The sequence below is a fragment of the Streptomyces sp. SP17BM10 genome (assembly GCF_036322405.1).
GTDB lineage: Bacteria > Actinomycetota > Actinomycetes > Streptomycetales > Streptomycetaceae > Kitasatospora.
This window is the reverse complement of sequence record NZ_JAQYXB010000677.1, coordinates 1-57,671: the sequence shown is the minus strand read 5'-3', so window position 1 is coordinate 57,671 and position 57,671 is coordinate 1. Positions and strand designations below refer to the sequence as shown.

Here is a 57,671-nt window from a genome sequence, read left to right as displayed (position 1 = left end):
TCGGCTTCCGCTCCGTCGCCGTCGACGGGAGCGGCGTCCTGCGGGTCAACGGGCGCCGCGTCGTGCTGCGCGGGGTGAACCGGCACGAGTTCGACCCCGACCACGGCCGCGCCCTCTCCCCGGAGACCATGCGCCGAGACGTCGAGCTGATGAAGCGGCACAACGTCAACGCCGTCCGCACCTCCCACTACCCGCCGCACCCGGCCTTCCTCGACCTGTGCGACGAGCTCGGGCTGTACGTGACGCTCGAATGCGACCTGGAGACCCACGGCTTCGAGTACGCCGACGCCACGCCGTGGGAGCGCAACCCCTCCGACGATCCGCGCTGGCGCGACGCCTACCTGGACCGCATCGAGCGCACCGTAGAACGGGACAAGAACCACCCCGGCATCATCCTGTGGTCACTGGGCAACGAGGCCGGCGACGGCGGGAACCTGCGGGCGATGGCCGACTGGGTGCGCCGGCGCGACCCCTCCCGCCCGATCCACTACGAGGGCGACCGGCTCGGCGAGTACACCGACGTCCACGCCGAGATGTACCGCCCGCCCGCGGCCGTCGCCCGCATCGGCCGCGGGCAGCTGCTCCCGGGCGAGACCTCCTACCCCGCACGGCCCGGCTCCGGCGACCCGGCCGACGATCCGCGCAACCACCGGCCGTTCCTGCTCACCGAGTTCGCCCACGCGATGGGCAACGGGCCCGGCGGCCTAGCCGAGTACGCGCGCCTGAGCGACGAGTACCCGCGGGTGCAGGGCGGCTGGGTCTGGGAGTGGATCGACCAGGGGTTGCGGACGCACGACGCCGAGGGCCGCGAGTTCTTCGGATACGGCGGTGACTTCGGCGAGGACCTGCACGACGGCAACTTCATCTGCGACGGCCTGCTCTTCCCCGACCGCACCCCCTCTCCCGGCCTGCTGGAGTACGCCAAGGTCATCTCCCCCGTCCGGATCGGCCCCGGCCCGGACCCCGGAACGCTGACCGTGGAGAACCGCTACGAGGTGCTGGACCTGTCCCACCTGCGGTTCACCTGGTCGCTGGAGTGCGAGGGCACCGAGCCGACCCGGGGTGAGCTGCCCACACCGCAGCTGGCCGCCGGGGAGCGGGGCCGGCTGCCGCTGCCCGCGCTCGACCCGGTGACCGGGCAGGGCGACGACGGCGAACGCTGGCTCACCGTCCGGGCGGAGCTGGCCGAGGCCGCCGCGTGGGCTCCCGCCGGCCACGTGGTCGCCTGGGGCCAACTCCCGCTGCACGCGACCGGCCGTGCGACCGGGCGCGGCCGCCTGGCCGGCCCGCCGGTCGCCGCGCGCGTCACCGGCCGGCACCTCGTCCTCGGCCCCGGCCGCTTCGACCCCGCGACCGGACGCCTGCTCGGCATCGGTCAACAGATGCTCCAGGGGCCACGGTTGAACCTGTGGCGCGCCCCCACGGACAACGATCGCGGCGGGTGGTACCAGCAGGACGCCGCCTACTGGAAGGACCGGGGCCTGGACCGGCCGCGCCACCGCACCGTGTCCGTCGACCCCGGCCCCGAGGGCCTGACCGTCGTGGTCCGCAGCGCCGCCGCCGCGGTCGCCTGCGGTTACCTCACCACCTACCGCTGGACCAGTGACGGGACCGGCCTGCGGCTCCACGTGCACGCCGAACCGGTCGGCCACTGGCCCGAGTACACGATCCGCTCCGCCGACTCCTTGGTGGACTCCGAACTGCCGCCGCAGGAGCGGAAGGAACTGCTGCGCAGGAACGCCGCACCTCCCCTGGCCCGGATCGGTCTCGCCTGGGAACTGCCCGCCGACTGGTCGGAGGTCGAGTGGTTCGGCGCGGGCCCGGGAGAGGCCTACCCCGACTCGCGCCAGGCGGTCAGGATCGGACGCTTCCACGCCACGGTCGACGAGCTGCAAACCCCTTACGTGCGCCCGCAGGAGAACGGCAACCGGACGGACGTGCGGTGGGCCGAGATCGGCGACGGGTCCGCCGCCCTCCGCGTCCAGGGCGAGGAGCCCTTCGACTTCTCCGCGCGCCGCTGGACCGACCGGCAACTCGCGGCGGCCCGGCACCGGACGGAACTGTCCCCCGGCCCGGTGGTCCACCTGCACACCGATCACGCCGTCCAGGGCCTCGGAAGCGCCGCGTGCGGTCCGGGCGTCCTGCCCCAGCACCGGCTCGAGGTCGGCACCGCCGACTTCACCCTCCTCCTCACACCCCTCGGCCAGGCCGACCGCACTCCCGGTCGATCGGATGCATGAGACTCCATCGCGCCGGTCAGCACCGGGGACGGCCACGCGATGGTCGTGGTCGAGCACGACCGACCGGCAGGCACGGCCCCGGGCTCATCCGGCGGGCAGCAGCATCGGGTCGGTCATGATCCGGCGCACCGTCGTCAGCGCCGCGCCCAGCAGCGGGCCGCGCCGACCGAGGGCGGACGGGCGCAGCGCCTGCGGCGCCCAAGGGCGGACGGAGACCCGGGCGGCCAACTCGGCGCGCACGGAGGGCAGTAGCCAGTCGGCGAGTTCGGCGTAGGCACCGCCCAGGACGAGGCCGTCCGGGTCGATGAGCTCGACGGCGGACGCGAGCGCGAGGCCCAGAGCCCGCCCCGCGCGGTCCAGCGCCCCCAGGGTGGCTGCGTGGCCGGCGGCCGCCCGGTCGGCGAGCAGGGCGACCGGGTCGGCCGCCTCGTGCGGCGTCAGACCGGCCTCGCGCAGGACCGCCGCCTCGCCCGCGTACTGCTCCAGGCAGCCTCGCGCACCGCAGGCGCACGGGACGCCGTCCGGCTGGACGGGGATGTGGCCGAGTTCGCCGGCGAACCCGCGGGCGCCGCGGAACAGCCGTCCGTCGATGACCAGGGCGGCGCCGATCCCGGTCTCGGCGGAGACGTGGACGAAGGTCCGCGCCGTCTGCTCGGTGCTCCAGTACTCGGCCAGCGCCCCGAGGTTGGCCTCGTTCTCCGGCTCGGGCACGGTGTCCGGGTCGGGCCAGTGGTCGGCGAGCCGGACAGCGCACCAGCCGAGGTTGGGCGCGCGTTCGACCAACCCGGCCGGTTCGTTCGGCACCACGCCGGGGACGGCCAGGACTCGGCCCTCGACGCGCAGGCCGAGGGCCTCGGCCTCGGCCTGCGCGTCGGTCGCCAGCGCGGCGGTCCGCGCCAGTACCTCAGCGGCCGGCCGACCCGCGTTCTCCCGTTCGACCCGGCGCCACACCCGCGGCTCGCCGCGCAGGTCCACCACGCACGCGCCGACGTGGGTGACGCCTATCTCCAGCCCCAGACCGGCGGGGCCGCGGTCGTTCACGGCCAGCGCGCGTCCGGGGCGGCCGACCCGTCCGCTGGCCGTGGCCGCCGCCTCGGTCACCGCTCCGCGGCCGATCAGCTCGTCCACCAGGGAGGAGACGGCCGCCCTGGTCAGGCCGACGCGCCCGGCGACGTCCGCGCGGGAGAGCGGGCTGTGCCCGGCGACCGCACCGAGCACCAATGAGAGGTTCTGCCGTCGCATGTGCTGCTGCGACGCGGGTCCGCTCTCCGATCCCTTGCCCGCCCTGACCGCCACCGTCACGCGCCCCTCCTACCGTTCCTCGGCCGGCGCACCCTGCAAGCCCCCGGCCCGACGCAGGGTATCGCCGATCCGCGTCAGCGCGTCGTCGTCCTTCTTCACGGCCTCCAGCACCGGACCGTCAGCCGTCCGCCAGCGGCGCGCGACGGCGTCGGCGGGCTCTTCGGTGAGCAGCGCGGCGGCCTGGGCGGCGGCGCCGAGCGCGACGAGTTCCTGTGCGGCGGGCACCTGGACCGCCCGGCCCGAGAGCCGCAGGACGGTCCGCTGCCAGGCCGGGCCACGGGCGCCGCCGCCGATCAGCAGCAGTGGTTCGTCGCCCTCGGGGTCCTCGCCGCCCGCGCGGAGGACGCCGCCCAGCGCGGCGAGCAGGGCGTGGGCGGCGCCGTCGTAGGCGGCCTGGAGCAGCTGGCCGCGGGTGGTGTCGTGGCGGAGTCCGTGGACCAGGCCGGAGGCGGCGGGGAGGTCCGGGGTGCGTTCGCCGTCCAGGTAGGGCAGGACGACCACGGTGCCGCCGTCCTCGACCTCCTCGCGGCCGCGTCCGAGCAGGGCGGCGAAGCGGTCGACGGCCAGGGTGCAGTTGAGCGTGCAGGCCAGCGGCAGCCAGCCTCCGAGGGCGTCGGCGAAGCCCGCGACGGTGCCGCTCGGATCGGCGGGCCGGGTCCGCCCGACGGCGTAGACGGTGCCGGAGGTGCCGAGGCTGAGCACCGGCTGCCCGGGGAGGAGGCCCAGCCCGAGGGCCGCCGCCATGTTGTCGCCGGTGCCGGTGGCCACCGACGCCCCCTCGCGCAGCGGCAGACCGGGACGGACGGCGCCGGCCTGCGCGCCGGCCGGCAAAACCCGGGGCAGGCGCCCGGGGTCGAGGCCGATGCGGGAGAGGACGTCCCGGTCGTACCCGTCCGGTCCCCACCAGCCGGTGCCCGACGCGTCGCCCCGGTCGGTGACGGCCTCACCGGTCAGCCGTTCCGTCAGGAAGTCGTGCGGGAGGCGGACGGCCGCGACACGGTCGGCGGCGGCGGGCTCGTTGGCGCGCAGCCAGGCCCATTTGGGGGCGGTGAAGGCGGCGGTCGGGACGCTGCCGGTGCGCCGGGCGATCTCCACCGCGCCGAGCGCGTCGCGGAGTTCGGCGGCCTGCGGCGCGGACCGGACGTCGTTCCAGAGCAGCGCCGGGCGCACCGGGCGCCCGGCCCCGTCGAGGGTGACGAGGCCGTGCTGCTGGCCGGCGACGGAGACCGCGGCCGCGCGGTCCGCCCAGCCCGTCCGCGCCGCGGCCTCGAGGAGCGCCTCCCACCACTGTTCGGGGTCGCTCTCCCGGCCCGCGCCCGTGCTGACGGTGTGCTGGGCGCGGCCTTCGCCCACCACCGCGCCGGTGTCGATGTCGACGGCCAGGGCCTTGGTGGACTGGGTCGAGCTGTCGACGCCGATCACGACACGCTGCTCAGCCATGTGTTCCTCCGGTGCGGGTTCCTTTTGACGTTCCGGCATACTAATTTGTTGAGAGCCCTGACAAACACCCTTCGCACGAGATCCGGAGCCGCGCCATGTCCAGCGACCCGCTCGTCCCCACCCCCGCGCACAAGTTCACCTTCGGCCTGTGGACCGTCGGCTGGCAGGGGCGCGACCCCTTCGGCGACGCGACCCGGCCGGCCCTCGACCCGGTCGAGACCGTCCAGCGGCTGGCCGCCCTCGGCGCCCACGGCGTCACCTTCCACGACGACGACCTGATCCCCTTCGGCGCGGGCGAGGCCGAGCGCGAGCAGACGGTCAAGCGCTTCCGCGCCGCCCTGGACACGGCCGGGCTGAAGGTGCCGATGGCCACCACCAACCTCTTCACCCACCCCGTCTTCAAGGACGGCGCGTTCACCGCCAACGACCGCGACGTACGGCGCTACGCGCTGCGCAAGACCATCCGCAACATCGACCTGGCCGCGGAGCTCGGCGCGTCGGTGTACGTCGCCTGGGGCGGCCGCGAGGGCGCCGAGTCGGGGGCGGCCAAGGACGTTCGCACCGCGCTGGACCGCTTGAAGGAGGCCTTCGACCTCCTCGGCGAGTACGTCGAGCGGCAGGGCTACGACCTGCGCTTCGCGATCGAGCCCAAGCCCAACGAGCCGCGCGGCGACATCCTGCTGCCCACCGTCGGCCACGCCCTGGCGTTCATCAACGAACTGGAGCGCCCCGACCGCGTCGGCCTCAACCCGGAGGTCGGCCACGAGCAGATGGCCGGGCTGAACTTCCCGCACGGCATCGCCCAAGCCCTGTGGCACGGCAAGCTGTTCCACATCGACCTCAACGGCCAGTCCGGCATCAAGTACGACCAGGACCTGCGCTTCGGCGCGGGAGACCTGCGCCAGGCCTTCTGGCTGGTCGACCTGCTGGAGTCGGCCGGTTACGACGGGCCCCGGCACTTCGACTTCAAGCCGCCGCGCACCGAGGACTTCGACGGCGTGTGGGCCTCGGCGGCCGCCTGCATGCGCAACTACCTCCTGTTGGCGGAGCGTTCCCGCGCCTTCCGAGCCGACCCGGAGGTCCGGGCCGCTCTCGCCGCCTCGCGCCTGCCCGAACTCGCCCTCCCCACCGCGCAGGACGGCCTGGCCGGCCTGTTGGCCGACCGCTCCGCCTTCGAGGACTTCGACGTCGACGCCGCCGCCCGCCGCGGCATGGCGTTCGAGCAGCTGGACCAGTTGGCCTACGAACACCTCCTCGGCGCCCGCTGACTCCCGCCACCGCGGAGCCGGGCCGTGCGGGTGGCACGGCCCGGCTCGCTCGGGCGTGGTGGGGCGAGCGCCTCGGTTCCGCCGCCGTACCCGCCGCCGTACGGTGACTCCCCATGACGGCGTCCGAGCACGACGTCAACTCCGGGAGGTGGGCGGCTGCGCCTGGGCTTCGATCACCAGTGCGTGACCGGGGTGGTTGCTCAGGCCCGGGGCCGCGACGCCGACGTGGGCGAGGTACTGGCCGGTCAGGGTGAGCGCGGTCGTACGCCGCGCCCAGACGGGCCAGGTGTGCTCGGGGGAGGAGAGTTCGGGGCGCACCCGCAGGGCGTAGCGGGCCGTGGGTTCCAGTCCGGGCAGGCGCACGGGCGCGCCGTTCTCGGCGACGGAGGTGTCCAGCTGGACGTAGGCGAAGACGGCGTGGGCCCGGTCCCGGGAGACGACGCCGTGGACCCAGGCGGCCGGGTCGGGGTGGTCCGCGCGGACGACGTCGCCGCCGTGGAGCAGCGGCCGCAGGCGCTTGTAGGCTCCGACCCACGAGGTGAGCGCGTTCAGGTCCTCCCGTGACCAGCCGGAGATGTCGGACTCGATGCCGGCGTGTCCGAACAGGGCGGTGGCGCAGCGGAAGGCGAGCGTGGTGTCCCGGTGGCTGATGTGGGCCGGGGCGGAGCCGACGTGGGAACCGATCAGCTCGTAGGGCAGGAGGAGGCTGGTCCAGCGCTGGATGGCCTGGCGTTCGATCGGGTCGAGGTTGTCCGATCCCCAGATCCGGTCCGTGCGCTCCAGGATGCCGAGGTCCGCGCGGGCCCCGCCGGACGAGCAGGACTCGATCTCCAGCCCGGGGTGGCGGGCGCGCAGTTCGTCCAGGAGCCGGTAGACCGCGGTCGTCTGGGCGTGCACGCCGGGTCGGCCGTCGTGGACGGCGTCGGCCAGGTCGCGGTTGTGGTCCCACTTGAGGTAGTCGATGCCCACCTCCCCCACCAGACTGCTGATCCGCTCCAGCAGGTAGGCGTAGGCGTCGGGGTTAGCGACGTCCAGGACGTGCTGGCTGCGCTGCTCGAACGGGAGGCGTTCGGCATCGGCGAGGAACCAGTCGGGGTGGGCACGGGCCAGGTCGGAGTCGGGGTTGACCATCTCGGGCTCGACCCAGAGGCCGAACTGCATGCCGAGCGCGTGGACGTGCTCGGCGAGCGGACCGAGCCCGTCGGGCCACACCGTCTCGTCGACGTACCAGTCGCCGAGGCCGGCCCGGTCGTGGCGGCGGTGCCGGAACCAGCCGTCGTCCACGACGAACCGCTCCACGCCGACCGTCGCCGCGGTGCGCGCGAGGGCGCGCACCCGCTCGGGGTCGTGGTCGAAGTAGACCGCCTCCCAGATGTTCATCGTGACCGGCCGGGCGGTGGTCGGGTGCCGGGGCCGGTCTCGGAGCATGTCGTGGAATCCGCGGCTGATCCCGTCCAGACCCGAGCCGGAGGTCGCGAAGTACACCCACGGGGTTCGGTACGACTCGCCCTCCGCCAGCCGGATCTCACCCGCGTCCAGCAGTTCGCCGCCGCCGAGGACCGTCGTCCCGTCGGCCAGCCGCTCGGCGTACTGGACGTGGTTTCCGCTCCAGGCCGGGTGCACGCCCCAGACCCGGCCCTGCCGGAAACCGAAGCCCGGCGTGCCGGCGAGCAGCAGTCCGGCGTCGAAGCCGGTGCGTCCGCGCCGGCTCTCCCTCGACCACACGCCCTGCCGCAGGGGTGCACGCTGCGGAGAGCGCTCACGGGCCCAGCGGCCCGCGAAGTCCAGCAGTTCCTCGGCGTGGGCGGGCACCGGAAGCACGCACGCGAGCACGTCGAGGGTGTAGGCATCGGTCGCGGTGTTGGTCAGGGCGTGGCGCAGCCGCACCACGCCCTGCTCCGTCATCTGCAGCTCCGTGTCCAGTGCGAGCCCCGCGCCGCGGTCCTCGGCCCGTACGTGGACGACGCCGCCCCGGCCGTCCTGGGCGCGTACGCCGACCGGTTCGGCGAGCTCGAAACGCGGGGGGCGGACCCGGCCGTCGCGGTGCCCGGACAGGGCCGGCCGTCCGAACCAGGCCTGCCCCTGAGAGGGCATCAGGCTCCCGGACCGGTGGCCCGGGCCACGGCCCATGGCGTCGAGCGCGTGCGCGGCATCGCCGGCGCGGAAGCCGGGATCGGCACCCCAGTGCAGCACCCGGGGCACCTCGGGGCCGGCGGTGTCGAGCGCGAGGGCCGCATCACCGGCCGTCAGCACGACGACGTTCGATTCAGTCATTTCATCCTCGTTCGGGGGCGAGTCCTGGTTCGGTGCTCGGCGGGCGCCGAGCTCACCCTGGCAGCCCGGTTCCGGGGCCGCCCGGTCGACGGAGGGCACTTGTAGCGATAGCACGCCTATCCCCGCACTGAACATCCCATGAATAGGATCGAAAGTGAGCCACGGCGGCGGGCCCCACATTCGCGCCTGGCCAGAAACAGCAGTACTGGAACGGGTCTTGACATATTGAGCATACTCGCGCCGCCTCGCACTCATCCCATGTCTTGTGCCCGAGTCGAGCGCGCCGCACATCTCGACAGCCGCCGTGGCGCTGCCAGAATCGGCGGGAGCCAGCGCCCGTGTTATCGCTCACACTCACACGGCTCCACCGGGTTCGCTCCACTTCGAGCCGCACAGCCCGAACGGCCCGCACCTCGGTGCCGCGGCCCGGAACATCCAGCACGCTCAACGACGAAGGGTCCAGCCACGGCCATCAGCAGACGTGCGTTCCTGTCGAGCGCCGCAGGGGTCGTCGCCGCCGCGACGGTCGACCTCTCGCTCGGTACGACGTCGGCGCTCGCGGCCCCGCCGTCCTCCTCGCCCACGTGGGCGTCGGTGGATCAGCACCCGCCGACCAACGACGCCATCACCTCGCTGCCGCAACATCTCGCGGACGGCGTCGGGCGGTGGGTGAGCCATGGCCGCCGGCCCGTACGGGGTGCCTCCGAGGACGACCGGGTGTACTCCTGCGAGCGGAGGACGGGTCGTCCCGCAGGTCGACGGCGGACGGGCCGGCGCGCCGTATCGTCGGTTCCATGAGCCGAGGACTTCATCTGGACGCCTACCTGCTGGCCTTCGACACCCAAACCCAGTCCCTGCAGGACCGCACCCGGGCCGGCTTCGTGGTGCGTGCCGCCGCCCTGGCCGAGCTCGCCCACCGGGGCGCCGTCGCCGAGGACGGGGCGGGCCGGGTGCGGATCGTCTCCGCCGCTGCCACCGGTGACCCCGTCCTGGACGCGCTGCTCGCGGAAGTGGGCGAGCGGCCGCGCTCCTGGAAGGCGTGGATCAGGCGCGGCCGCGACGCCACCCTGGAGGCCGTCGAGGAGCGGCTCGCGGTGCTCGGCGCGGTGACCATGGCCGACCGCGATCCCTACGGCCCGGTCGAGCCCCGGCGGACCGTGGCGGTGGAGGACCCCCGCGAGGCCCTGGACCTCCAGGTGCGGGTGGCCGAGGTCGTCCGCGGCGGTGCGCCGGTCTCCGCGGTGCCGTTCACCGACGCGGTCCTCGCGGCGCTGGCCGCCCACGCGCACCTGCGGCTCGTGCTCTCGGGGCACGACCGCCGGGCCCACGGCGGGCGGATCGCCGCACTCACCGGACGGCTCGCCGGCGACACCCCGGGCCTGGCCCGGGCGGTCAGCGGGCTGAACCTGACCATGGTCGCCGCTCAGGGCGGTATGGGCGGGAGTTGACCGGGCCCCTGCCGACAGGCAGACCGGGCGGCCCGCAAGCGCGCCCAGGGGACACGGCTGCACGGCTACTCGACTCCTTCGTTCGTGCGCTTCCGCTCTGCCGGGGAGGGCGTCAGCCGAGGCGGTCCGCGACGTGCGCCCCTTCCCGCACGAAGACCGGGATGCGGTCCAGCGGGGCCCGTGCGTCCAGCGTCGTCCCGCCCTCCAGCACGCGGCCGCCCACCGGCTCGAGCCAGCGGGTACCGGAGGGCAGGTACACCCGACGGGCCCGGACGCCCGCCTCGTACACGGGTGCCACCAGCACGTCGGGGCCGAGCAGGAACTGGTCGTCCACGTCCCAGGCGCGCTCGTCCTCGGGGAAGTCGAAGAACAGCGGACGCATCGGCGGGGCGCCGGTGCCGTGGGCCTCCTCGGACAGCCTCCTCACGTACGGGCGCAGGCGCTCGCGCAGCACGAGGTGGTCGCGGAGGATGCCGTAGGCCTCCTCCCCGTACGACCAGACCTCGTTCGGCCCGCCGGTCATGCCCGTGGCGAAGGCGGGGAAGTTGGGCTCGCGGTCCCCGTGCAGCCGCATGACGGGGCTGAAGGTGCCGTACTGGAACCACCGGATCAGCAGCTCGCGGTACGCCGGGTCGTCCGGGTCGCCGCCGAAGAAGCCGCCGATGTCGGTGTTCCACCAGGGGATGCCGCTCATCGCCACGTTCAGCCCCGCCCTGATCTGGCGCCCGAGGGAGTCGAAGGTCGTGGGGATGTCACCGGACCACAGCAGGGCGCCGTGGTGCTGGCTGCCCGCCCACGCGGAGCGGACCAGCGACAGCGGCCGGTCCTCGCCCGCCGCGCGCAGGCCGTCGGCCACCGCCCGGGCGTGCTCCAACGGGTAGAGGTTCGCAGCCTCGGCCGCGGGACCGGCCGCGTAGACGGCGCGCTCGGCGACACCCCGGGGCACGTCGGGCTCGCAGGCGTCCAGCCAGAAGCACGCCACGCCCAGCGAGCGGTAGTTGTCGTTCAGTCGCTGCCACAGCGCGGCACGCGCGCCGGGGTGGGTGGCGTCGTAGTACGCCATCGGGCGGATCAGGGCGTCCCCGCCGTACCGCGACGGCCACGGGTGGGTGAGCAAGCCGCCGGCCGCGTCCCGTACGAGGTGCCCGGCCGAACGCAGGGCGTCGTACGCGTCGCTGCCGGGCTCGACGGTGGGCCACACCGAGACGGCGAGCCGCACGCCGAGCCCCGACAGCTCGGCGACCATGGCGGCGGGATCGGGCCACTCGCTCTCCTCGAAGCGCCAGTCGCCCATCCTCGGCCAGTGGAAGAAGTCGCAGACGATGACGGACAGTGGCAGTCCACGCTCCTTGTACTCCCGTGCCACCGCGAGGAGTTCGTCCTGGGTGCGGTAGCGGAGCTTCGACTGCCAGAAGCCGCAGGCCCACTCGGGGAGCAGGGGCGGGCGGCCGGTGGCCCGGGTGTAGGAGTCCAGGATCCGGGCCGGGGTGTCGCCGGCGGTGATCCAGTAGTCGATGCGTCCGCCGCCGTCGGCCGTCCACCGGGTGGCGTCGGCGCCCAGCTCCACGCGGCCGGTGGCGGGGTTGTTCCAGAGCAGTCCGTAGCCGCGCGAGGAGTGCAGGAAGGGGACGGCCACCACGGTGTTGGCCTGGACGAGGTCGATCACGCAGCCCTTCTGGTCCAGGCGTCCGTGCAGGTGCTGGCCCAGGCCGTGCAGCCGTTCGCCGGCGTAGGCCTCGAAGGACTGCTCCGTGCGGCCTCCCGCCGCGTGGACGCGGGCGCCGCAGTGGTGGGCGCGCGGGTCCCGCTCGGCGAGGAGTTCGCGACCCGACGCGGCGTGGCGGAACGTCAGTCGGCCGTCCGCCGAGGCCTCGACGGCGACTCGGCCGTTGACCAGGCGGGCACAGCCGTCGTCCGAGACGGACAGCTCGGCGTGCGGGCGGGGCGAGGGGGCCGGCAACGCGCCCGGGGCGGTGGGGTCGATCGTCCCGGAGGAGGCACGCACCCGGACGGCGTCCGGCCCCCAGGGCTCGATCCGGAGGACCTCTGCGGCGGTGTGCCGTTCCAGACCGCCCGCGCGAATGCTGTAGGACAAGGGTGGTTCCTCTGTTCATCTCAAGTGGCGGGTGTGTGCGGGCAGATGCTCTCCGGGCACCGGGCGAGGAAAGGGGGCGGCGCCCTGCACACGTCTGGGGTGGCATGCAGGGCCCCGCGTTCGGGGGCGGCCTCAGACCGGATAGGGCACCGAGGCCTCGAGGGCGCCGGCCGGGCTGACGTACAGGGCGCCGTCCGGGCCGCCGATCCGAAGCTGCCAGGGGTGTGGGCTGTCGGTGGTCACCCGGAGGCGGTCGCCGGTGCGGTGCAGGTGGAAGCGGGCGCTCTCGCCGGGGCCGTCGCTGCGCGGGATCTCGACGGTGCGCTCGGCGCCGTCGGCGAAGGCGTGGACCCGCAGTTCGACGCCTTCCGCCCAGGCGGAGACCGGGCGCTGGTCGTCCGCGCCGAGCGGGATGACGGAGTCGGGACGGGCCAGGAGCGGCAGGGTGTGGAATCCGTGCTGCTCGCGCACCCAGCGCGGGCCGGTGACCTGGTCACCGGTCAGCAGGTTGGTCCAGGTCCCGTCGGGCACGTAGTACTCCACGGTGCCGTCCTCGGTGAAGACCGGGGCGACGAGCAGGTCGTCGCCGAGCAGGTACTGCCGGTCGAGCGCGGCGGCGGCCGGGTCGTCCGGGAACTCCAGCACCATCGCCCGCATCACCGGAACACCGGTGGCGTGTGCCTGCTGCGCCGCGCGCTGGAGGTAGGGCGCCAGACGGTGCTTGAGCAGGGTGAACTCGCGGGTGACCTCGACGGCCTCCTCGCCGAATTCCCACGGCACGCGGTAGGACTTGCTGCCGTGCAGCCGGCTGTGTGAGGACAGCAGGCCGAACTGCGTCCAGCGTTTGAAGACGGCGGGCTCCGGGGTGCCCTCGAAACCGCCGATGTCGTGGCTCCAGAAGCCGAAACCGGACAGGCCGAGGGACAGTCCCCCGCGCAGCGACTCCGCCATGGCGTTGAAGTGCGACTCGCAGTCGCCGCCCCAGTGCACCGGGTACTGCTGGCCGCCGACGGTGGCGGAACGGGCGAACAGCAGCGCCTCGCCCTCCCCGCGTTCCTCGCGGAGCAGCTCGAACACCGCCTGGTTGTACAGCTGCGTGTAGTAGTTGTGCATCCGCTCCGGGTCGGAGCCGTCGTGCCACACGACGTCGGTGGGGATGCGCTCGCCGAAGTCGGTCTTGAAGCAGTCCACGCCGATGTCCAGCAGCGTGCGCAGCTTGCCGCGGTACCACTCGCGCGCGGCGGGGTTGGTGAAGTCCACCAGGGCCATTCCCGGTTGCCACAGGTCCCACTGCCAGACGCTGCCGTCGGGCCGGCGCACGAGGTGGCCCTCGCGGACGCCTTCGGCGAACAGCTCCGACTTCTGTGCGACGTACGGGTTGATCCAGGCGGAGATGCGCAGCCCCTGTCGTTTGAGCCTGGCCAGCATGCCGGCCGGGTCCGGGAAGGTCTCCGGGTCCCACACGAAGTCGCACCACTGGTACTCGCGCATCCAGAAGCAGTCCAGGTGGAAGACGCTCAGCGGGATGCCGCGCTCCGCCATGCCGCCGACGAAGCGGTTGACGGTGGCCTCGTCGTACTCGGTGGTGAAGGAGGTGGTCAGCCACAGACCCAGTGCCCAGGCCGGGGGCAGCGCGGGGCGGCCGGTGAGCGCGGTGTAGCGCTCCAGGACCAGCTTCGGGGTCGGACCGTGGACGACGAAGTACTCCAGCGACTGGTCCTCGACGCTGAACTGGACCTGCCCGACGGCCTCGGAGCCGACCTCGTAGCCGACCTTGCCGGGGTGGTTGACGAACACCCCGTAGCCCCGGTTGGTCAGGTGGAACGGAACGTTCTTGTAGGCCTGTTCGCTGCTGGTGCCGCCGTCCGCCTGCCAGATGTCCACCACCTGGCCGTTGCGGACGAACGGGGTGAACCGCTCCCCCAGCCCGTAGACCAGCTCGCCGACGCCCAGGGCGAGTTGCCCGAGCATGTGGTGCCGGCCCTCGGCGTCGGTGACGAAGCCGGTGCCGCGCGCCCCCACCGAGGTCAGGACGCGCCCGCCGGCGGTGAACTCCAGCTGCCACGGCTTGGCGGTGTCCACCCGCACGGCCAGTTCGCCGGAACAGAGCTCCACCACGTCGCCGTCCCGCCGCACCTTCCCGGCGCCCTGCTCGGCGCCGGGAAGGGCGAACTCGGGCCCGCGCCGCACCGAGCCGGCGTGGTGCGTGGTGCGCACGCCGATCACGCCTTCGGCCGGGGACCAGCACTCGACGGTCAGCAGCGGGCTGTTGAGCGTGTCACCGCGGCCGCGCACGTGTTTGACGGACGCGTAGAGGGTCATCCGGTCCTCGCCGGTGCGGACGTCGGCGACCTCGGTGGCGTAGCGCGCGGTCACGCCCGGGCGCATCAGCCAGTAGCCGTCGGTGAACTTCATCGGGCAGGTTCCTCCGTCCGCGCGCGGTGCGCGGTGATCAGGCCCCGGTACCAGTGGTAACTGTCCTTGGGGGTTCGGGTCAGGGTGTCGTAGTCGACGCGGACCAGGCCGAAGCGCTGTTCGTAGCCGCGGGCCCACTCGAAGTTGTCCAGCAGGGACCAGACGTCGTAGCCGCGCACGTCGACGCCGGCCGCGACGGCCTCGGCGACGGCGGCCAGGTGGCCGGCGAGGTAGTCGATCCGGTCCCCGTCGTGGACCAGGCCGTCGGGGGTGACGGTGTCGGCCTCGGCGGATCCGTTCTCGGTGATCCAGACCGGCGGGAGGTGCGGGCAGCGGGCATTGAGATCGCACAGCAGTTCGGTGAACGCGGACGGGACGACGGGCCAGCCCATGGTGGTGAGCCGGGTGCCGTACGGGATCGGCTCGACGACGCCGATGTCCGTGGCGGTTCGCGGTGCGGGGTCGTCCGCGCGGTGCGGGGCCGCCTCGACGGTGATCGGCCGGTAGAAGTTGATGCCGACGAAGTCCAGTGCTCCGCCGATGAGTTCGAGGTCCCCGGATCGGCGCCAGGGGCCGTCGGCCAGGCCCTCCCAGGTCTCGGTCTCGTGCTCGGGGTAGCGCCCGGCGAACAGCGGCTCGGTCCAGACCTCGTTGTGCAGCACCTCGGCCCGGCGCAGGGCGGCGAGGTCCTCGGGCCGGCCCGATGCGGCGTGCAGGCGGTCGAGGTTGAGCGCGATGCCGACCTCGCGGGCGCCGGCGGCGCGCAGCTCCCGCACGGCCAGGCCGTGGCCGACCAGCAGGTGGTGGGCGGCCGCCAGCGCCCCGCGGCCCTCCCGGGCGCCGGGCGCGTGCCGGCCCTCGGCGTAGCCGACGAAGGCGGAGCAGAACGGCTCGTTGAGGGTGATCCAGCGCTCGACCCGGTCGCCGTAGCGCTCGGCCGCGACCGCGGTGTACTCGGCGAAGGCCTCGGCGGTGTCCCGCTCCCGCCAGCCGCCACGGTCTTCGAGGGCCTGCGGCAGGTCCCAGTGGTAGAGGGTGACGGCCGGCGCGATCCCGGCGTCCAGCAGTTCGTCGATCAGCCGGTCGTAGAAGTCGAGGCCCTTGGGGTTGACCGCACCGGTGCCCTGCGGCAGCAGGCGCGGCCAGGAGAGGGAGAAGCGGTAGCCGTCGACGCCGAGCTCGCGCAGGAGGGCGACGTCCTCGGGGTAGCGGTGGTAGTGGTCGCAGGCGGTGTCGCCGGTCGCACCGCCCAGGGTGCGGCCCGGGGTGTGGCTGTAGGTGTCCCAGATGGACGGGCCGCGGCCGTCCTCGTCGTGGGCGCCCTCGATCTGGTAGGCGGCGGTGGCGGCGCCGAACCGGAATCCGCGGGGCAGTTCCGGGAAGGGCACGGTGGTCATGCGGCGTACCTCACGGGGTGTCTCGGTGAGCGGGCATGGCGGTCACAGCTCCGGCGCCAGCCCGCGGTCGCGCAGCCAGGACAGCTGGACGGGCGGGTTGGAGCCGCAGCCGCCGGCGTGGTCGGCGAAGGGCCAGACGGTCATGGTGCGGTCCTCGCCCGCGTAGTGGTTGAAGGCCGCGTAGACCGTCCGCGGCGGGCAGACCGGGTCCATCAGGCCGACGCTGAACAGGGCCGGCGCGGTGGCCCGCTGGGCGAAGTTGACGCCGTCGAAGTAGTCGAGGGTGGCGAAGGTGGGCTGGACGCGGTGCCGGCTGTGCCAGCGCAGGTAGTTGACGAGTTCCTGGTACGGCCCGTCCAGCGCGAGGTGGGCGGCCTCGCGGTAGTGGCACAGGAACGGGACGTCGGGCATCACGGCGGCCACCCGGTCGCCGGTGAGTCCGGCGACGGCGAGGGCCAGGCCGCCGCCCTGGCTGCCGCCGGCCACGACGATCCGGTCGGTGTCGAGACCGGACAGCTCCGCGACGGCGTCCACGGCGCGCGCGCAGTCGGTCATCAGTCGCCGGTAGTAGTAGTGCTCCGGGGAGTCGATGCCGCGGGTCATGAAGCCCCCGACCCACTGGGTGCCGTCGCCCGTGGTCCGGTCCGGGGTGTCGTGGCCCTGTCCCCGGGTGTCCACGACGAGCTGGGCGTAGCCGGCGGCGGACCAGTACAGGTGCTCGGTGGGCAGCCCCCGGCCGCCGGAGTAGCCCATGTAGGTGACGACGACCGGCAGCGGGCCCGCCGCGCCGCGCGGGCGCAGCAGCCAGGCGGCCACCGGTTCGCCGTTCCAGCCGGGGAACCGTACGTCGTCGACCTCGACGGTGCGCAGTCCGTACTGCGCGGTGACGCGTTCGGCCTTGACCACGCCGCCGTGGGAGCGGGCCTCGGCGAGGGTGCGCTGCCAGAACTCGTCGAAGTCCTGCGGGATGGTCGACTCGGGCTGGTAGTCGCCGAGTTCGTCGGCGCCGAAGTCGGTGAGCGGCACGGGGGCTCCTCCGGGTGCTGCGAGTTCGAGGTCGGGTGGTGAGGTGTGGGCGGTGACGTGTGGGCCGCCTGCGGGGGGTCGGTGACGTGCGGGCCGTCACGATGCGGCGGGCGGGATCGCCCGGCCGGTGAGCCGGGCCGGAACGGGTGGCGGTCCGCCCGCCACGGGCGGACCGCCGGTGCGCGGGGCTGCTGCCCTCAGCCGGCCGCGCCGAAGCGCAATGCGGTGAGCCGGAAGTCGCCGTGCAGGGTCAGGGCCAGGTCGTGCACGCCGTCGAGCGGGTCGGCGAGTTCGGCGGTGCTGCTCGTCCAGGCGTAGCGGTCGCCGGTCACGGGCACGTCGATGTCGGCCAGCACTCGGCCTCCCGCCCGGACTTCGAGCCGTGCCCCGCCGGTTCCGGCGCCCTCGCGGGCGGTCTCGACCTCGAGCGTGCGGGCGCCGGCGAGGTCGACCTCGCGGAAGAGCAGCACCGCGGGCTGCGCGGGGTCGGTGGGCGTGACGGCGTCGCCGTCGGAACGGGTGGCGTCGACGATCGTGGCGTCCTCGTAGTCGTCGAAGTCGACCGCCCGGATCCGGTGTCCGAGGCCCGCCCGGGGCGCGGCGGGCGCCCCGGTCACGGTCAGCGGCGCGGTGAGCACGGGGTGGTCGGCGCTGCGGGCGACGATCACCTCGTAGCCGCCGGGGTCGACGACGAAGTCGCCGGTGGCGACGGACCAGTGGGCGAGTCGGTCGGCGGACAGGCGGAAGGCCAGCTCGCGGCTCTCCCCCGGCGCCAGCCGGACCTTGCGGAAGTCGGCCAGGCGCAGCCGGGGCGCTTCGAAACGGGCCTCCAGGGCGCGGCCGTAGATCTGGACGACCTCACTGCCGGGCCGCGCTCCGCCGTTCTCCAGGGTCACGGTGAGCTCGGCCGAGCCGTCCCGGCCGATCGACGACTGCGACAGGTGCAGGTCGCGGTGGACGAAGTCGGTGTAGGACAGCCCGTGGCCGAAGGGGTAGAGCGGGACTGAACGGTGGTACTGATAGGTCCAGCCGGCCTTGATGATGTCGTAGTCGAGCGGGGCGGGCAGGGGGTCGTCGCCCCGGTACCAGGTCTGCGGCAGGCGGCCGGCGGGCTCGGTCTCGCCGAGCAGCACGGCGGCCAGCGCGTGTCCTGTCTCCTGCCCGCCGTGGGAGGTCCACACCACGGCGGGCAGGTGCTCGTCGGCCCAGTCGAGGGCGTAGGGGTAGCTGCTCATCACGACCAGGGCGGTGTCCGGGCGGACCGCCGCGACGGCGCGCAGGAGTGCCTCCTGCCCCTCGGGCAGGTCGATGTCGGCACGGTCCTCGGTCTCGCGGCCGTTGATCATCGGATGGTTGCCGAGGACGACCACGGCGGCGTCCGCCGTCGCGGCGGCCGCCTGTGCCTCGGCGGCGCCGTCACGCACCGGCTCGCGCCGCCAGTGCTCCGCGTCCTGCGCGCTCTCGGCGGTCATGCTCACCCGGCCGTCGAGCGGGTCGACGGCGGCGTAGCGCCCGGTGAACACCGAGCGGAGCAGCACGGTGTCGGGGCCGGCCGGTTCGAGCCGGAAGGTCTCCTTGACGAACCAGCTCTTGATGACGTCCTGGTCGGCGGCCAGGGCGCCGTCGTCCTGGAGGCTCAGGTACCGGCCGGTGTCGGCGGCGCGCAGGGTGGAGGCGCCGCCGCCCCAGTCGGTCACGTCGAAGGCGGTCTTGCCGAGCGGTTCGCCCGTGGTGCACGAGCGCAGGGCGATCCGGTCGGAGCCCTCCACCTGGACGACCTCACCACCGTGGGCGGCGAGGGCCGCGGCGAGTCCGGTGGCGATGCCCACCCGGTACGGCATGGTGCCGCTGTACCAGTCCTCGAAGAGGGTGTCGGCGAGCGGGCCGATGACGGCGATGCGCGGTGTGCGGGCCGGATCGAGGGGCAGCAGGCCGTCGTTCTTCAGCAGCACGGTCGACTCGGCCGCCGCCTTCCTGGCCAGGTCGCGGTGCTCGGGGCTGTCGATCACCTCGGGGCCGGTGCCGGCGTACGGGTCCAGCTCGGGGTCGAACTCGCCGAGGCGCATGCGCAGTTCCAGCTGACGCCGGACGGCGCGGTTCACGTCGGACTCGTCGATCAGGCCGCGTTCCAGCGCCTCGCGCAGTCGGCCGACCGGGGTCTCGCTGTCCTCGCCGTGGTCCGTGAAGCTGTCGATTCCGGCCTTGAGCGCGGCGGCGTGGGACTCGGCGTGGTCGTCGAAGTAGTGCTCCGGGTCGACCAGGTTGGACGGCGCCTCGGCGTCGCTGACGACGAACAGCTCGTGGCCGGTCGGCCTGGCCCAGCGGCGCAGTTCCTCCTCGATCAGCGGACTCACGTGACAGGGGCGGCCGTTGACCAGGTTGTAGGCGGCCATCGCACCGGTCGCGGCGCCGGAGGCGACGACGGGGCGGAAGGCGGCGAGGTCGTACTCCTGGAGTACGCGGGGACGCAGTCCGGAGGAGGTGGTGCAGCGGTCGTCCTCGTTGTTGTAGGCGAGGAAGTGCTTGAGCACCGGGGCGGTCCGCAGGTACGTCGGGTGGTCGCCGGAGAGGCCGCGGCAGAACGCCTCGCCGACCCGCGCGGTGTGCACCGGATCCTCGGAGTAGCCCTCCTCGTTGCGCCCCCAGCGCGGGTCCCGCAGCAGGTTGAGCACCGGGGCCCAGGCCTGCAAGGAGTTGGCCCCGCGCTCAGGGGTGCCGAGCGCGGGCGGGCGGTGGTAGTGGAAGGCCCGCAGCTCGGTCGAGACCGCCTCGCCGACCGCGCGCACCAGTTCCTCGTCCCAGCTGGCGCCGAGGCCGACGGCCTGCGGGAAGACCGTCGCCACGCCGAGCCAGGAGACGCCGTGGAGACCCTCGCTGCCGGTGCGGAAGGCGGCGACGCCCAGACGCGGGACGGCCGGCGCGTACTGGTGCAGCATCGCGAGCCGCTCGTCGGGCGTGAGTCGGTGGAGCAGGTCGTCGACGCGCTTGCGCAGGGGAAGCGTGGGATTGCGGAAGTCGGGCAGGCCGACTGCGGGCTCAGGCACGGAACTCACGTGGAATACCCCTCGGGCGGGCTGGGCTCGGTGGTCACAAGTCGAAGCGCTTCGACGCTGGCACGCTCCAGATCGTCTGTCAACTCCCCAGGAAACAAAAGGATTTGGATTTGTTCACCCTCTTGTCGAATCGGTAACACGTCGTTAGTCTCGCCGAAACATCCAAGCGCTTCGACGCTTCGACGCTTCGACGGAGAGGGCCGCTCGCCATGAGATCCGGGATGAATCGCAGAAGCTTCCTGAGTACCGCTGCGACGATCGCGGGAGCCGCCGCGATGGCGCCCCTGTTGTCCGCCTGCGGGGGCGACTCGACCAAGAAGGCCGGCGCGAACACCAGGGAGGGCCTGAAGGCGGCCCTGCCGACCTACCTGCCGAACGCCAACGCGGTCAAGCCGGACATAGCCCCCGCACAGGGCGGATCCGACATCGCGACCGACCCCGCCTACCTCTCCTACCCGGCCTCCCCGCCCACCAGCGTCTCCGGCGTTCCGGGCAAGGGCGGCAGCTACACGGCGGTCACCCCGATGTGGGGCACCAACCCACCGGTCGGCAACTCCTTCTACCAGTCGCTGAACAAGGCGCTCGGAGTCGACCTGACCGTCAAGCCGACGGACGGGATCAACTACAGCACTATCATCCCGACGATGACCGCCGCCAAGAAGCTGCCGGACTGGATCAACCTGCCGGCCTGGTTGAACTCCAACTTCAACACCGGCGCGCTGGTCGGCACCCAGCTCGCGGACCTGACCCCGTACCTGTCCGGCGACAACATCAAGAAGTACCCCAACCTGGCCGCCCTGCCCACCGGTGCCTGGCAGAACGGGGTCTGGGGCGACAAGCTGTACGGGATCCCCTGCTTCTCCACCAGCTTCGGCATCCCCGGCGCCACCTTCTACCGCCGGGACGTCCTCGAAGCCCGGGGCATCACGGCCGACCAGGTCACGTCCGCCGACGACCTGATGAACATCGGCAAGGAACTCACCGACGCCAAGCGGGGCGTGTGGGCCTTCGACGACGTGTGGACCTACCTCCAGTTCTCCTGGAACGTCCCCATGAACTGGCGGATCGACAACGGCAAGCTGGTCCACCCCTTCGAGACCCAGGAGTTCCTCGAGGCCCTCGACTGGCACTACCGCCTGGCCACCGCGGGCTACATGCACCCGGACACGCTCGCCGGTGACGTCTCCAACGGGGCCACCCGCTTCTACAGCGGCAAGGTGCTCATCGCGGGCGGTGGACTGGGCGCCTGGAACCTGTCCGACCACCAGTCCGGCATCGCCGCGGACCCGAACTACCGGCGCGGGGCGTTCAACGCCATCGCCGCCGACGGCAAGCGCACGCCGGTGCTCTCCATGGGGGCCGCCGCCAGCATGATCAGCTACCTCAACTCCGACCTGAAGCCGGCACAGATCGAGGAACTGCTCGCCGTCGCGAACTACCTCGCCGCCCCCTACGGCACGGCCGAGTACACCATGGTCAACTTCGGGGTCGAGGGCGTCCACCACACCCGGGTGAACGGCGTGCCGACCTTCACGGACGAGGGCAAGAAGGACGTCCAGCCGACGACCTACCCGTTCCTGGCCGCTCCGGGCTCCGTGATCAGCAACCCGGGCGGCGAACAGATCACCAGGGACTACGCGGGCTGGTCGGCCGCCAACGTCAAGTACCTCTCCAAGCCGCCCTTCTGGGGCATGAACCTCAGCATGCCCCAGGCCATCGCCTCGGCGGCGGCCGCGCCGAACGTCAACGACACCATCAAGGACTGCTACCACGGCAAGAAGAAGGTCTCCGAGGTGCAGGACGCCATCGCCGGCTGGCGCTCCGGCCCCGGGCAGCGGCTCAAGCAGTGGATGACCGACAACGTCCTCGACACGTACGGCACCGGCCAGTGAGCACCGAAGCCCCGAAGCGCCCGGCCGGCCCCGCACGGCTCAGCCGGCGGACCAGGCTGCGGCGCGACAGGTCCCTCCTGCTGATGACGGTGCCCGCTGTCGTCCTGCTCCTGGTGTTCAACTACGCCCCGCTGTTCGGCGTCGTCACCGCGTTCCAGGAGTACGACCCACTGGTCGGGGTCTGGCACAGCGAATGGGTGGGCTTCGACCAGTTCCAGCAGCTGTTCGGCGACCCGGCGTTCTGGGCCTCCATGAAGAACACGCTGTACCTCAGCTTCGTCCAGCTGATCCTGTTCTTCCCGGTCCCGATCGCCCTGGCCCTGCTGCTCGACTCCGTGATGAGCGAGCGGATCCGCAACTTCTTCCAGTCCGTGGTCTACCTGCCGCACTTCTTCTCGTGGGTGCTGGCCGTCACGATCTTCCAGCAGATGCTGGGCGGCGCCGGCGTGCTCAACCAGTTCCTGCGCCAGCACGACATCGGCACCTGGGACATCATGACCAACCCGCACACCTTCGCGCTGCTGGTCACCTCCCAGGCGGTCTGGAAGGAGGCGGGCTGGGGGATCATCGTCTTCCTCGCGGCGCTGAGCGCGATCAACAGCGAGCTGTACGAGGCCGCGGCCGCCGACGGCGCCGGGCGGTTGCGGCGGATGTGGCACATCACGCTTCCGGGCCTGCGCGGGGTGATCGTGCTGATGCTGGTCCTGCGGCTCGGCAACGCCCTGTCCGTCGGGTTCGAGCAGTTCCTGGTCCAGCGCGACGCCGTCGGCCACGAGGCCGCGGACGTCCTGGACACCTTCTCCTTCTACTACGGCATCGCCACCGGCGGCTACAGCTACGGCGCGGCGGCCGGGCTCTTCAAGAGCGTGGTCTCCCTCCTGCTCATCTGGGGTGCCAACCGGCTGGCGCACGCCTTCGGCGAGGACGGGCTGTATCGCAGATGACCAATGCACTCACCCTCGGTTCCCGGCGCGAGAAGCGCCGCCAGGTCGCGACGTCCGCCCGACGCCGGGCCCGCTCCGCCCGCCCGCCGTGGGAGGAGCCGCCCACCCCCGTCGGCCAGGCCGCCAAGGGGCTCACGCTCGGCGGGACGCTCGCCGTCATCCTGGTCCCGCTCTGGATCATCGTCCTGACCAGCTTCTCCACCCCCGGCGCCATCAACCGGGCCGGCGGCCTGGTGATCTGGCCGGACGGCCTGACCACCGAGACGTACCGCCAGATGCTCGGCGACCCGACGATCGTCACCGCGCTGGGGGTGAGCCTGGGCATCACCGTGGTCGGCACCGCGCTGTCCCTGGCCGTCTCCGTCCTGTGCGCCTACGGTCTCTCCCGGCCGCGCTCCCTCGGTCACCGCTTCGTCCTGCTGCTGCTGATCGTCACGATGTTCATCAGCGGCGGCCTGATCCCGAGCTTCCTGGTCGTCACCGGCCTCGGCGGCTACGGCCAGTGGTGGGCGCTCATCCTGCCGAGCTCGGTCTCGGTCTTCAACATCCTGGTGCTGCGCGCCTTCTACCAGGAGACGTCCTCCGAACTGATCGACGCGGCCCGGATGGACGGCGCCGGGGACTGGCGGATCCTGTGGTCCGTCGTCCTGCCCACCTCTCGCGCCGTCACCGCCGTCACCGCGCTGTTCTACGCCGTCGGGTACTGGAACTCCTTCTTCAACGTCATGCTCTACATGCCGACGGACAGTCAGAAGTGGCCGCTGCAGTACGTGTTGCTCAACTACGTCAACCGGGCGAACGGCCTGCCCGGTTCGGTCAACTCCGGCTTCGGGAACACCCACGCGCAGACCGCGCCGCTGTCGCTGCAGATGGCGGTCGTGGTCCTCACGCTGGTACCACTGGTGATCGTGTACCCGTTCGTGCAGAAGCACCTGCGCACCGGTGTCCTCACCGGAGCGATCAAGGGCTGAGCCGTCCGCACCGGGCCCGACGGGTCCGACGGTCCGGGGCGGTCCGCCACGGACCTCCCCCGTCGCACGGGACCGCTCCCCACCCGAATCGACACGAAGGAAGCAGAGCGATGGTGACACTCGCCGATGTGGCCAGGCACGCCGGCGTCTCGTCCAGCACGGTCAGCTACGCCCTCAGCGGCAAGCGCCCGATCTCCGACGGGACCAGGAGCCGGATCGAACAGGCCATCACGGACCTCGGGTACCACCCCAACGCGGGTGCCCGGGCCCTGGCCGGCAAGCGCTCGCACATCATCGCCCTGGTGGTGCCGCTCCACCCCGAGGTGCACGTACCCACCATGATGGAGATCGCCATCGCCGTCACCGTGGCGGCCCGCGAACACGGCTACGACGTGCTGCTGCTCACCAACGACGAAGGGCCCGAAGGGGTCCGCCGGGTCGCCGCCACCGGGCTCGCCGACGGCGTCATCCTGATGGACATCCGACTGGACGACGACCGCATCCCGGTGCTGCGGGCCGAGGAGATCCCGGCCGCGCTCATCGGCCTGCCCGACGACCCGGCCGGACTCTCCTGCGTCGACCACGACTTCGCCACCGCCGGCGCGCTGTGCGCCGACCACCTGGCCGACCTCGGTCACCGCGACATCGCCTTCATCGGCTACAGCAGCGGCGTCTACCGACGGCACGCCGGCTACGCCGAGCGCACCCTGAACGGCTTCCGCGCCCGCGCCGAACGACGCGGCCTGCGCTTCCTCCACCGAGCCTGCGAGGGCACCTACGAGAGCACGGCCGGCACCCTGGCCCGGATCCTCGCGGACCGCCCGGACACCACCGGGTTCGTCGTGCAGAACGAGGCCGCGATCGGCCCGCTCCTCACCCTCCTGCGCGCCACCGGGCGGACCGTACCGGAGGACACCTCCGTCATCGCCATCTGCCCCGACGCTCTGGCCGAGCAGCACTCGCCCCGGCTCACCTCCGTGACCAGCCCCAAGAAGGACCTCGGGCAGGTCGCCGTCGAACAGGTCATGGCAAGGATCGCCGCGAACGCGGTCGGCGACGATCCGGAGGATCAACTCCTGTTGATGCCACCGGAACTGGTGGTCCGCGAGAGCACCGCACCGGCCCTGCGACGCAGTTGACCCCACGTTCGGAAGGACGGTTCCCAGATGGACATCCGCCGGCTCACCGATCGCCTCGGCGGCCTCGCCTTCGGCGGGGACTACAACCCCGAGCAGTGGGACGCCGAGGTGTGGAAGGAGGACGACGAGCTGATGCACCGGGCGCGCGTCAACCTCGCCACCGTCGGCGTCTTCTCCTGGGCTCTGCTGGAACCCGAGGAGGGCCGCTACGACTTCGACTGGCTCGACGCCCACCTCGACCGCCTCCACGCCGCCGGCGTCGCGGTCGACCTGGCCACCCCCACCGCCTCCCCACCCCCCTGGTTCACCCTGGCCCACCCGGACGCCCTGCCCGTCGGCCCGGACGGCACCCGCCTGACCCACGGCAGCCGGGACACCTACTGCCTCACCGCCCCCGCCTACCGCCGGGCCGCCCGCCGCGTCGCCGCCGCCCTCGCCGAGCGCTACGGCGACCACCCGGCGCTCGCCCTGTGGCACGTGCACAACGAGTACGTGACCCTCTGCTGGTGCGACCACACCGCCGCCGCCTTCCGGGTCTGGCTGCGCGCCCGCCACGGCACCCTGGAGGCCCTCAACGAGGCCTGGGCGACGGCCTTCTGGAGCCAGCGCTACACCTCGTGGGAACAGATCCTGCCGCCCCGCCAGAGCCAGTGGCACCGCAATCCCGGTCAATCCCTGGACTACAGCCGGTTCTGGTCCGACGAGACCCTCGCGGCCTACCGCGAGCAGCGCGACGCCATCCGTGCGCACAGCGACCGGCCGGTGACCACCAACCTCATGCTGCCCGGCTACCAGAACCTCGATCTGTGGGCCTTCGGCCGCGAGGTCGACGTGGTCTGCGTCAACCACTACCCCGACGCTCCCGGCGTCGACGCCGCCGCCCACGCCGCCTTCGACGCCGACCGGGCCCGGTCGATCGCCGGCGGCGCCCCCTGGCTGCTGATGGAATCGGGCACCAACACCGTCTACGCCGGCGGCCGCGTCCTCGCCAAGGAGCCGGGGGACATCCTGCGCCACTCGCTCGCCCACGTCGCCCGCGGCTCGGAGGGCACGCTGTTCTTCCAGTGGCGCCAGTCCCGGGCCGGCGCCGAGCAGTGGCACTCGTCGATGGTCCCGCACGCCGGACCGGACAGCAGGACCTTCCGCGAAGTCACGGCGGCCGGAGAGGCCGTCGCCCGGCTCGGCGAGCTCGCCGGCTCCACCGTCCGGGCGGAGGTCGCCGTGCTGCACGACTCCGACGCCTGGTGGGCGATGAAGGTCGACGGCCTCCCGTCGCCCGATCTCGAGTACGTCCCCGCACTGCGCCGCGCCCACCGGGCCCTGTGGGACGCCGGGCTGACGGTCGACTTCGCCCACCCCGAACACGACCTGGGCCGCTACCGGGTCGTCCTCGCGCCGGCCCTGTTCCTGCTCACCGACGCGGGCGCCGAGAACCTGCGCCGCTACGTCGCCGACGGCGGCACCCTGCTCGTCCAGCACTTCAGCGGCGTCGTCGACGAACGCCTGCACGCCCGGCTGGGCGGCTACCCGGCCGCGCCGCTGCGCGAGGCGCTGGGCGTCCGGGTCGAGGAGCACCGCCCGCTGCGGCAGGGCGAGCGGATCACGCTCTCGGACGGCTCGACGGCCACGGCATGGAGCGAATCCCTGCGCACCGAGGGCGCCGAGACGCTGGCGGCCTACACCCACGGCATGCTCGACGGCGGCCCGGCGCTCACCCGACACGACTTCGGTGGTGGCCACGGCTGGTACCTCTCGACCCGCCTCGACGACTCCGGCTACGCGGCCCTGGTGGGGAGGCTGCTCCGGGAGGCCGGCGTCACCCCGGACCTGCCCGACCTGCCGGCCGGTGTGGAGGCCGTGACCCGCCACGCGCCGGACGGCCGGAGCTGGCACCTGCTGCTCAACCACCGCTCCGAGGCCGTGCCGCTTCCCCGGCCGAGCCACGACCTGCTCACGGACGGGCCGCTGGCCGCGCTGCCGCCCGGCGGCTGCGCGGTCCTGCGCACCTGAAGGTTCCCCCTCTCCCCGCCGCACCGAGGAAGGCCACCATGAGCGACCCGCGCGAGACGATCCGCTGGGGCCACGACGCCCTGGAGCTGGAGATCGCCCTGGGCGAGCACGGCACTCCCCGCCTGGTCAGCATCGGCGCCCCCGGCGAGAAGACCACCGGCCCGCGCCCCGGCGCACCGCTGCCGCTGGTGGAGGTGACGACCGCCGCTCTCGGCCGCTCCTGGTCGGGGCGCCACCTCGTCGACAGCGCCCTCGGCGGACGGCTGCGCCACCGCTCCCACCACGCGACCCGGGACGGCGACTGGCACGTGCTCACCGTCGAACTCCACGAGCCGCAGACCGGTCTGACCGCCGAGGCCGTCTACCGCTCCCCGGACGGCCTGCCGGTGCTGCGCAGCGAGGTGCTGCTGCGCAACGAGGGCCCGCGGACGCTGCACCTGGAGTCGGTCGCCTCGCTCGTGGCCGGCTGCCTCACCGGGGGTGACCCGGTGGATCTGGACAACGCCGACCTGCTGTGGGCGGAGAACGAGTGGTTCGCCGAATGCCGCTGGCAGCGCCAGCCGCTGCGCGTGTCCTCGCCCGAGCGCAGCGGCCGCTTCCGCACCGCCTCCGGCCGCAGCACCCGCGTCGTGGCCGGGCAGGGCGTGTGGTCCAGCTGTGGGCACCTGCCGATGGGCGGCCTGACGGACCGCGGGTCCGGCCGCACCTGGCTGTGGCAGATCGAGCACAACGGCGGCGGCTGGCGCTGGGAGTGCGGTGTGCGTGACGACACCGCCTACGCGGCGCTGTACGGTCCCAACGATGCCGACCACGGCTGGCGCCACCCGCTGGAGCCGGGAGCCGAGTTCCGGGCCGTGCCCGTGGCGCTCGCCCTGGCCACGGACGGCGGCCCCGAGGACGCCTTCGCCACCCTCACCCGCTACCGCCGCGCCACGCGCCGGCCGCACCGCGACCACGACCGGTTGCCGGTCGTCTTCAACGACTACATGAACTGCCTGATGGGCGACCCGACCACGGCCGAGCTTCTGCCGCTGGTCGACGCCGCCGCCGAGGCCGGCGCGGAGTACTTCGTCATCGACGCCGGCTGGTACGACGACGGCGGCAACTGGTGGAGCTCCGTCGGGGCCTGGGAGCCGTCGGCCTCCCGCTTCCCCGGGCCGAAGGGCATCCACGAAGTCCTGGACCGCATCCGGGAGCGGGGCATGGTCCCCGGCCTGTGGCTGGAGCCGGAGGCGGTCGGGGTGAACAGCCCGGTGGCCGGCTCCCTGCCGGACGAGGCGTTCTTCCGGCGCGACGGACACCGCGTCGAGGAGGGTGGGGGCCGGTACCACCTGGACCTGCGCCACCCCGCCGCCCGCGCCCACCTGGACCGGGTGGTGGACCGCCTGGTCGGCGGATGGGGCGTCGGCTACCTCAAGCTCGACCACAACACCGACCCGGGCTCCGGCACCAGCAGCCACCTGCGGGAGGTTCCGGCGGCCGGGCTGCTCGGCCACAACCGGGCCCACCTCGACTGGCTCGACGGGGTCCTGGACCGGCACCCGGACCTGGTGATCGAGAACTGCGCCTCCGGCGGCATGCGGATGGACCACGCCCTTCTCTCCCGGCTCCAGTTGCAGTCCACCAGCGACCAGCAGGACCTGCTGCGCTACCCGCCGATCGCGGCGGCCGCCCCCACGGCCGTCACGCCCGAGCAGGGAGCCGTCTGGGCCTACCCGCTGCCCGAGGACTCCCCCGACGAAGTCGCCCTCACCATGGCCAACGCGCTCCTCGGCCGCATCCACCTCTCCGGCCGGATCACCGAGCTCTCCCCGGAGGCACGGGACCTGGTCCACGAGGCGGTCGCCGTCCACAAGTCGATCCGCGCCGACCTGCCGAAGGCGCTGCCCGCCTGGCCGCTCGGGCTCCCGGGCTGGGAGGACCCGTGGATCGCCCTGGCCCTGCACACCCCCGCCACCACCTACGTCACCGCCTGGCGCCGCTCCGGCGAGGAGAGCACCAGGGATCTCGACCTGCCCCACCTGGCCGGTGCCGATGTCCGCGTCGAGGTGCTCTACCCGTCGTCGAGCCGGGCCGCCGCGACCTGGAATCCGGACACGGCCGCACTCGTCCTGACCCTGCCGGCGGCCCCGTCGGCCGTCCTGCTGCGCCTCACCGAGGAGCCGTCCGAGAGGAGTTGACGATGCGTCCGGCGACCGCGCGCGCCCCACCGCGCCGGCCCGCTTCCCGAACGGAACACGCTTCGCGTCCGGGCCCGATCCCGTGCACTCGCACCGGGCCCTCGCCATCCAGAACGCGGGAGTTCGCTTCCCCCACTCGAACACCACGCACCCCCACCCCTGGAGGGACGCAATGACATCATCCGCCCAGTCCTGTCGTGAACGCGTCATAGCAGCCGCGGCGGCCCTGTCGCTCGCGGTCACCGGCGCGATCGCCGCCGTGGCGCCGCCCGCGGCCGCCGCGAACTCCGTGTCGGTGTCGGTCGACGCGGCCCTGCAGCTCGCCACCGTCCCCGCCACCGGCATCGGCGTCAACATCCCGGTCTACGACGCCACCATGAACGCCGCCGCCACCCCCGGCCTGCTCGGCACCGCCGGATTCAACGCCGTCCGCTACCCCGGCGGCAGCCACTCCGACGTCTACCACTGGCAGACCGGCACCGCCGAAGGCGGCGCGTACGTCGCCCCCAACACCGGCTTCGACGCCTTCATGGGCACCGTGCGCGCCGCCGGAGCGCAGCCGATCATCACCGCCAACTACGGCTCCGGCACGCCGCAGGAGGCCGCCGCCTGGGTCCGGTACGCCAACGTCACCAAGGGCTACGGCGTCACGTACTGGGAGATCGGCAACGAGGTCTACGGCAACGGGGAGTACAGCAACGGCAACGGCTGGGAGTACGACACCCACAGCAGCAAGAGCGCCACGACCTACGCGAACAACCTGCTCCAGTACATCTCGGCGATGAAGGCCGCCGACCCGAGCGTCAAGATCGGCGCCGTGCTGACCACCCCCGGCTACTGGCCGGACGGAATCGTCGGCCCGGGCGACACCATGGACTGGAACCACACCGTCCTGTCGACCGCCGGCCCGAAGCTCGACTTCGCCATCGTGCACGCCTACCCCACCAGCACCAGCCCGGCCGACCTGCTCACCAAACCGCAGGCCCAGAACGCGAACATCGCCGGCGCCGTGCGCTCGCTGATCAACCAGTACGCCGGGTCCAACGCCCCCAACGTCGGCATCGCGGTGACCGAGGCGAACGCCCAGGCCTACCTGGACACCTCCCCCAACGGACTGTTCGCGCCGGACGACTACCTCACCTGGCTGGAGAACGGCGCGTTCAACGTCGACTGGTGGGACCTGCGCAACGGCACCGACTGCGCGAAGGTGACCACCGTCGAGGGCGCCACCGACTACAACGACGGCGGCATGGTCTCCAGCGGCGCCTCCTGCGAGCCGGCCCTCAACACCCCCTTCCCCGCTTACTACGGCACCCAGATGATCAGCAGGCTGGGCGCGCCCGGTGACACGCTGGTCAAGGCCGCCAGCTCGTCCTCGCTGCTCTCCGCGCACGCCGTCCGCCGCGCCGACGGCGACGTGGACGTCATGCTGATCAACAAGGACCCGAACAACGACGCCACGGTGAACCTCTCCTACGCCGGGTTCACCCCGTCCTCCGCCACCCCGACCGTCCACTCCTACCTCAAGAACGCCCACGGGATCGGCACGGCCCAGAGCGGCAGCCCGACCGCCCAGACCGTCCCCGCCTACGGGATCACGGTCGTCCAGATGCACCCCACCGGCGCGGCCTGCCGGGTCGTCTACACCAAGAACGAGTGGGCGGGCGTCATGGTCGGCACCGTGACGGTCGTCAACAACGGCCTCGGCCAGGTCAACGGCTGGTCGCTCGGCTTCGACTTCCCCGGCGACAACGCCATCACCAACAGCTGGAACGCCTCGGCGTCGCAGAACGGCCCGAGTGTCAACGCCGCGAACGTGTACTACAACCCGGCCGTCCCGCAGGGCGGGAGCGTCCAGTGGGGCTTCAAGGCCACCTGGTCCCGCAGTGACGCCGACCCCTCCGCCTTCCGGTTCAACGGCGCCTCCTGCGCGATCGGCTGACTCCAGATCACCACCGAGTGAGGAGCCGGCGGTGCTCCGGGCTCCCCAGGGCCCGGGGCACCACCCCCTCCCGAACCGAAGCACCGAAAGGAACCGGCCCACATGTCAGAGCAGGCCCGGCCCCACCACACCGTCCCCAACCCGGTGATCCCCGGCTTCCACCCCGACCCCAGCGTCTGCCGCGTGGGCGACGACTACTACCTCGTCTGCTCCAGCTTCGAGTACGTCCCCGGCATCCCGGTCTTCCACAGCCGCGACCTGGTGAACTGGACGCAGATCGGCAACGCCCTGGACCGGCCGAGCCAGCTGCGCCTGCCGCTCGACATGCCGTCCTCCGGCGGGATCTACGCACCGACGTTGCGCCACCACGACGGGCGCTTCTGGCTGATCGTCACCAACGTCGGCGACGGCGGCACCATGCTGTTCACCGCCACCGACCCGGCCGGCCCCTGGTCCGACCCGGTCCGGCTGCCCGGGGTCCCCGGGATCGACCCGGACCTCGCCTGGGACGAGGACGGCACCTGCTGGTGCACCGTCGCCGGGGTGTCCCAGGTCCGCATCGACCCGACGACCGGCGAGACCCTCGGCGAGCCGCACCGGATCTGGTCCGGCACCCCCGGCGCCATGGCGCCCGAGGCCCCGCACCTGTACCGGATCGGCGACTACTGGTACCTGATGATCGCCGAGGGCGGCACCGAGCGCGGCCACGGCGTCTCCATCGCCCGCGGCCCGTCGCCCTCCGGCCCGTTCGAGCCGTGTCCGGCCAACCCGGTGCTGACCCACCGCGGCACCAACAGTCCCATCCAGAACACCGGGCACGCCGACCTCGTCCAGGCGCCCGACGGCTCCTGGTGGATGGTGCTGCTCGCCGTCCGGCCGCGAGGCGGCACCCCCGGCTGGTACGTGCTCGGCCGGGAGACCTTCCTCGCCCCGGTCGAGTGGGTGGACGGCTGGCCGGTGGTCGGCCAGGTCACCCCCGAACTTCCCACCCCGGCCTGGCCGCTGTACCCCGCGCCCGCCGTACCGACCCGGGACGACTTCGACCAGGCCGAGTTGCACCCCCAGTGGATCTCGGTGCGCCGGCGCCCCGAGCACCTGTGCACCACGAAGGAACGATCCGGCTGGCTCACCCTGCGCGCCGCCGGCGCCTCGCTCGACGAGAACGACGCGGTCTTCGTCGGCCGGCGCCAGCAACACCTCGCCTGCCGGGCCCGCACCCTGATCGACCCCGCCGAGGGCCGCGGCGGCCTCGCCGTCCGGCTCGACGAGGAGCACCACTACGAGATCGAGGCGGCCGACGGCGAGGTGAAGGTCCTCGCCCGGATCGGCTCGCTGCGCACCGAGGTCGCCGCCCGGCCGGTGCCTGCCGGAGCCGTGGTGGTCGGTGTCGAGATCGCTCCGGAGCCCCCGCGCGGCGCGCGGACCGGGCCGGACATCCTCGCCTTCGGCGTCGAGGAGCCCGACGGCACCTTCACCGTGCTCGCCACCCTCGAAGGCCGCTACCTGTCCACCGAGGTGGCCGGCGGCTTCACCGGCCGGGTCATCGGCATGTACGCCGCGGCCGGCACCGTCCACTTCGACCGGTTCGACTACGAGCCGCGCCCCCTTCCCTGACCACCCGTCAGGGATCCGCTCCCGTTCACACGAAAGGGACACTTCCGTGAACGACGCACAGCAGACCGCACCCACCCGCAACCGCCGCCTCCACCGCACGGCCGGACTCCTGGTGGCCATGGTCACCACCGGCGCCCTCTGCGGCGGCACCGCCGTCGCCGCACCCGCCGACCAGCCCCGGTCGGCGGCCGAGGCGGCGGGTGCCAGGGTCCCGCAGGACCCGATGGCCGCCGTGGCGCGGATGCAGCCCAGCTGGAACCTCGGCAACACCCTCGACGCCATCCCCGACGAGACCTCCTGGGGCAACCCGCTCACCACCAAGGCGACGTTCGACGGGCTGCGGGCCCAGGGCTTCCGCAGCGTCCGCGTCCCCGTCACCTGGTACTCCCACCAGTCCGACACCGCCCCCTACGCCATCGACCCGGTGTGGATGAAGCGGGTCAAGCAGGTGGTCGACTGGGCCCTGGAGGACGGCCTCTACGTCGAGATCAACGTGCACCACGACTCGTGGAAGTGGATCCAGAACATGTCCACCGACCACGACAACGTCGTGGCCCGGTTCAACTCCACCTGGCAGCAGATCGCCACCGCGTTCAAGGACGAGCCGCGCACGCTGCTCATGGAGAGCATCAACGAGCCGCAGTTCGCCAACGCGACCGACGCCCAGAAGACCCAGTACCTGCGGGAACTCAACACCTCGTTCCACACCACCGTGCGCAACTCCGGCGGCAAGAACAAGGACCGCCTGCTCGTCCTGCCCTCGGAGGAGACCAACAACGCCCAGCACTGGCTCGACGACCTCTCGACGACGATCGGCTCACTGCACGACCGCAACCTGGTGGCGACCGTGCACTACTACAGCTGGTACCCGTTCAGCGTGAACATCGCCAACGGGACGACCTACGACGCCACGAGCCAGAAGGACCTGACCGAGGGCTTCGCCCGCGTGCACGACACCCTCGTCGCCAAGGGCGTCCCCGTCTACCTCGGTGAGTACGGCCTGCTCACCTCGCCGTACTCCGGCGTGGTCGAGCGCGGAGAGATGCTCAAGTACTTCGAGCACGTCAACTACGAGGCGCGGCGCAACGGCATGACCTCCGCCGTCTGGGACGCCTACAACGACTTCCTGAACCGCGGCACCATGCAGTGGCAGGTCCCCGAGATGAAGTCCCTGATCCAGAGCTCCTGGCGGACCCGCTCGGGCACCGCCTCCACCGACAACGTCTTCCTGCCGAAGTCCGGCCCCATCGCCGCGCAGACCATCACGCTGAACCGCAACGGCCTCTGGTTCACCGGTCTCTGGCAGGGCGACCGCCCGCTCATCCCCTTCCTCGACTACACCCTCGACGGCGACCAGCTCACCCTGACCGCCGACGCCCTCACCCGCCTCGCCGGCGACCGCGCCGCCGGGGTCGACGCCACCCTTGAGGTCCGGTACTCCGACGGCGTCCCCTGGAAGCTCTTCGTGCGCTCGTACGACAAGCCGACGATGGCCGACGCCACCGGAACCGCCGCGGGGCTCACCATCCCCACCCGGTTCAACGGCGCCCTGATGGCCAACGTGCAGTCCACCTACGCCGACGGCACCGCCGCCGGCCCGGCCTCCTGGACCACGTACCAGGCGTTCGACAACTTCGGCCCCGACTACACCGCCAACACCACCACCCTCAAGCCCGACTTCCTCACGTCGCTGAAGGACGGCGCTCCGGTGACGCTCATCTTCCGCTTCTGGACCGGCGACACCGTCACGTACCACGTGACCAAGTCCGGCGACACGATCACCGGCACCGCCTCCTGACCGCAGTCCCCGCCCCGGCCGCCGAACCCGGCGGCCGGGGCCCCTTTCACGTTCCGAGGTGCCTCCATGGTCCCCCTGCCCCCGCGCGTCCTGTTCGGCGCCGCCTACTACCACGAGTACCGGCCGTGCGAGCGACTCAAGGAAGACCTCGACCTGATGGCGGAGGCGAGGTTCACCGTCATCCGGGTCGGCGAGTCGGTCTGGTCCACCTGGGAGCCGGAGAACGGACGGTTCGAGCTGGACTGGCCGGCGCCGGTGCTCGACGGTGCCCACGAGCGCGGCATCGCCGTCGTCCTCGGCACACCCACCTACGCCGTGCCGCCGTGGCTGGCCCGGCAGTACCCGGAGATCGCCGGCGACCGGGAAACCGGTCGGCCGACGGGCTGGGGCGCCCGCCAGGAGGCGGACTTCTCCCACCCCGCCTTCCGCTACCACGCCGAGCGCGTCACCCGCGCGATCCTCGCCCGGCACGCGGCGCACCCGGCCGTCATCGGCTTCCAGGTGGACAACGAGCCCGGCCTGCGCCTGCCGCACAACCACGGCGTCTTCCAGCGCTTCGTCGACCACCTGCGCCACACCTACGGCGACGTGGAGACCCTCAACCGGGAGTGGGGCCTCGTCTACTGGTCGCACCGGCTCTCCACCTGGGCCGACCTGTGGCGGCCCGACGACAACCAGCAGCCCCAGTACGACGTCGCCTGGCGGGCGTTCCAGGCCCGCCAGACCACCGAGTTCATCGCCTGGCAGGCGGGGATCACGCGCGAGTACGCCCGCCCGGACCAGTTCGTCACCACCTGCCTCGCCTACAACCACCCGGCGATGGAGGACGAGGAGATCACCCGCGCTCTGGACGTCACCGCCGGGAATCCGTACTACGACATGCAGGACGCCCTCGCGCTGCCCGACACCACTCCCGACGACCACGAGCAGTGGTGGAAGACCACCGGTGTGTGGGCACTGTTCCAGAGCGCCGACCGGATCTTCTCCTCCCGGCAGGAACCCTTCCTCGTCACCGAGACCAACGCCCAGGCGATCAGCGGCCCTTCGGAGAACCGGCCGGCCTTCGACGGCCAGTGGCGGCAGGCCGCCTGGGCGCTCGTCTCGCGCGGCGCGCGGATGATCGAGTACTGGCACTGGCACACCCTGCACTTCGGCACCGAGACGTACTGGGGCGGAATCCTGCCGCACAGTGGCAGGCCCGGCCGGGTGTACGCCGAACTCGCCCGCCTGGGTGCCGAGTTCGAGACGGCGGGGGCGCTGGTCGCCGGGATCGAGCCCGACGCCGACCTCGCGATGGTCTACTCGATGCCGAGCAAGTGGCTGATGCAGAAGTACCCGCCGCTGGCGAAGCCGGACGGCAGCCCCGACCCCGCCTCCTACCACCGCGTCTTCGACCCCTTCTACCGCGGGGCGTTCGACGCCGGCCGCCAGGTGCGGATCCTGCACGCCCGCCAGCTGCACGACCCCCGGGGCGAGCGGGACGGCCTCGCCCCGGACGCCGCCGCGCGGCGCCACCCCGTCCTCGTCGTCCCCGCGCTCCACCTCGCCGAGGATTCCCTGCTCGACTGGCTCACCGCCTACGGCGAGGCCGGCGGCCACCTCGTCCTCGGGCCCCGCACCGGCTACGCGGACCACGAGGCCCGGGCCCGCCACGAACCCGCTCCGCCACGCCTCACGGCCGCCGCGGGCGCCTGGTACGACGAGTTCAGCAACCTGCCGGCGGACCTCCCGCTGCGCGCCGCCCCGGGCAGCCCGCTGGACCTTCCGGAGGGCGCCACCGCGACCCGCTGGGTGGAGGGTCTCACCGCCACCGACGCCACCGTGCTGGCCGGCTACGACCACCCCCACTTCGGCCGCTGGGCCGCCGTCACCACCCGCCGCCACGGCGAGGGCCGGGTGACCTGCGTGGGCACCGTGCCCGGACGCGGCCTCGCACGGACACTGGCCGCCTGGCTGGCTCCGCTGCCCGTGGGCGGCTGGCACGAGCTGCCCCCGTCCGTGACCGCGACGACCGGGACGTCCCCGGACGGACGCCGGGTCCACGTGGTCCACAACTGGAGCTGGCGGCCCGCCGACGCCCGGGTGCCCGTGGATCTGACCGACGTCCTCGACGGGACGGCGGTGACAGCCGGCGAGCCGGTCCGCCTGGGCGCCTGGGACGTGCGGGTGTTCGTCGCCCGATGAGAAGGGGGCGGTGGGCTCCGCCGAGCCCACCGCCCCCTTCTCCACCCGACCTCCTGCCCGGGTCCTCCTACTCGGACAGGAAGCGGTAGACCGTCATCGAGCCGTACTCCTCCCCCGGGCGCAGGACCGTGGAGGGGTACTCGGACCGGTTGGGCGAGTCCGGGAAGTGCTGGGTCTCCAGCGCGATGCCCGCGTAGGCCGGGTACGCGCGGCCGGAGCGGCCGGTGAGCGAGCCGTCGAAGAGGTTCCCGGTGTAGACCTGGAGCCCCGGCTCCATCGTGAAGCACTCGACCCGCCGGCCGCTGTCCGGGTGGCTCAGCACCGCGGCCTTCCGGAAGCCCCTGCCGGTGAGCACCCAGGTGTGGTCGAACCCCTGGCCGGCCCGGCGGACCTGCGGGTGCCCGTCCGCGACGCGGTCCGCGATCGTCCGGGACTCGCGCAGGTCGAACGGCGTGCCGGCGACGGGCGCGACGGGCCCCAGTGGGATCAGTTCCCCGTCCACCGGGAGGTACCCCCCGGCCTCGACCCGGATCAGGTGGTCGAGCACCGTTCCGGAGCCCTCACCGGCCAGGTTGAAGTACGCGTGGTTCGTGAGGTTGACGACCGTGGGCGCGTCCGCGGCGGCGCGGTAGACGATGAACAGGTCACCGGCCGGGTCGAGCAGGTACATCACCTCGGCGGTGAGGGCTCCCGGGAACCCCTGGTCCCCGTCCGGGCTGTGCAGCCGCAGCCGCACCCCCGCCCGACGGCCCTCCCGGACCGCCACGCCGTCCCACAGGCGGGTGGCGAAACCGTCCGGTCCTCCGTGCAGGGTGTGGCCGCCGTCCTGGACGGCCAGTCGGTGCCTCGTGCCGTCGACCGGCAGGACCCCGCCGGCGATCCGGTTGGCGTAGCGGCCGACCGTCGCTCCGAAGTACGCGGCCTCCCCCAGCAGGTCCTCGACGTCCTCGCAGCCGAGGACGACGTTGCAGCGCCGTCCGTCCCGGTCCGGCGCGTGCACGGCCTGGAGCCGGGCCCCCAGGCTGAGCACCTCCACCGTCACACCCTCGGGCGAACCGAAGGTCCATCGGGTGATCCGCCGCCCGTCCGGAAGTGTCGCGGCGGGCTCCTGGGTCACCGTCACTTCGCCGTGGGATATGAGTGCGTCTCTCGGCACGGGTGCTACTCCATTGCGTTCGGTGCGGTGAGGTGCGGAGAACGACGACGCCCGCCGGGCGGGCGGGCGTCGTCGGCATGACGCTGGTGGGGTCAGATCCCCTGGGCCAGGCGGTGGTAGGCCTGGTTCCAGCGGAGTTCCTTGGTGAACCGGCGGATGGACGTGTCCTCGTCGATCATCAGGAGCTCCACGCCCAGCATCTCGGCCAGGTCCTCCAGTTCCTCGGCTCCGAGCGCACCGGAGAGCACGGTGTGGTGCGGCGCACCGGCGGTCAGCCACGCCTCGGCGGAGGTGTGGAGGTCCGGGCGCGGCTTCCAGACGGCACGGGCCACGGGCAGGTTGGGCAGCGGCGCCGGCGGCTCCACGACGTCGACGTCGTTCGCGACCAGCCGGAAACGGTCACCGAGGTCGGCGAGGCCGACCACCACCGCGGGGCCGGGCGCGGCGTCGAAGACCAGGCGGACCGGGTCCTCGCGGCCGCCGATGCCGAGCGGGTGGATCTCGCACGAGGGGGTGGCGGCCGCGATGCTGGGGCAGACCTCCAGCATGTGCGCCCCGAGGATCAGCTCGCTCCCGGGTTCCAGGTGGTAGGTGTAGTCCTCCATGAAGGAGGTGCCGCCGGCCAGGCCGGTGGCGGTCACCTTGAGGGTGCGCAGCAGCGTGGCGGTCTTCCAGTCGCCCTCGCCGCCGAAGCCGTAGCCGTCGGCCATCAGCCGCTGTACGGCCAGGCCGGGGAGCTGGCGCAGCCCGCCGAGGTCCTCGAAGTTGGTGGTGAAGGCCTTGAAGCCCCCCTCTTCCAGGAAGCCGCGCAGGCCGAGCTCGATCCGGGCCGCGTAGCGCAGCGACTCGTGGCGCTCCCCGCCGACCCGCAGGTCGGCGGCCAGGCGGTAGCTGCCCTCGTACTCCTTGACGAGCTCGGTGACGTCGGCGTCGGCCGTGGCGTCCACGGCCGCCACGAGGTCGTTGACGCCGTAGGTGTTGACGGAGACGCCGAAGCGGAGCTGGGCCTCGACCTTGTCGCCCTCGGTGACGGCGACGTCGCGCATGTTGTCGCCGAAGCGGGCGAGCTTCAGGCCGCGCAGTTCGTCACGGCCGGCGGCGGCACGCGCCCAGGAGGCGATCCGGGCGGTCACGGCGGGGTCGGTGACGTGCCCGGCGACGGTCTTGCGGGCGACGCCGAGGCGGGACTGGATGTAACCGAACTCGCGGTCGCCGTGGGCGGCCTGGTTCAGGTTCATGAAGTCCATGTCGATGGAGTCCCAGGGCAGTTCGACGTTGGCCTGGGTGTGCAGGTGGAGCAGTGGCTTCCGCAGGGCATCCAGGCCGGCGATCCACATCTTCGCCGGGGAGAAGGTGTGCATCCAGGCGATCAGGCCGATGCACCGGTCGTCCGCGTTGGCCTCCAGGCAGATGCGGCGGATCGCGGAGGCGTCGGTGAGGACCGGCTTCCAGACCACGTCCACCGGCAGGGCGGCTGCCGTGCCCAGTACGCCGGCGATCCGCTGGGACTGCTCGGCGACCTGCCGCAGCGTCTCCTCGCCGTAGAGTCCCTGACTGCCGGTCAGGAACCAGATCTCGCGTCCAGCGAGTGACGTCATGGTGGTGACTCCTTACCGGGCCTCGGGGTGCTGGCCGTAGACGTTCTGGTAGCGGAAGTGCAGGCTGTCGATGTCCGCCTGCGCGATGGGCAGCGGCTCGCCGAGCTGCCGGGAGATGTGGACGGTGCGGGCCACGTCCTCACACATCACGGCGGCCTTGACGGCGGCCTTGGCGTCCTTGCCGATGGTGAAGACGCCGTGGTTGCGCATCAGGACGGCGGGCGAACGGTGGCTCTTGAGGGTGTCCACGATGCCCCGGCCGATCGAGTCGTCCCCGATCAGGGCGAACGGGCCGATCGGGATCTCGGCGCCGAACTCGTCGGCCATCGCGGTGAGGACGCAGGGCACGGCCTCCCCCCGGGCCGCCCAGGCACAGGCGAAGGTGGAGTGGGTGTGGACCACGCCGCCGACCTCGGGCATGTGGCGGTAGACGTAGGCGTGCGCGGCCGTGTCCGACGAGGGAGAGTGGTCACCCTCGACGACGTTGCCGTCCAGGTCACACACGATCATGCTCTGCGGCGACAGTTCGTCGTAGGGGACGCCGCTCGGCTTGATCACGAACAGGTCCTCGCCGGGGATCCGGGCGGAGACGTTTCCGGCCGTCCAGACCACCAGGTCGTAGCGGACCAGTTCCTGGTGCAGTTCGCTGACCTGGTGGCGGATCGGGTCGATGTTCGCGTTCACTTGGCCTCGCTCGATGACGTGAGGGCGGCGTTGCGGATGGCACGCAGGCGGTGCAGGGTCTTGTCGGCGCCGAGGCCGAAGTGGTCGTGCAGGGTGCGGTATTCGGCGAAGAGCCGGTCGTAGACGTCGGCCGCGGTGCCGTCCGGCCGGTACGCCGCCGGGCGCACCCGGCCCATGGCCGCGGCCGCGGTCCGCACGTCGGGGTAGGCTCCGGCGGCCACGGCGGCGTGGATCGCCGAGCCTAGGGCCGGCCCCTGCTCGGACTCGGCGACCGAGACCGGGCGGCGCAACACGTCGGCGTAGATCTGCATGAGCAGTTCGTTCTTCTTCAGGCCCCCGGTGACGACGAACTCGGTCACGGGGACACCGCCCTGCTCCAGGGCTTCGACGATGACGCGGGTGCCGAAGGCGGTGGCCTCCAGCAGGGCGCGGTAGATCTCCTCGGGACGCGTGGCGAGGGTGAGTCCGACGATCACGCCGGAGAGGTGGTGGTCGACCAGGGTGGAGCGGTTGCCGTTCATCCAGTCGAGCGCGACCAGTCCGTGGGCGCCGACGGGTTGGGCGGCGGCCTTGCGGGTGAGGAGTCGGTGCGCGTCCTCGCCGTTGCGCTCGGCCTCGGCCACGTAGTCGGCGGGCAGGCCCTGACGCAGCCACCAGGCGAAGATGTCTCCGACGGCGCTCTGGCCGGCCTCGTAGCCGTAGGAGCCGGCGACGATGCCGTCCTCGACCACCCCGCACATGCCGGGGACCTCCGCCAGCGTGGCGCCGTTGACGACGTGGCAGGTCGACGTGCCCATGATGGCGAGGAGCTGGCCGTTGTCGACCGCCCGGGCGGCGGGCGCGGCGACGTGGGCGTCGACGTTCCCCGCCGCGACCGCGATCCCCTCGGGCAGACCGGTCCACTCCGCGGCCTGCGCGGTGAGCGAGCCGACCCGGGAGCCGAGCGGGGACAGCGGGTGCTCCAGGCGGGTCCGTGCGAAGTCGCCGAAGCCCGGGTGGAGCGCGGCGAGGTAGTCCTCGCTCGGGTAGCTGCCGTCCTGGTGGATGCCCTTGTAGCCGGCGGTGCAGGTGTTGCGGCTCTCGGTGCCGGTGAGCTGCCAGACGATCCAGTCGGCGGCCTCGATCCAGCGGGCGCAGGCGGCGTAGACGGCCGGGTCCTCTTCCAGGACCTGCAGGGCCTTGGCGTACTGCCATTCGGCGGATATCCGGCCGCCGTACCGCGGGATCCACTTCTCCCCGCGGGCGTGCGCCAGCGCGTTGATCCGGTCCGCCTGCCCCTGGGCGGCGTGGTGCTTCCAGAGCTTGGGCCAGGCGTGCGGGTACGGCGCCCACGCGGGCGTCTCCGCCAGCGGTGTGCCGTCCGCGAGCACCGGGAGGACCGTGCAGGCGGTGAAGTCGGTCGCGATGCCGATGACTTGGGCGGGGTCGACCCCGGCGTCGGCGAGCGCCGCCGGCACGGCGGTGCGCAGCACGGCACGCCAGTCGGCGGGGTGCTGGAGGGCCCAGTCGGGCGGGAGCGGTCGGCCGGTGCCGGGCAGCTCGCGCTCGATGACGGCGTGCGGGTACTCGTGGACGGCGGTGCCGACCTCTTCGCCGTCGCGCACGCGGACCACCACGGCGCGGCCGGAAAGGGTTCCGAAGTCGATGCCGACGACGTACCCCTCGGAGTCCCGGGCGGCAGGAATCACGGTCACATCCTCATTCTTCGTGCGGGAGACCGGTGTTGTCACCCGTCGCCGGTGCAATCCAAGTCCGGGGCAGGGCGGATCGAACCGGCGACAGGCCCCGTTCCGCCGGCTCCGTCGGGGGAGGGCGGAAGGAGGACCCGCCGGCGAACGGACGGAGGCATTTCGTTGCCCGCCGGCGGAGCTGAGGAGCGCTTTTGTTAGCGCTCACATGAATTGTTAGCGTTCACATATGCGCTGTCAAGGGACGCGTCGTCATCGCACCCCGACCGTCGGCTGGCGGCCGGCGCGCGGCCCCGACCGGGTGGTGCGCCGGACGGGATCCGACGACGGGATCACACGGGCTCCGATGACGGGATCAACGGTGCCCGGCGGGGCCGACGCTGCGGCGCAACACCATCTCCGGGGTGATCTGCACATGGGTGTGGGCCGGCGCGACGCCCTCCAGTTCCCCGACGAGGAGTTCCAGGGCCCTGCGGCCGAGTTCGCCGAAGTCCTGGCGCACGGTGGTGAGCGGCGGGGTGAAGTAGGCGGCCTCCGGAATGTCGTCGAAGCCGACCACGCTGATGTCCCCGGGGACCGAGCGGCCCGCCTCGTGCAGGGCGCGCAGCAGGCCGAGGGCCATGTGGTCGTTGGCGCAGAAGACGGCGGTGACGTCGGCCAGTCCGGCGATCCGCAGACCCGCCTGGTAACCCGAGCGGGCGCTCCAGTCGCCACGCTCCACGACCGGCACCGGCGCTCCGGCCGCCTTCAGCGTGAGCCGCCACCCCTCCTCGCGGTCCTGGCTCTCCAGCCAGTTGGCCGGTCCCGCCAGGTGGTGAACGGTGCGGTGGCCGAGGTCGAGCAGGTGGCCGGTGGCCTCTCCGGCACCGAAGCGGTTGCTCACCGACACCATGGGCACCTGGGTCTGGTTGCCCGAACCGACGGCGACGATCGGCACGGAGCTGGAGAGGCGGGCGACGGCACTGACGGCGGAGGTCTGCGGAGCGATCACGACCACGCCCTCCACCCCCTGGTCGCGCAGCCGGTCGACGGCCTCCTGGACCGAACGGCCGTCCAGGGAGCGCAGACTGGTCACGCTGACGAAGTACCCGGCGCTGCGCGCGGCGCGCTCGATCCCGTCCAGCATGGAGGCGGGGCCGTAGAGGGTCGAGTCGAAGCTGACCACGCCGAGGGTCTGCGAGCGGCGCGTGACCAACGTGCGGGCCGCCGAGTTCGGCCGGTAGTCCAGCTCCCGTATGGCCGCCAGCACCCGGTCCCGGGTGTCCGGGCGGACGTGCGGGGCACCGTTGAGCACCCGGGACACCGTCTGGTGGGAGACACCCGCCAGTTTCGCCACGTCCGCCATCACGGGCTGGCGCTGTTCCGTCCCGGCGCTGTCGGTTCCCACTCGCAGTCCCCTCCTCGGTTGTGGACCACAGTACGCGACCAGGTCCAGGCCAATCCGCCACCGACGGTCCGACCGACGGCTTCCCTTTCATACCAGCCGCGTGGACCGCGGGGACGTGCCACTACGTTCAAGTTAGCGCTCACACCTCCCACGCGGGGGACCTTGCCAGATCATGGCACCGTGGTTACGGAAGCGGAAGCAAGCCGTGAGCATTTGTGCACGTACCGCGATCAGGCCGGGCGCATCGGGCTGAGGTCCGCGACACGCCCCGCGCCCCCTCTCGCGGCGACGATGGTGCGTGCCTCGTCGCATTCACGCAGGCGGCCCGTGCAGAGCTCGATCATCCGCCCACGGTACGCCTGCGAGCCAGTGCCCGAGCCGCCTCGGGCAGCGCGTCGGCGACCAGGAGGCGCGGCAGCAGGTCCGGTTCGAGGGTCATGGCACGGAACACGACACCGACGGTCACCTCGTGGTCGGGCCGGTGCACGATCTCGACGGGGTCGTCGGCCCGGATGTCCCCCGACTCGATCACGCGCAGGTAGGCGCCCGGCACCGAGGCCCGGGTGAAACGCGTGATCCAGCCCTCTCGCTGCAGCCACCCCTGGAAGGTCGCGCAGGGGATCCGGGCGCACGACACCTCCAGGACCACGTCCGGCCCGATGCGCCAGCGCTCACCGATCAGGGCGCCGTTGACGTCGAGACCGACGGTCGTGAGGTTCTCCCCGAAGACGCCGTTGGCGAGCCGCCTCCCGAGTTCGGCCTCCCAGCCGTCGAGGTCCTCGCGGGCGTAGGCGTAGACGGCCTGGTCGGGACCGCCGTGGTGCTTCACGTCGTAGACACGGTCGCCGGCGAGACCGACCTCGCCGGTGCCCTTCGGGCCCGGGGCGGCGACCGTGACGGGCCCGTCCACCGGCTGCTTGTCGATGCCCGTGGCGCCGAGGCCCTTCCACGGGTTGGGACGGGGCCTGCCTACGTTGACTGAGAGCAGCTTCATGGCCGCGACTGTACGGACCCCTGCGCGCCGGGGCGACCAATTTCCCTGCCGAGTCTCGGAATCGACCTTCGGCTCCACCTGGCCCTCCGGCGTGCCGGCCGCCGGTGTCCGCCGCCGGGCCGCCCTGCGCCACCGACCGGTGGTCGGGCCCGGCTCCGCACGGCGGCGGAACCGGGACCGACCGGGGTGGGTGCTATCCGAGGGTCCACTACTGGTTGGCGCCGCCCCAGCAGGTCCACAGCTGGACGGCCGTCGCATCGGCCGTCCCCGCCCCCGCGACGTCCAGGCACCGGCGGAGGGCACGCCCGTGACGCTGCCGTCGGCCTTGAAGCGCCACTGCTGGTTGGCGCCGCCGTTGCAGGGCCAGGTCACGACCTTGGTGCCGTCGGCCGTCGCACCGCCGTACGCGTCCAGGCACGGCGTCGTGCCGGCGACGTCGACGGTGAGCCGCCCGTCCCCGGTACGGGTCCAGGTCTGGTTCGCTCCACCGGAGCAGCCGGAGATCCGGGTCTGCAGCCCCGGGGTGGCGGAGGCGTTGGGCACGTCCAGGCACTTGCCCGAGCCGGTGCCGCGCAACGCCCCCGTGGTCGCCGAGGAGTCGGCGTATCCGGCGGCGACGATGTCGGCCTGGACGGCGTTCTCGGTCGCCTCCGACGGGTAGCCGGAGGTCATCACGCCTTCGTAGAACGTGCCTTGGGCGCCCTTGCTGGTCACAGTCAAGCTTTGTCAAGAATGGTCATCGACCCCCAGGGGGCTTGCGTGAAGGGCAGATCCGTCAGGCTCGAACGGCCGACACCCGAGGACTACGAGCTGATGGCGCAGTGGTTCGGTCCCAACTCGGCGGCCTCCACCATGTCCGCCACCGAAGGCTCCGTCGTCTCCGCCGAGGACTTCAGGAGGCTCGACCAGAGCGGGGAACTGCGCCAGTTCGCCGTCCGCGACACGGCCGGCGCCACGGTGGGCGCCGTCCACTACAAGCCGCACGGACCGGTCGGCGGCTACTCGCTGGGCGGGGCCATCGGCGATCCGCAGCTGTGGAGCCGCGGCTACGGCACCGAGGCGTTCGACCTGCTCCTGGACCACCTCTTCCACGGCCGGGGCGCTCACCGCGTGCAGTTCACCACCGCGCTCTACAAAAGAACGTCCTGCGCCTGGTCACCAAGGCGGGATTCGTCGTGGAAGGCATCCTGCGCGAGTACTTCTACCTGGACGGACAGCACCACGACGCGATGATCTGGTCACTGCTGCGCCACGAGTACTACGCCGTCCTGGCGGACCTGCGGCGCACCGATCCGGGCTTCGCGATGCCGGACGCCGTGCCCGAGGCCGACAGGCGGAGGCCCGCCGGATCGTCGCCGAATACCTCACCAGTACGGCCGGCGAGACCTCCGCCCGCCTCCTGCTGGCACGCGTCGCCGGCGAGGCACCGCAACCCGCCGGCTGAACGCCCGCACCCGCACACGGGTTCCGCCGGAGCGGGTCGCGGCAGCCCGCCCCGGCGATACCCGTCCTCGACTGGCAGTGGCCAGGCCCGGGATGGCGCTGAGCACCCAGTCGTCGAGCTCGACACCGGACCTGGTGGGCCGGGTGGTCGACGGACGACTGGACCTCGTGCTGACCGGGGTCTGCGGGCACCAGAAGGTGATGGGCGACGAACGGCTGGAATGGCGGGAGATCGCCGTCGACCCGGTCTTCGCCGTGCTCTCCGAGGATCATCCGCTGGCGCGGGAGACCGAGCTGATGCTCAGTCAACTATAGGCCGAAAGCTGGGTGTTCCCTCCGGGAGGAGACTGTTTCACGGAGTGCTTCGCGGCCGCCTGCGTGCGGGCGGGCTTCCTGCCCCTGCCGGTCTACGAGGCCGACCCGGCCTCGTGCCTCCACCTCGTCCGGGCGGGCCGGGCCACCTCCCTGTGCCGGGCGACGTTCCCGCCGACCAGCGGGATCGTGACGGTCCCCCTGGCTCCCCCGGAGCTGAGTTGGCGCCATGTGATCGGCTGGGCGCCGCACTCGCTGGCGTGGGGACTCGCGGACGAGGTGGTCGGCCACGCGAAGGCGGTGCACGCCGACGCCGCGGCACTGAATCCGGCATACGCCACCTGGCTGCGACGGAGGACCCGTTCAGCGCCGTGACGTGAGGCGCCCCGTCTTCACCGGCTCGTCGAACAGGTCCATAGCGTCGACGCAGGGGAGCTTGGGCATGCCCCGGACGCATGTCTCCTGCGGCTGCGGTCCCGGCAACCCCCACTCCGAGGTGACCCCCATGCTCCGATTCCGCGTGGCCGCCGCCGCGTGCCCCCTGACAGCCGTCGCCCTTCCGGCCACCGTCGCCCCCGCCGGCGCCCAGACGGACGGCACGCCACCGTCGTCCGGCACAGCCTCGCCACCCTCGACCGCGCGAAGGGCGCACTCGACCGCGCCGCGGGGCGCACCGCTCCCGAGGCCTCGCCGTTCTGGTACGTCGACGTCGCCGCCAACACCCTCGTGGTCCAGTCCACCGATGCCGATCGCGTCGAGGCTTCCTCCAGGAGGCGGGCGTCGACCGCGCCCTCGTGCGGATGGATCCGGCATCGGACTCCCCCGAGCCGCTGGCGGACCTGCGCGGCGGCGACGCCTACTTCATCGACAACGCACCCGCTGCTCGATCGGCTTCCCGGTCACCTCGAACGGCCAGCCCGGGTTCGTCAGCGCCGGCCACTGCGGCCGGCCGGGGGCCGGTGTCACCCGCACGTCCGACGGAACCACCTACTTCCAGCCCGTCAAGCCGATCCTCGATGCCAACGGCCTGACCCTGGCCACGGGCCGCCCCCCTCCGAAACGGTGCCCGTCTCCCGTCCGCAGACGGGGGCGGACACCGTTTCGATGCCTGGACGACATCCAACGTTCACTCAACCTTCACTACCCGTCCTCCCCGGCAACTCTCCCGCCAGTGGTGGACGTTCACGCGGACCGATCGGCGGAGAACCGGGATCCAACGGTGATCCGAAGCCCCTTGACGCCGCCGTTGTTAGCGTTAACACTTCATGTCACGCCAGGCCGGAGCCGTGCGGACCCACTCCCTCGGTACGAGGACCGCTCCCGGCCGGCCCCGCTCGACCGCTCCCGGTCCCCCGGCTACCGGGGCGGCACCGTGCCGGTCGCGGAACATCACTGGAGGAACTGTGCGCAAGCTTTCAGCGGGCCTCGTCGCCGCGGGTCTCGCCCTCTCCCTGGCAGCCTGCGGCCAGAGCGCCAACGGCGCCGGCGACGGCGCGGGCAAGGGCGACGCCAAGGGCGGTCTCGTCGGCATCGCCATGCCGACCAAGTCGTCGGAACGCTGGATCAACGACGGCAACAACATGGTCAAGGAGTTCCAGGCCAAGGGTTACAAGACCGATCTGCAGTACGGCGACAACGTGGTGGAGAACCAGGTGTCGCAGGTGGAGAACATGATCACCAAGGGCGCCAAGCTGCTGGTGGTCGCCGCCATCGACGGCTCGTCGCTCACCAACGTGCTGCAGAAGGCCGCCGACGCGCACATCCCGGTCATCTCCTACGACCGGCTGATCCGCGGCACGAAGAACGTCGACTACTACGCGACCTTCGACAACTTCAAGGTCGGCGTCCTCCAGGGCGGCTACATCGTCGACAAGCTCGGACTCAAGGACGGAAAGGGCCCGTTCAACATCGAGCTCTTCGCCGGCTCGCCGGACGACAACAACGCCACCTTCTTCTTCAACGGCGCGATGAGCGTCCTCAAGCCGTACATCGACCAGAAGAAGCTGGTCGTGCAGAGCGGCCAGACCGACTTCAACCAGGTCGCCACGCTGCGCTGGGACGGCGGGCTCGCCCAGTCGAGGATGGACAACCTCCTGAGCAAGGCCTACACCTCGGCCCACCTCGACGCCGTGCTCTCGCCGTACGACGGCATCTCGATCGGCATCCTCTCCTCGCTCAAGGGCGTCGGCTACGGCACCGCCAAGTCCCTGCCGGTCGTCACGGGCCAGGACGCCGAGCTGGCCTCGGTGAAGTCGATCATCGCGGGCGAGCAGACCCAGACCGTCTACAAGGACACCCGCCAACTGGCCAAGGCGGCCGTCCAGATGGGCGACGCGGTGCTGACCGGCGGGAAGCCCGAGGTCAACGACACCAGCCAGTACGACAACGGTGCCAAGACCGTCCCGGCCCAGCTGCTCCAGCCGGTCAGCGTCGACAAGGACAACTACCAGCAGGTCCTGGTGGACAGCGGCCAGTACACCGCCGACCAGCTGAAGTAGCCCACCGGGCCCGCCGGGCGGGCCCGGTCCCGACCGGCGGTGCGGGGGCCGAACAGCCCGCGGCCACCGCACCGCCCCCGAACGATACGGAAGCACAACCATGGCTGGACCCGTTCTCGAAATGCGGTCGATCAGCAAGTCGTTCCCCGGCGTCAAAGCGCTGTCCGAAGTCAACCTGACCGTTGCCGCGGGCGAGGTGCACGCCATCTGCGGCGAGAACGGCGCCGGCAAGTCCACCTTGATGAAGGTGCTCAGCGGTGTCTACCCGCACGGCGGGTACGAGGGCGAGATCCTCTTCGAGGGCGAGCCCTGCCGGTTCAAGGACATCCGGGCCAGCGAGCAGCGCGGCATCGTCATCATCCACCAGGAACTGGCCCTGGTGCCGTACCTGTCCATCGCCGAGAACGTCTTCCTGGGCAACGAGCACGCCACCCGGGGCATCATCAGCTGGCACCGGACGCTCACCCACGCCGCCGCACTGCTCCGGCAGGTCGGCCTGGACGAGAACCCGCACACCAGGGTCGCCGACCTCGGGGTGGGCAAGCAGCAGTTGGTCGAGATCGCCAAGGCCCTGGCCAAGGAGGTCAAGCTGCTCATCCTGGACGAGCCGACCGCCGCGCTGAACGACGAGGACAGCCGCAAGCTGCTCGACCTGATCCTCGAGCTCAAGGCGCAGGGGATCTCCTGCATCATCATCTCGCACAAGCTCAACGAGATCGCCCGCGTCGCCGACGCCGTCACCATCCTGCGCGACGGGCGGACCATCGAGACCATCGCGATCGGCTCCGAGGGCATATCCGAGGACCGGATCATCCGCGGCATGGTCGGCCGCGACCTGGAACACCGCTACCCCGAACGAAAGCCCGAGTCGGAGGGCGGGGCCGCCATCGGCGAGGTCGTCTTCGAGGTCGAGGACTGGAGCGTCCGCCACCCCATCGACCAGCAGCGCATGGTGGTGGACGGCGCCTCGCTGACCGTGCGGCGCGGTGAGATCGTCGGCATCGCCGGCCTGATGGGCGCCGGCCGCACCGAGCTGGCGATGAGCGTCTTCGGCCGCTCGTACGGACGGTGGGCCGCCGGCCGGGTGCGGCTGCACGGCCGGGAGATCCGCACCCGGACGGTGCCCGAGGCGATCGCGCACGGCATCGCGTACGTCACCGAGGACCGCAAGCAGCTAGGCCTCAACCTCATCGACGACATCAGCCGGAACATCTCCCTGAGCGCGCTCGGCAAGGTCTCCCGCAACGGCCGGGTCGACCGGCACGAGGAGGCCAGGGTCGCCGAGTCCTTCCGGCGCACCATGAACATCAAGGCCCCGACGGTGTTCACCCGGACCGGCACGCTCAGCGGCGGCAACCAGCAGAAGGTCGTCCTCAGCAAGTGGATCTTCGCCGAGCCGGAGGTGCTGATCCTCGACGAGCCCACCCGGGGCATCGACATCGGCGCCAAGGCGGAGATCTACACCGTCATCGCCGATTTGGCCGCCCAGGGCAAGACCGTGCTCGTCATCTCGTCCGAACTCCCCGAACTCCTGGGCCTGTGCGACCGGATCTACACCATGGCCGAAGGCCGGATCACCGGCGAGGTGGCCCGTGCCGACGCCACCCAGGAATCACTCATGCGGCTCATGACCATGAGCGCCGCATCCAGCAACGAGCAGGTGTGAGGCATGGCCCCGACCGAGATCATCCCGGATTCGTCCCCGAAGTCAGCGCAGGCCGGCCCCGGCCCCTCGCTCGGCGGCGTGCTCGCCCGCGCGCTGCGCGGCAACGTGCGCCAGTACGGCATGCTGGTCGCCCTCGCGCTGATCGTGCTGCTGTTCCAGATCTGGACGGACGGCATCCTGCTCCAGCCGCTCAACATCACCAACCTGATCCAGCAGAACGGCTACATCCTCATCCTGGCGATCGGGATGATGATCGTCATCATCGCCGGCCACATCGACCTCTCGGTCGGCTCGCTGGCCGCCTTCGTCGGCGCCGCCGCCGCGGTGATGATGGTCAAACACCACGTGCCGTGGCCCGTCGCCCTGGTGGCCGCGCTGGTGGTCGGCGCGCTCGCCGGCGCCTGGCAGGGCTTCTGGATCGCCTACCTGGGCATCCCGTCGTTCATCGTCACCCTGGCCGGGATGCTGCTGTTCCGCGGCGGCACCCAGATCCTGCTGCAGGGTCAGTCGGTCGCGCCGTTCCCCAAGGGTTTCCAGAGCATCAGCAGCGGCTTCCTCCCCGAGGTGGGGCCGCACACCAACTACCACAACCTCACCCTGCTGCTGGGCCTCGCAGTACTGGCGATCGCCATCCTCCAGGAGGTGCGCGGCCGACGGCAGACGGCGTCGTACGGGCTCGAGGTCCTCCCGACCGGTCTGTTCCTCGTCAAGCTCGCCGCGATCACGGCGGCCGTGGTGGTCTTCAGCCTGCTGCTCGCCAGCTATCACGGCGTACCGATCGTCCTGCTGATCCTCGGCGCCCTGCTGGTCGGTTTCGGCTACCTGATGCGCAACTCGATCATCGGACGGCACACCTACGCGATCGGCGGCAACGAGGCCGCGGCCAAGCTGTCCGGGGTGAAGAGCAAGCGGGTCGTCTTCCTCGCCTTCACCAACATGGGCGTCCTCGCGGCCCTGGCCGGACTGGTCTTCGCGGCGCGCCTCAACGCCGGCACCCCACAGGCGGGCATCAACTTCGAGCTCGAGGCCATCGCCGCCGCCTTCATCGGCGGCGCCTCCGCCAGCGGCGGCGTGGGCACCGTCCTCGGTGCCATCATCGGCGGCCTGGTGCTGGGCGTGCTCAACAACGGCATGTCGCTGGTCGGCATCGGCACCGACTACCAGCAAGTGATCAAGGGACTCGTCCTGCTCGCGGCCGTCGGGTTCGACGTCTACAACAAGCGCAAGGCCGGTTCCTGACCCCCTGAGCGCGGGCGGGGAGCAAACACCGTGGATGAGGGCACGGCGTCTGCTCCCCGCCCGTTTTTCGTCCCTCTGCCCGTCCCCGCGTGCACACTTCTCCGTGTAGCCGTCACACCCTGGACGTCCGGGGCGAGCAGGTGTTCGCCCTCGCGCCGCTCCCGGAGGACGAAGCGGTCGAGCTCCTGCGGGACCGCGCCACCGCCGTCCGAGCGGACTTCCCTTCCGACGATGTCGGCCGCCCCGAGCCCCCCGGCTGTACGCGGACGGACGAGCTGCGCCGACGGCACCGGGAGGGGGTGCCTCTCGGGCGAGAGGCACCCCTCGGCGGGCGGTTCCGGGTTCAGTGGGCCAGCAGCACCAGTACGAGCACGACCAGCGCGGGTACGGTCTGCACGAAGAGGATCTTCCTCGATGAGGTCAGGGCGCCGAACAGCCCCGCGACGGCGACGCAGGACGCGAAGAACACCCGCACCTGGAATCCGACCGGGTCGGAGGCGAAGGCACCCCAGAGCAGGCCGGCCGCCAGGAAACCGTTGTACAGGCCCTGGTTGGCGGCCATCGCCTTGGTCGAGACCGCGAACTCGGCCGACGTGCCGAAGGCGCCCCTGGCCCGGGGCGTGGTCCACAGGAACATCTCCAGGACCAGGATGTAGACGTGCAGGAGGGCGAGCGCGACGACCGCGATCGCGGCGACTGTGGACATGCCGGGCATATTACGCTCCGGGATCCCCTGGCGTTCACCACTCCGAGCGGCGGGGACCCATGGATCCCGCAGGTGGATCCCGCACGCTCGGGCCCGGCCCCGCCCTCCGCCGTTCCCGTGCTCAGGGATCCGGTTCTCGGCGGACGGCAACCTTCCGCGGGCCGGCGGCAACTGACGGGCGACACCGAGGGCGGAAACACCCGACGGGTCGTCCGGATCCCACCGCCGACCGCTGCTGCGCGGCCGAAGCAAGGAGCAGCCCATGAACGAGACGAATCCCACCGCGGACGGCCGCGGGCGGCACAACCGCACGGCCGCCGGTGGCGTGCGGCGCCCCCGCGGGCGCCACCGGCGGCGCTGGACCATGCTGGGCCTGGCCCTGGGCGTGCCCGGCGTGCTCGGCCCGTACCTCCTGTTCGTGCAGGCCGACTCCAACGCGGCGGCGGTGGATCCCGACGCGTACTACACCCTGGTGTCCGTCCGCAGCGACAAGGTCCTGGACGTGCCCGGAGCGGACGCGGCCGACGGCGCGTGGGCCCGGCAGATGAACCGCACCGCCGGGGCCGCGAGCCAGCAGTGGCGCCTGCGGCTCGCGGGTGACGGCTACTACGAACTGGAGAACCGCGGCACCCACAAGGTCCTCGGAGTTCGCGGTGATGCCTCCCGGTCCACCGCCGCCGTCGAGCAGCAGACCGACCACGCCTCCGCCGCCCAGCAGTGGCGGATGCAGGACGTCGGCGACGGAGCGGTGAAGTTCGTCTCCCGCGCCAGCGGCATGGTGCTGGACGTCTGCGGCGGCGGCAAGGAGGAGGGCGTACCGCTCATCCAGTACGGCGACATCGGCAGCACCAACCAACGGTGGCGGCTGGTGAAGGCGTCCGGCTCGGACGGGTACACGTGGCACAACGCCCAGATCGTCGGCGGCGGGTTCGTCACCGGGATCGTCTTCAACCCCACCCGCAAGGACCTGCTCTACGCCCGGACCGACATCGGCGGCGCCTACCGCTGGGACACCACCGCCGGGCAGTGGACCCCGCTGACCGACTGGATCGGCGGCGCCGACTGGAACCTGCTCGGGATCGAGAGCCTCGCCACCGACCCGGTCGACCCGAACCGGCTCTACCTGGCGAGCGGCACCTACACCAACGAGTGGGCGGGCAACGGCGCGATCCTGCGCTCCACCGACCAGGGACGGACGTTCCAGCGCACCGACCTGCCCTTCAAGCTCGGAGGCAACGAGGACGGCCGGTCCATGGGCGAGCGGCTGGTGGTCGACCCGTCCGACAACCGCACGCTCTACCTGGGCACCCGCAAGAACGGCCTCTGGCGCAGCACCGACTACGGTGTGACGTGGAGTCAGGTCGGCGGCTTCCCCGTCAAGGACGGCGCGAGCAGCGGGGTCGGCCTGTCCTTCGTGACCTTCGGCCCCTCCGGCAGCAGGACGATCTACGTCGGGGTGGCCGACAAGTCGACCTCGCTGTACCGCTCCACCGACGGCGGCGCCACCTGGCAGGCCGTCCCGGGCCAGCCGACCGGGCAGCTGCCGCAGCACGGTGTGCTGTCCGGCGACGGCTCGCTGTACCTGACCTACACCAATGCGCCCGGCCCGAACGGGGTGACGGCCGGCTCGGTGTGGAAGTACACGCCGTCCGCCGGTGCCTGGAAGAACGTTTCGCCGTCCACCGGGAGTTACGGCTTCGCGGGCCTGGCGGTGGACCCTCGGCACCCGGCCACGGTGATGGTCACCACGCTCGACCGCTGGTGGCCCTCCGACGAGCTGTACCGCTCGACCGACGGCGGCGCCACGTGGCAGGCGCTCGGTGCGGGCTCGCAGCGGGACGACTCCGCGGCACCCTACGTCGGCAACGGCATCGGGCACTGGATGGGCACGCTGGCCATCGACCCCTTCGACTCCGGGCACGTGCTGTACGGCACCGGCTCGGGCATGTGGGGCAGCACCGACGTGACGGCGGCGGACAGCGGGCGTCCCACGCACTGGACCGTCCCGGCCAAGGGTCTGGAGGAGACGGCGACTCTCGGACTGATCAAGCCCCCCGGTCTGCCGCTCATCAGCGCGCTCGGCGACGTCGGCGGGTTCCGCCACGAGGACCTGACCAAGGTGGCCCCCAAGGCGCTGAGCGGGCCGCTGTTCACCAACACCACCGGCATCGACTTCGCCCAGGGCAAACCCGGGTTCATGGTTCGGGTCGGCCTCGGCGGCGCGCAGCACGGCGCCTACTCGACCGACGGCGGAGCGAACTGGGCTCCGTTCGCGGCGGCGCCGGTGGGTGGCGCGGGCGGCGGATCGGCGGCCGTCTCGGCGGACGCCGGCACCGTGGTCTGGACTCCGGCCGGCCAGGCGCCGTTCCTCTCGACCGACCGCGGCGGCTCCTGGGCGGCGGTCTCCGGCCTGCCCAAGGACGCGGCCGTGGTGGCCGACCGCTCGGCGGCGAACACCTTCTACGCACTCAGCGGCGGCACCCTGTACGCGTCCACCGACGGCGGGCGGCACTTCGCCGCCCGGGCCACCGGGCTGGGCGGCGGGCAGCTCAAGGCGGCCCCCGGGGTCGCCGGTGACCTGTGGATCGCCGGCGGCAACGGGCTGCGGCACTCCACCGACGGCGGCGCGAGCTTCCGCGGACTCGACGGCGTGGAGCAGGCGAGCGCCGTCGGTTTCGGCAAGGCCGCGCCCGGCGCCGACTACCAGGCCGTCTACCTGAGCGGGAAGGTGAAGGGCGTCACCGGCCTGTTCCGCTCCACCGACCGCGGCTCGACCTGGGTCCGGATCAACGACGACCGGCACCAGTTCGGCGGGAGCATCATCAACGTTGTCTCCGGCGACCCGGACGTCTTCGGCCGGGTCTACCTCGGTGGTTACGGCCGCGGTGTGGTCTACGGCGACCCGTCCTGACCGACCTCGTCCCGGCCCCGCGTGCGTGCGCGGGGCCGGGGGACGAGGGCGTGGCCCGGCCGCTCAGCTTCCCGGGTTCACCGTCGGGAACAGCTGGGCGAAGGTGTCGAAGGCGGTGGCGATGTCCGCCTCGGCCCAGAACCGGTGGTAGGTGAAGACCGGCGCGGCACCGCCGTCGAGGTAGGCCTGCACCTTGGACCACTGCGGGTCCTTGGTGTACCAGGGCCGGATGGACAGGAAGGTGTTGCTCGCGGAACCGATCCGGGTGCCGTCCGGGTAGGTGCCGCTCCAGCCGGGCGGGACGTACAGGCCCTGATGGGTGGTCGGCGAGTACGCCTGGGTGAAGCGGCTGTAGTCGGTACGGGTCTCGGCCGCCGAGTAGCCCAGGCTGTCGGTGTACTTGGCGTGCAGGGTGTCGAGGATGTTCTGCGCGAACTTCCGGGCATCGCCGCTACCGGACTTGGCCGCGTAGTACGCGAGGGTCTTGGCGAGCGATCCGGCCACGCCGACGTCGGTGGCGGTGCCGCTCGCGGTGACGTGCAGACCGGTGTTGGTCCCGGGGCTGGTGGCGCTCCAGGTGTCGGGCGCGCCGGTCCAGGAGAGTGTGTCGGGCGTGGTCAGGGTGCCGGTGGACGGGTCCGCCCGGGAGACGGACATCGCCCACGGGACCCACTTGTCGAGGATGGCCTTCGCCCGTGTGTCGCCGGTGGTGTAGTAGTACTCGGCGAACCGCTCCATCGACCAGGTCTGGAACCCGAACCACTGGTTGGACGCCGGGTCGTGGTACTCGGGCTGCCAGTCGTAGTACAGGCCGTAGAAGGTCGGGTCGCCCGCCGGCGGTGCCGCGTCGTCGCCGTAGTTCCCGCCCCAGCTGTTGGTGGCGCCGCCGGCGATGCCGCCCTCGGTGGACTGCAGCCACTGGAAGAACTGGAGCTGCTTGTCCAGGCTGCCCGCCCAGTCGGTGGCGCCGCTCGGCGAGAGCGGCTTCAGGCCGGGGTCGTTGGCGAGCACCCAGGCGGCCATCGGGTTCTGGTAGCCCTGGTGGGCGGTGGAGCCGGAGATCCGCCACGACCAGCTGCCGTCGGCCGCCCCGCCCCAGGCGAAGTACCAGGTGAGCAGGCCGAGTTGCTCGTTCGCCTTGGAGGATCCGCCCGGGCAGCCGGTGGAGCCGAGGCAGTTGCCCGCCTGCTTGAAGTACTTGTCGTAGAGCGAGTAGCGCAGGTAGTCCCCGAGCTTGGCGGCCTTGGCCAGGGTCGCGGTGATGGCCGCGCTCTTCCCCTGCGACGTGGCGAACTGCTCCGCCCAGTAGGCGGCCTGGACCAGCCGGGCGTCGGCGTCGGGCGCGTCGGTGTACTTGTACTGCTTGCTGAACGAGCCGCCGCCGTCGTTGTACAGACCGAGGAAGCCGGAGCCGCTGTTGCCGTACTTGAACAGGTCGCAGTCGGGCTGCGGCACGGTCTCCCAGACCGACTCCTCCGGGCCGCGCTGGAAGGTGTTGATCAGGCTGGGCTTGCTGGTTCCGTCCTCGCACTGCCCGAAGCCGTACGTGTCGTCGGCGTCCAGCAGCCAGGCCGGGGCGTACACGTCCGGGCTGCCGTAGGAGCCGCTCAGCTCGGTGGAGAGCGGGTCGGTGCCGACCGGGACGCCGGCGTTCAGCTTGGCCGGGTACTGGTCCGGCTGGGCCTTCTCCGGGCCGTACTCGGCGGGTTTGGCCGGGTTGTACGTGCTCTGGCCGGGTTGCTGGGCGTGACTGGGGATCAGGTTCGTCTCCAGGCTGCTCCAGGCGTTGTTGAAGGCCGTCCAGTCGCCGGTGACCCGCCCGTAGTCGGCCTCCAGCCACAGCCAGTAGCTGTAGGTCTCGGAGGTGGTCTCGTGGCCGTAGTCGGGGGCCTCGACGATCAGTGTCTCCACCGCGTGGTACGGGATGCCCTGCGGGCTGAAGTACCCGTTCGCCGGATTCTTGATCTTGCTGTAGAGGTCCAGGAAGTACCGGTCGTAGCCCGACGTCCTGGCCGCCTCGGTCACCGTGACGGCGCCCGGGCCGAAGCCGGCCGCCGAGGCCGTGAAGGTGGCGGTGCCGCCGACCTGACCGCTGTCGGTGCCGGCCGCGACGGTGACGGTCCGCGGGACGTTCCAGTCCGCGGGGGTGAAGGTGAGGGTGGCACCGGAGGTCACGCTCAGGTCCGTGTCGCTGCCCGAACGGGCCACCGACACCGCGGTGTCGGCCGTCGGCGCCTGGGAGAGGGCGACGGTGAAGGTGCCGCTGCTCCCCTGCTGGACGGCGAGCGAGGCCGGACTGACCAGGACGCTCGGCCCCGCCACCTTGATCGCGACCGGGCTGGAGGTCGTGGTGGCGCCGCCGTCGTCGGTGGCCACGGCGGTGACCGAGTAGTCGCCCGCCGCCACGTTCGCCCACGGGACGGTGTACGGCGCGGTGCTGCTGGTCCCGATCAGGGTGTTGGTGCCGGCCGACGTCGAGGCGTAGAAGTCGACCTTGGAGACGGCGCCGTCGGCGTCCGCCGCGTCGGCGGACACCGTCACCGTGGAGCCCGGCGTGAAGGTCTGCCCGGCCGCCGGGGAGGTGAGCGAGACGGTCGGCGGCCGGTTGGCACCGCGGCAGGGTGTGCCGTTGACGGTGAAGGTGGTGGGGGCGGTGTTGGTGGCGGTGTAGGAGAAGTTGGCGCTGGTGGTGTAGGAGGCGCCGGGGTTGATGGTGGGGGCGTAGCCGGGGTTGGTGACGGTGACGGTCCGTCCGGT

At 72.2% G+C, this 57,671-nt stretch carries 36 protein-coding genes and 2 pseudogenes (1 of these 38 running past the window's edge); 21 read left to right on the top strand and 17 right to left on the bottom strand.

Features of this window, described 5'->3' with window-relative positions:
- Positions 1-2,240, top strand: the 3' portion of a protein-coding gene (locus PUR71_RS38100) for a glycoside hydrolase family 2 TIM barrel-domain containing protein (RefSeq protein ID WP_329931862.1). Its footprint begins 829 nt before the window's first position; only the last 2,240 of its 3,069 coding nucleotides appear in the window; its start codon lies off the left edge, out of view; it ends in the stop codon at positions 2,238-2,240.
- Positions 2,241-2,324: 84 nt separating this feature from the next.
- Here PUR71_RS38100 and PUR71_RS38095 read toward each other — a convergent pair whose 3' ends face one another.
- Together PUR71_RS38095 and xylB are read right to left on the bottom strand one after the other, a co-directional pair.
- Positions 2,325-3,482: an ROK family transcriptional regulator gene (locus PUR71_RS38095; protein WP_329931867.1), complete on the bottom strand. Its 1,158-nt coding sequence runs from the start codon at positions 3,480-3,482 to the stop codon at positions 2,325-2,327.
- Between the two features lie 69 nt (positions 3,483-3,551).
- Positions 3,552-4,982 (bottom strand): xylulokinase, encoded by a 1,431-nt coding sequence (gene xylB / locus PUR71_RS38090; RefSeq protein ID WP_329931861.1) that lies wholly within the window; start codon positions 4,980-4,982, stop codon positions 3,552-3,554.
- A gap of 95 nt (positions 4,983-5,077) precedes the next feature.
- Between xylB and xylA the strand changes: the two genes are divergently transcribed.
- The gene (gene xylA, locus PUR71_RS38085) at positions 5,078-6,250 is read left to right on the top strand and encodes a xylose isomerase (protein WP_329931860.1); all 1,173 of its coding nucleotides are present in this window, start codon (positions 5,078-5,080) and stop codon (positions 6,248-6,250) included.
- A 135-nt stretch (positions 6,251-6,385) separates the two neighbouring features.
- Here the strand turns inward: xylA and PUR71_RS38080 are convergent, their stop codons facing one another.
- Entirely contained in the window at positions 6,386-8,524 is a 2,139-nt protein-coding gene (locus PUR71_RS38080) for an alpha-galactosidase (RefSeq protein WP_329931859.1), read from the bottom strand.
- A gap of 794 nt (positions 8,525-9,318) precedes the next feature.
- Between PUR71_RS38080 and PUR71_RS38075 the strand changes: the two genes are divergently transcribed.
- On the top strand, positions 9,319-9,972 hold the full coding sequence (locus PUR71_RS38075) for a GOLPH3/VPS74 family protein (RefSeq protein WP_329931858.1): 654 nt from the start codon (positions 9,319-9,321) through the stop codon (positions 9,970-9,972).
- A 112-nt stretch (positions 9,973-10,084) separates the two neighbouring features.
- Here PUR71_RS38075 and PUR71_RS38070 read toward each other — a convergent pair whose 3' ends face one another.
- The 5 genes from PUR71_RS38070 to PUR71_RS38050 form a co-directional block, all read right to left on the bottom strand.
- Complete coding sequence (locus PUR71_RS38070; RefSeq protein ID WP_329931857.1) at positions 10,085-12,067, bottom strand: glycoside hydrolase family 31 protein; 1,983 nt, start codon at positions 12,065-12,067, stop codon at positions 10,085-10,087.
- Positions 12,068-12,199: 132 nt separating this feature from the next.
- Positions 12,200-14,482, bottom strand: coding sequence for an alpha-xylosidase (yicI, locus tag PUR71_RS38065; protein WP_329931856.1), 2,283 nt, complete (start codon positions 14,480-14,482; stop codon positions 12,200-12,202).
- Positions 14,479-15,879: a GH1 family beta-glucosidase gene (locus PUR71_RS38060; RefSeq protein ID WP_329931855.1), complete on the bottom strand. Its 1,401-nt coding sequence runs from the start codon at positions 15,877-15,879 to the stop codon at positions 14,479-14,481. Before PUR71_RS38060 ends, yicI begins: the two co-directional genes overlap by 4 nt.
- A gap of 42 nt (positions 15,880-15,921) precedes the next feature.
- Entirely contained in the window at positions 15,922-16,905 is a 984-nt protein-coding gene (locus tag PUR71_RS38055) for an acetylxylan esterase (RefSeq protein ID WP_329931854.1), read from the bottom strand.
- 197 nt (positions 16,906-17,102) lie between these two features.
- The gene (locus PUR71_RS38050) at positions 17,103-19,949 is read right to left on the bottom strand and encodes a glycoside hydrolase family 3 C-terminal domain-containing protein (protein ID WP_329931853.1); all 2,847 of its coding nucleotides are present in this window, start codon (positions 19,947-19,949) and stop codon (positions 17,103-17,105) included.
- 284 nt (positions 19,950-20,233) lie between these two features.
- Between PUR71_RS38050 and PUR71_RS38045 the strand changes: the two genes are divergently transcribed.
- The 10 genes from PUR71_RS38045 (at position 20,234) to PUR71_RS38000 (ending at position 36,632) form a co-directional block, all read left to right on the top strand.
- Entirely contained in the window at positions 20,234-21,850 is a 1,617-nt protein-coding gene (locus PUR71_RS38045; RefSeq protein ID WP_329931852.1) for an ABC transporter substrate-binding protein, read from the top strand.
- Positions 21,805-22,794: an ABC transporter permease gene (locus PUR71_RS38040; protein WP_443077717.1), complete on the top strand. Its 990-nt coding sequence runs from the start codon at positions 21,805-21,807 to the stop codon at positions 22,792-22,794. The genes PUR71_RS38045 and PUR71_RS38040 overlap by 46 nt, the downstream gene beginning before the upstream one ends.
- The gene (locus PUR71_RS38035) at positions 22,791-23,765 is read left to right on the top strand and encodes a carbohydrate ABC transporter permease (RefSeq protein ID WP_329931850.1); all 975 of its coding nucleotides are present in this window, start codon (positions 22,791-22,793) and stop codon (positions 23,763-23,765) included. The genes PUR71_RS38040 and PUR71_RS38035 overlap by 4 nt, the downstream gene beginning before the upstream one ends.
- A 110-nt stretch (positions 23,766-23,875) precedes the next feature.
- Positions 23,876-24,904, top strand: a complete 1,029-nt coding sequence (locus tag PUR71_RS38030) for a LacI family DNA-binding transcriptional regulator (protein ID WP_329931849.1) — start codon at positions 23,876-23,878, stop codon at positions 24,902-24,904.
- Positions 24,905-24,931: 27 nt separating this feature from the next.
- Positions 24,932-26,914: a beta-galactosidase gene (locus PUR71_RS38025; protein ID WP_329931848.1), complete on the top strand. Its 1,983-nt coding sequence runs from the start codon at positions 24,932-24,934 to the stop codon at positions 26,912-26,914.
- Positions 26,915-26,952: 38 nt separating this feature from the next.
- Positions 26,953-29,094, top strand: a complete 2,142-nt coding sequence (locus PUR71_RS38020) for a glycoside hydrolase family 36 protein (protein ID WP_329931847.1) — start codon at positions 26,953-26,955, stop codon at positions 29,092-29,094.
- 172 nt (positions 29,095-29,266) lie between these two features.
- Positions 29,267-31,036 carry a cellulose binding domain-containing protein gene (locus PUR71_RS38015; protein WP_329931846.1) on the top strand — a complete coding sequence of 590 codons (1,770 nt, stop codon included), beginning with the start codon at positions 29,267-29,269 and terminating at the stop codon, positions 31,034-31,036.
- Between the two features lie 102 nt (positions 31,037-31,138).
- A complete protein-coding gene (locus tag PUR71_RS38010; RefSeq protein ID WP_329931845.1) occupies positions 31,139-32,650 on the top strand; it encodes a glycoside hydrolase family 43 protein in 1,512 nt (503 codons plus the stop codon).
- Positions 32,651-32,696: 46 nt separating this feature from the next.
- The gene (locus PUR71_RS38005) at positions 32,697-34,448 is read left to right on the top strand and encodes a cellulase family glycosylhydrolase (RefSeq protein WP_329931844.1); all 1,752 of its coding nucleotides are present in this window, start codon (positions 32,697-32,699) and stop codon (positions 34,446-34,448) included.
- A gap of 66 nt (positions 34,449-34,514) precedes the next feature.
- Positions 34,515-36,632, top strand: a complete 2,118-nt coding sequence (locus PUR71_RS38000) for a beta-galactosidase (RefSeq protein WP_329931843.1) — start codon at positions 34,515-34,517, stop codon at positions 36,630-36,632.
- A gap of 67 nt (positions 36,633-36,699) precedes the next feature.
- Here PUR71_RS38000 and PUR71_RS37995 read toward each other — a convergent pair whose 3' ends face one another.
- From PUR71_RS37995 to PUR71_RS37965, 7 genes and pseudogenes are all read right to left on the bottom strand, one after another.
- Positions 36,700-37,788: an aldose epimerase family protein gene (locus PUR71_RS37995; RefSeq protein ID WP_329931842.1), complete on the bottom strand. Its 1,089-nt coding sequence runs from the start codon at positions 37,786-37,788 to the stop codon at positions 36,700-36,702.
- Positions 37,789-37,880: 92 nt separating this feature from the next.
- Positions 37,881-39,386 (bottom strand): L-arabinose isomerase, encoded by a 1,506-nt coding sequence (gene araA, locus PUR71_RS37990; protein ID WP_329931841.1) that lies wholly within the window; start codon positions 39,384-39,386, stop codon positions 37,881-37,883.
- Positions 39,387-39,398: 12 nt separating this feature from the next.
- Positions 39,399-40,070 (bottom strand): L-ribulose-5-phosphate 4-epimerase, encoded by a 672-nt coding sequence (locus PUR71_RS37985; RefSeq protein WP_329931840.1) that lies wholly within the window; start codon positions 40,068-40,070, stop codon positions 39,399-39,401.
- Positions 40,067-41,764, bottom strand: a complete 1,698-nt coding sequence (locus tag PUR71_RS37980) for a ribulokinase (protein ID WP_329931839.1) — start codon at positions 41,762-41,764, stop codon at positions 40,067-40,069. Before PUR71_RS37980 ends, PUR71_RS37985 begins: the two co-directional genes overlap by 4 nt.
- A 349-nt stretch (positions 41,765-42,113) precedes the next feature.
- Entirely contained in the window at positions 42,114-43,145 is a 1,032-nt protein-coding gene (locus PUR71_RS37975; RefSeq protein WP_329931838.1) for a LacI family DNA-binding transcriptional regulator, read from the bottom strand.
- 340 nt (positions 43,146-43,485) lie between these two features.
- A complete protein-coding gene (locus tag PUR71_RS37970) occupies positions 43,486-44,139 on the bottom strand; it encodes an MOSC domain-containing protein (RefSeq protein WP_329931866.1) in 654 nt (217 codons plus the stop codon).
- A 360-nt stretch (positions 44,140-44,499) separates the two neighbouring features.
- Positions 44,500-44,853: pseudogene (locus tag PUR71_RS37965) on the bottom strand (RICIN domain-containing protein); the annotation flags it as partial.
- A 45-nt stretch (positions 44,854-44,898) separates the two neighbouring features.
- Here PUR71_RS37965 and PUR71_RS37960 point away from each other — a divergent pair.
- The 7 genes and pseudogenes from PUR71_RS37960 (at position 44,899) to mmsB (ending at position 51,297) form a co-directional block, all read left to right on the top strand.
- Positions 44,899-45,372: a GNAT family N-acetyltransferase gene (locus PUR71_RS37960; protein ID WP_329931837.1), complete on the top strand. Its 474-nt coding sequence runs from the start codon at positions 44,899-44,901 to the stop codon at positions 45,370-45,372.
- A gap of 288 nt (positions 45,373-45,660) precedes the next feature.
- On the top strand, positions 45,661-45,897 hold the full coding sequence (locus PUR71_RS37955; protein WP_329931836.1) for a LysR substrate-binding domain-containing protein: 237 nt from the start codon (positions 45,661-45,663) through the stop codon (positions 45,895-45,897).
- A gap of 63 nt (positions 45,898-45,960) precedes the next feature.
- A complete protein-coding gene (locus PUR71_RS37950) occupies positions 45,961-46,269 on the top strand; it encodes a hypothetical protein (protein ID WP_329931835.1) in 309 nt (102 codons plus the stop codon).
- A gap of 159 nt (positions 46,270-46,428) precedes the next feature.
- A pseudogene (locus PUR71_RS41420) lies at positions 46,429-46,647 on the top strand (S1 family peptidase); the annotation flags it as partial.
- Between the two features lie 650 nt (positions 46,648-47,297).
- On the top strand, positions 47,298-48,392 hold the full coding sequence (gene chvE, locus PUR71_RS37945) for a multiple monosaccharide ABC transporter substrate-binding protein (protein ID WP_329931834.1): 1,095 nt from the start codon (positions 47,298-47,300) through the stop codon (positions 48,390-48,392).
- Positions 48,393-48,492: 100 nt separating this feature from the next.
- Positions 48,493-50,058, top strand: a complete 1,566-nt coding sequence (gene mmsA, locus PUR71_RS37940; RefSeq protein ID WP_329931833.1) for a multiple monosaccharide ABC transporter ATP-binding protein — start codon at positions 48,493-48,495, stop codon at positions 50,056-50,058.
- Between the two features lie 3 nt (positions 50,059-50,061).
- The gene (gene mmsB / locus PUR71_RS37935; RefSeq protein WP_329931832.1) at positions 50,062-51,297 is read left to right on the top strand and encodes a multiple monosaccharide ABC transporter permease; all 1,236 of its coding nucleotides are present in this window, start codon (positions 50,062-50,064) and stop codon (positions 51,295-51,297) included.
- A 343-nt stretch (positions 51,298-51,640) separates the two neighbouring features.
- Here mmsB and PUR71_RS37930 read toward each other — a convergent pair whose 3' ends face one another.
- Positions 51,641-52,003, bottom strand: a complete 363-nt coding sequence (locus PUR71_RS37930; protein WP_329931831.1) for a DUF1304 domain-containing protein — start codon at positions 52,001-52,003, stop codon at positions 51,641-51,643.
- Positions 52,004-52,367: 364 nt separating this feature from the next.
- Here PUR71_RS37930 and PUR71_RS37925 point away from each other — a divergent pair, with 364 nt between their 5' ends.
- The gene (locus tag PUR71_RS37925) at positions 52,368-54,914 is read left to right on the top strand and encodes an RICIN domain-containing protein (RefSeq protein ID WP_443077718.1); all 2,547 of its coding nucleotides are present in this window, start codon (positions 52,368-52,370) and stop codon (positions 54,912-54,914) included.
- A 63-nt stretch (positions 54,915-54,977) separates the two neighbouring features.
- On the opposite strand, the gene PUR71_RS37920 is transcribed toward PUR71_RS37925, so the two are convergent.
- Positions 54,978-57,671 (bottom strand): glycoside hydrolase family 48 protein (locus tag PUR71_RS37920; RefSeq protein ID WP_329931829.1); only part of this gene is annotated, 2,694 nt, incomplete at its 5' end.

Excerpts from the sequence above, each read along its gene's own strand:
- PUR71_RS38095 (WP_329931867.1), bottom strand. The coding sequence starts at position 3,482 with ATGCGACGGCAGAACCTCTCATTGGTGCTCGGTGCGGTCGCCGGGCAC.
- xylB (WP_329931861.1), bottom strand. The coding sequence starts at position 4,982 with ATGGCTGAGCAGCGTGTCGTGATCGGCGTCGACAGCTCGACCCAGTCC.
- xylA (WP_329931860.1), top strand. The coding sequence starts at position 5,078 with ATGTCCAGCGACCCGCTCGTCCCCACCCCCGCGCACAAGTTCACCTTC.
- PUR71_RS38080 (WP_329931859.1), bottom strand. The coding sequence starts at position 8,524 with ATGACTGAATCGAACGTCGTCGTGCTGACGGCCGGTGATGCGGCCCTC.
- PUR71_RS38075 (WP_329931858.1), top strand. The coding sequence starts at position 9,319 with ATGAGCCGAGGACTTCATCTGGACGCCTACCTGCTGGCCTTCGACACC.
- yicI (WP_329931856.1), bottom strand. The coding sequence starts at position 14,482 with ATGAAGTTCACCGACGGCTACTGGCTGATGCGCCCGGGCGTGACCGCG.
- PUR71_RS38060 (WP_329931855.1), bottom strand. The coding sequence starts at position 15,879 with ATGACCACCGTGCCCTTCCCGGAACTGCCCCGCGGATTCCGGTTCGGC.
- PUR71_RS38045 (WP_329931852.1), top strand. The coding sequence starts at position 20,234 with ATGGCGCCCCTGTTGTCCGCCTGCGGGGGCGACTCGACCAAGAAGGCC.
- PUR71_RS38035 (WP_329931850.1), top strand. The coding sequence starts at position 22,791 with ATGACCAATGCACTCACCCTCGGTTCCCGGCGCGAGAAGCGCCGCCAG.
- PUR71_RS38030 (WP_329931849.1), top strand. The coding sequence starts at position 23,876 with ATGGTGACACTCGCCGATGTGGCCAGGCACGCCGGCGTCTCGTCCAGC.
- PUR71_RS38025 (WP_329931848.1), top strand. The coding sequence starts at position 24,932 with ATGGACATCCGCCGGCTCACCGATCGCCTCGGCGGCCTCGCCTTCGGC.
- PUR71_RS38020 (WP_329931847.1), top strand. The coding sequence starts at position 26,953 with ATGAGCGACCCGCGCGAGACGATCCGCTGGGGCCACGACGCCCTGGAG.
- PUR71_RS38015 (WP_329931846.1), top strand. The coding sequence starts at position 29,267 with ATGACATCATCCGCCCAGTCCTGTCGTGAACGCGTCATAGCAGCCGCG.
- PUR71_RS38010 (WP_329931845.1), top strand. The coding sequence starts at position 31,139 with ATGTCAGAGCAGGCCCGGCCCCACCACACCGTCCCCAACCCGGTGATC.
- PUR71_RS38000 (WP_329931843.1), top strand. The coding sequence starts at position 34,515 with ATGGTCCCCCTGCCCCCGCGCGTCCTGTTCGGCGCCGCCTACTACCAC.
- araA (WP_329931841.1), bottom strand. The coding sequence starts at position 39,386 with ATGACGTCACTCGCTGGACGCGAGATCTGGTTCCTGACCGGCAGTCAG.
- PUR71_RS37970 (WP_329931866.1), bottom strand. The coding sequence starts at position 44,139 with ATGAAGCTGCTCTCAGTCAACGTAGGCAGGCCCCGTCCCAACCCGTGG.
- mmsA (WP_329931833.1), top strand. The coding sequence starts at position 48,493 with ATGGCTGGACCCGTTCTCGAAATGCGGTCGATCAGCAAGTCGTTCCCC.
- mmsB (WP_329931832.1), top strand. The coding sequence starts at position 50,062 with ATGGCCCCGACCGAGATCATCCCGGATTCGTCCCCGAAGTCAGCGCAG.
- PUR71_RS37930 (WP_329931831.1), bottom strand. The coding sequence starts at position 52,003 with ATGTCCACAGTCGCCGCGATCGCGGTCGTCGCGCTCGCCCTCCTGCAC.
- PUR71_RS37925 (WP_443077718.1), top strand. The coding sequence starts at position 52,368 with ATGCTGGGCCTGGCCCTGGGCGTGCCCGGCGTGCTCGGCCCGTACCTC.